The sequence below is a fragment of the Helicobacter sp. MIT 03-1614 genome, assembly GCF_000762925.2.
Taxonomy (GTDB): domain Bacteria; phylum Campylobacterota; class Campylobacteria; order Campylobacterales; family Helicobacteraceae; genus Helicobacter_C; species Helicobacter_C hepaticus.
Map to the genome: position 1 here is coordinate 1 of NZ_JRMS02000001.1, position 57,671 is coordinate 57,671.

At 36.3% G+C, this 57,671-nt stretch carries 62 protein-coding genes, 1 tRNA gene and 1 pseudogene (1 of these 64 running past the window's edge); 19 read left to right on the forward strand and 45 right to left on the reverse strand.

Annotation, left to right across the window (positions count from 1 at the left end; genetic code table 11):
- Positions 1–132: 132 nt before the first annotated feature.
- The 15 genes and pseudogenes from LS66_RS00005 to LS66_RS00075 form a co-directional block, all read right to left on the reverse strand.
- The gene (locus LS66_RS00005) at positions 133–864 is read right to left on the reverse strand and encodes a hypothetical protein (protein WP_034367034.1); all 732 of its coding nucleotides are present in this window, start codon (positions 862–864) and stop codon (positions 133–135) included.
- Positions 861–2,102, reverse strand: a complete 1,242-nt coding sequence (gene coaBC / locus LS66_RS00010; protein WP_034367031.1) for a bifunctional phosphopantothenoylcysteine decarboxylase/phosphopantothenate--cysteine ligase CoaBC — start codon at positions 2,100–2,102, stop codon at positions 861–863. The genes LS66_RS00005 and coaBC overlap by 4 nt, the downstream gene beginning before the upstream one ends.
- 86 nt (positions 2,103–2,188) lie before the next feature.
- A complete protein-coding gene (locus tag LS66_RS00015; protein ID WP_034367028.1) occupies positions 2,189–2,683 on the reverse strand; it encodes a ferritin in 495 nt (164 codons plus the stop codon).
- Between the two features lie 73 nt (positions 2,684–2,756).
- Positions 2,757–3,746: a UDP-N-acetylglucosamine 4,6-dehydratase (inverting) gene (gene pseB / locus LS66_RS00020; RefSeq protein WP_034367041.1), complete on the reverse strand. Its 990-nt coding sequence runs from the start codon at positions 3,744–3,746 to the stop codon at positions 2,757–2,759.
- A gap of 23 nt (positions 3,747–3,769) precedes the next feature.
- On the reverse strand, positions 3,770–5,557 hold the full coding sequence (mrdA, locus tag LS66_RS00025) for a penicillin-binding protein 2 (protein ID WP_011116172.1): 1,788 nt from the start codon (positions 5,555–5,557) through the stop codon (positions 3,770–3,772).
- Positions 5,554–6,006, reverse strand: a complete 453-nt coding sequence (locus tag LS66_RS00030) for a hypothetical protein (protein WP_011116171.1) — start codon at positions 6,004–6,006, stop codon at positions 5,554–5,556. The genes mrdA and LS66_RS00030 overlap by 4 nt, the downstream gene beginning before the upstream one ends.
- Positions 5,970–6,440 (reverse strand): N-acetyltransferase, encoded by a 471-nt coding sequence (locus tag LS66_RS00035; protein WP_011116170.1) that lies wholly within the window; start codon positions 6,438–6,440, stop codon positions 5,970–5,972. Before LS66_RS00035 ends, LS66_RS00030 begins: the two co-directional genes overlap by 37 nt.
- On the reverse strand, positions 6,430–7,098 hold the full coding sequence (gene yihA, locus LS66_RS00040; protein WP_034367024.1) for a ribosome biogenesis GTP-binding protein YihA/YsxC: 669 nt from the start codon (positions 7,096–7,098) through the stop codon (positions 6,430–6,432). Before yihA ends, LS66_RS00035 begins: the two co-directional genes overlap by 11 nt.
- Positions 7,099–7,143: 45 nt before the next feature.
- Entirely contained in the window at positions 7,144–7,614 is a 471-nt protein-coding gene (lptA, locus tag LS66_RS00045) for a lipopolysaccharide transport periplasmic protein LptA (protein ID WP_034367021.1), read from the reverse strand.
- Positions 7,614–8,147 (reverse strand): hypothetical protein, encoded by a 534-nt coding sequence (locus LS66_RS00050; protein WP_034367018.1) that lies wholly within the window; start codon positions 8,145–8,147, stop codon positions 7,614–7,616. Before LS66_RS00050 ends, lptA begins: the two co-directional genes overlap by 1 nt.
- Complete coding sequence (locus tag LS66_RS00055; protein WP_011116166.1) at positions 8,128–8,622, reverse strand: HAD family hydrolase; 495 nt, start codon at positions 8,620–8,622, stop codon at positions 8,128–8,130. The genes LS66_RS00050 and LS66_RS00055 overlap by 20 nt, the downstream gene beginning before the upstream one ends.
- The gene (gene hisB / locus LS66_RS00060; RefSeq protein WP_011116165.1) at positions 8,619–9,230 is read right to left on the reverse strand and encodes an imidazoleglycerol-phosphate dehydratase HisB; all 612 of its coding nucleotides are present in this window, start codon (positions 9,228–9,230) and stop codon (positions 8,619–8,621) included. Before hisB ends, LS66_RS00055 begins: the two co-directional genes overlap by 4 nt.
- 25 nt (positions 9,231–9,255) lie before the next feature.
- A pseudogene (locus LS66_RS00065) lies at positions 9,256–9,972 on the reverse strand (septal ring lytic transglycosylase RlpA family protein); the annotation flags it as partial.
- Positions 9,973–10,166: 194 nt separating this feature from the next.
- The gene (locus LS66_RS00070) at positions 10,167–11,291 is read right to left on the reverse strand and encodes a lytic transglycosylase domain-containing protein (protein WP_034367015.1); all 1,125 of its coding nucleotides are present in this window, start codon (positions 11,289–11,291) and stop codon (positions 10,167–10,169) included.
- 20 nt (positions 11,292–11,311) lie between these two features.
- Positions 11,312–12,088 (reverse strand): TatD family hydrolase, encoded by a 777-nt coding sequence (locus tag LS66_RS00075; RefSeq protein WP_034367037.1) that lies wholly within the window; start codon positions 12,086–12,088, stop codon positions 11,312–11,314.
- Positions 12,089–12,198: 110 nt separating this feature from the next.
- Between LS66_RS00075 and ribE the strand changes: the two genes are divergently transcribed.
- Genes ribE through LS66_RS00090 form a run of 3 tightly spaced genes read left to right on the forward strand, consistent with a single transcriptional unit; the run spans position 12,199 to position 14,296 of the window.
- Positions 12,199–12,837 carry a riboflavin synthase gene (ribE, locus tag LS66_RS00080; RefSeq protein ID WP_034367012.1) on the forward strand — a complete coding sequence of 213 codons (639 nt, stop codon included), beginning with the start codon at positions 12,199–12,201 and terminating at the stop codon, positions 12,835–12,837.
- Between the two features lie 8 nt (positions 12,838–12,845).
- Positions 12,846–13,124 (forward strand): EscU/YscU/HrcU family type III secretion system export apparatus switch protein, encoded by a 279-nt coding sequence (locus LS66_RS00085; protein ID WP_011116160.1) that lies wholly within the window; start codon positions 12,846–12,848, stop codon positions 13,122–13,124.
- Entirely contained in the window at positions 13,121–14,296 is a 1,176-nt protein-coding gene (locus LS66_RS00090; RefSeq protein ID WP_034367008.1) for an ABC transporter permease, read from the forward strand. Before LS66_RS00085 ends, LS66_RS00090 begins: the two co-directional genes overlap by 4 nt.
- Positions 14,297–14,580: 284 nt before the next feature.
- On the opposite strand, the gene LS66_RS00095 is transcribed toward LS66_RS00090, so the two are convergent.
- Positions 14,581–14,886: a hypothetical protein gene (locus tag LS66_RS00095; RefSeq protein WP_011116158.1), complete on the reverse strand. Its 306-nt coding sequence runs from the start codon at positions 14,884–14,886 to the stop codon at positions 14,581–14,583.
- Positions 14,887–15,012: 126 nt separating this feature from the next.
- On the reverse strand, positions 15,013–17,751 hold the full coding sequence (polA, locus tag LS66_RS00100) for a DNA polymerase I (RefSeq protein ID WP_034367005.1): 2,739 nt from the start codon (positions 17,749–17,751) through the stop codon (positions 15,013–15,015).
- Positions 17,752–17,944: 193 nt separating this feature from the next.
- Between polA and LS66_RS00105 the strand changes: the two genes are divergently transcribed.
- The gene (locus tag LS66_RS00105; RefSeq protein WP_034367002.1) at positions 17,945–18,652 is read left to right on the forward strand and encodes a triose-phosphate isomerase; all 708 of its coding nucleotides are present in this window, start codon (positions 17,945–17,947) and stop codon (positions 18,650–18,652) included.
- Positions 18,653–18,662: 10 nt separating this feature from the next.
- On the opposite strand, the gene LS66_RS00110 is transcribed toward LS66_RS00105, so the two are convergent.
- Positions 18,663–19,049, reverse strand: coding sequence for a hypothetical protein (locus tag LS66_RS00110; protein WP_011116154.1), 387 nt, complete (start codon positions 19,047–19,049; stop codon positions 18,663–18,665).
- Positions 19,050–19,181: 132 nt separating this feature from the next.
- Between LS66_RS00110 and fabI the strand changes: the two genes are divergently transcribed.
- Positions 19,182–20,012 (forward strand): enoyl-ACP reductase FabI, encoded by an 831-nt coding sequence (fabI, locus tag LS66_RS00115; RefSeq protein ID WP_034366999.1) that lies wholly within the window; start codon positions 19,182–19,184, stop codon positions 20,010–20,012.
- Here fabI and LS66_RS00120 read toward each other — a convergent pair.
- Entirely contained in the window at positions 20,009–20,599 is a 591-nt protein-coding gene (locus tag LS66_RS00120; protein WP_034366996.1) for an outer membrane beta-barrel protein, read from the reverse strand. The two genes, fabI and LS66_RS00120, sit on opposite strands and share 4 nt — an antisense overlap.
- Before the next feature lie 425 nt (positions 20,600–21,024).
- On the opposite strand from LS66_RS00120, the gene rimO reads away from it, so the two are divergent.
- The 7 genes from rimO (at position 21,025) to LS66_RS00155 (ending at position 29,691) form a co-directional block, all read left to right on the forward strand.
- The gene (gene rimO / locus LS66_RS00125; protein WP_034366993.1) at positions 21,025–22,371 is read left to right on the forward strand and encodes a 30S ribosomal protein S12 methylthiotransferase RimO; all 1,347 of its coding nucleotides are present in this window, start codon (positions 21,025–21,027) and stop codon (positions 22,369–22,371) included.
- A 93-nt stretch (positions 22,372–22,464) separates the two neighbouring features.
- Positions 22,465–24,471, forward strand: coding sequence for a methyl-accepting chemotaxis protein (locus tag LS66_RS00130; RefSeq protein ID WP_011116150.1), 2,007 nt, complete (start codon positions 22,465–22,467; stop codon positions 24,469–24,471).
- 192 nt (positions 24,472–24,663) lie between these two features.
- Complete coding sequence (pta, locus tag LS66_RS00135) at positions 24,664–25,659, forward strand: phosphate acetyltransferase (RefSeq protein ID WP_034364985.1); 996 nt, start codon at positions 24,664–24,666, stop codon at positions 25,657–25,659.
- Positions 25,660–25,678: 19 nt separating this feature from the next.
- On the forward strand, positions 25,679–26,884 hold the full coding sequence (locus LS66_RS00140; protein ID WP_034364988.1) for an acetate/propionate family kinase: 1,206 nt from the start codon (positions 25,679–25,681) through the stop codon (positions 26,882–26,884).
- 9 nt (positions 26,885–26,893) lie between these two features.
- Positions 26,894–27,442, forward strand: a complete 549-nt coding sequence (locus LS66_RS00145; protein ID WP_034364989.1) for an isochorismatase family protein — start codon at positions 26,894–26,896, stop codon at positions 27,440–27,442.
- A 123-nt stretch (positions 27,443–27,565) separates the two neighbouring features.
- Positions 27,566–28,474: a J domain-containing protein gene (locus LS66_RS00150; RefSeq protein WP_011116146.1), complete on the forward strand. Its 909-nt coding sequence runs from the start codon at positions 27,566–27,568 to the stop codon at positions 28,472–28,474.
- 20 nt (positions 28,475–28,494) lie between these two features.
- Positions 28,495–29,691 carry a hypothetical protein gene (locus tag LS66_RS00155; RefSeq protein WP_034364992.1) on the forward strand — a complete coding sequence of 399 codons (1,197 nt, stop codon included), beginning with the start codon at positions 28,495–28,497 and terminating at the stop codon, positions 29,689–29,691.
- A gap of 74 nt (positions 29,692–29,765) precedes the next feature.
- On the opposite strand, the gene LS66_RS00160 is transcribed toward LS66_RS00155, so the two are convergent.
- From LS66_RS00160 to yedE, 4 genes are all read right to left on the reverse strand, one after another.
- Positions 29,766–30,389: an outer membrane beta-barrel protein gene (locus LS66_RS00160; protein WP_034364995.1), complete on the reverse strand. Its 624-nt coding sequence runs from the start codon at positions 30,387–30,389 to the stop codon at positions 29,766–29,768.
- Positions 30,390–30,715: 326 nt separating this feature from the next.
- Entirely contained in the window at positions 30,716–32,743 is a 2,028-nt protein-coding gene (locus tag LS66_RS00165) for a BspA family leucine-rich repeat surface protein (RefSeq protein WP_034364999.1), read from the reverse strand.
- A 244-nt stretch (positions 32,744–32,987) separates the two neighbouring features.
- Complete coding sequence (yedF, locus tag LS66_RS00170; protein WP_011116139.1) at positions 32,988–33,227, reverse strand: sulfurtransferase-like selenium metabolism protein YedF; 240 nt, start codon at positions 33,225–33,227, stop codon at positions 32,988–32,990.
- Between the two features lie 11 nt (positions 33,228–33,238).
- Positions 33,239–34,465, reverse strand: coding sequence for a selenium metabolism membrane protein YedE/FdhT (gene yedE, locus LS66_RS00175; protein WP_034365002.1), 1,227 nt, complete (start codon positions 34,463–34,465; stop codon positions 33,239–33,241).
- A gap of 239 nt (positions 34,466–34,704) precedes the next feature.
- Between yedE and LS66_RS00180 the strand changes: the two genes are divergently transcribed.
- From LS66_RS00180 to LS66_RS00195, 4 genes are read left to right on the forward strand one after another with little or no spacing between them, the layout of a single operon-like run.
- Complete coding sequence (locus LS66_RS00180; protein ID WP_011116137.1) at positions 34,705–35,313, forward strand: hypothetical protein; 609 nt, start codon at positions 34,705–34,707, stop codon at positions 35,311–35,313.
- An 8-nt stretch (positions 35,314–35,321) separates the two neighbouring features.
- Complete coding sequence (locus tag LS66_RS00185; protein ID WP_034365005.1) at positions 35,322–36,227, forward strand: NAD(+)/NADH kinase; 906 nt, start codon at positions 35,322–35,324, stop codon at positions 36,225–36,227.
- 14 nt (positions 36,228–36,241) lie between these two features.
- Positions 36,242–37,783, forward strand: coding sequence for an AAA family ATPase (locus LS66_RS00190; RefSeq protein WP_034365008.1), 1,542 nt, complete (start codon positions 36,242–36,244; stop codon positions 37,781–37,783).
- Between the two features lie 22 nt (positions 37,784–37,805).
- Complete coding sequence (locus LS66_RS00195) at positions 37,806–39,173, forward strand: NFACT family protein (RefSeq protein ID WP_034365012.1); 1,368 nt, start codon at positions 37,806–37,808, stop codon at positions 39,171–39,173.
- Between the two features lie 82 nt (positions 39,174–39,255).
- On the opposite strand, the gene LS66_RS00200 is transcribed toward LS66_RS00195, so the two are convergent.
- The 8 genes from LS66_RS00200 to LS66_RS00235 form a co-directional block, all read right to left on the reverse strand.
- Complete coding sequence (locus LS66_RS00200) at positions 39,256–39,468, reverse strand: hypothetical protein (protein ID WP_034365015.1); 213 nt, start codon at positions 39,466–39,468, stop codon at positions 39,256–39,258.
- Between the two features lie 13 nt (positions 39,469–39,481).
- Positions 39,482–40,063 (reverse strand): hypothetical protein, encoded by a 582-nt coding sequence (locus tag LS66_RS00205; protein WP_236096948.1) that lies wholly within the window; start codon positions 40,061–40,063, stop codon positions 39,482–39,484.
- A gap of 202 nt (positions 40,064–40,265) precedes the next feature.
- Positions 40,266–40,487 (reverse strand): YdcH family protein, encoded by a 222-nt coding sequence (locus LS66_RS00210; protein WP_011116132.1) that lies wholly within the window; start codon positions 40,485–40,487, stop codon positions 40,266–40,268.
- Between the two features lie 115 nt (positions 40,488–40,602).
- Entirely contained in the window at positions 40,603–41,817 is a 1,215-nt protein-coding gene (gene argJ / locus LS66_RS00215; protein WP_034365019.1) for a bifunctional glutamate N-acetyltransferase/amino-acid acetyltransferase ArgJ, read from the reverse strand.
- Entirely contained in the window at positions 41,810–42,937 is a 1,128-nt protein-coding gene (locus LS66_RS00220; RefSeq protein WP_011116130.1) for a TrkA family potassium uptake protein, read from the reverse strand. Before LS66_RS00220 ends, argJ begins: the two co-directional genes overlap by 8 nt.
- Positions 42,938–42,954: 17 nt before the next feature.
- Entirely contained in the window at positions 42,955–43,143 is a 189-nt protein-coding gene (gene rpmB, locus LS66_RS00225; RefSeq protein WP_011116129.1) for a 50S ribosomal protein L28, read from the reverse strand.
- A 69-nt stretch (positions 43,144–43,212) separates the two neighbouring features.
- Positions 43,213–44,187 carry an HlyD family secretion protein gene (locus tag LS66_RS00230; RefSeq protein WP_011116128.1) on the reverse strand — a complete coding sequence of 325 codons (975 nt, stop codon included), beginning with the start codon at positions 44,185–44,187 and terminating at the stop codon, positions 43,213–43,215.
- 21 nt (positions 44,188–44,208) lie between these two features.
- Positions 44,209–45,564: a TolC family protein gene (locus LS66_RS00235; protein WP_011116127.1), complete on the reverse strand. Its 1,356-nt coding sequence runs from the start codon at positions 45,562–45,564 to the stop codon at positions 44,209–44,211.
- Between the two features lie 70 nt (positions 45,565–45,634).
- Here LS66_RS00235 and LS66_RS00240 point away from each other — a divergent pair, with 70 nt between their 5' ends.
- On the forward strand, positions 45,635–46,486 hold the full coding sequence (locus LS66_RS00240) for a TIGR02757 family protein (RefSeq protein WP_201273629.1): 852 nt from the start codon (positions 45,635–45,637) through the stop codon (positions 46,484–46,486).
- Here the strand turns inward: LS66_RS00240 and LS66_RS00245 are convergent.
- Genes LS66_RS00245 through fabD form a run of 5 tightly spaced genes read right to left on the reverse strand, consistent with a single transcriptional unit; the run spans position 46,475 to position 49,545 of the window.
- The gene (locus tag LS66_RS00245) at positions 46,475–46,900 is read right to left on the reverse strand and encodes a hypothetical protein (protein ID WP_034365030.1); all 426 of its coding nucleotides are present in this window, start codon (positions 46,898–46,900) and stop codon (positions 46,475–46,477) included. The two genes, LS66_RS00240 and LS66_RS00245, sit on opposite strands and share 12 nt — an antisense overlap.
- Complete coding sequence (locus LS66_RS00250; RefSeq protein ID WP_052057261.1) at positions 46,887–47,357, reverse strand: prepilin-type N-terminal cleavage/methylation domain-containing protein; 471 nt, start codon at positions 47,355–47,357, stop codon at positions 46,887–46,889. The genes LS66_RS00245 and LS66_RS00250 overlap by 14 nt, the downstream gene beginning before the upstream one ends.
- 9 nt (positions 47,358–47,366) lie before the next feature.
- On the reverse strand, positions 47,367–47,885 hold the full coding sequence (locus LS66_RS00255; protein ID WP_011116124.1) for a histidine phosphatase family protein: 519 nt from the start codon (positions 47,883–47,885) through the stop codon (positions 47,367–47,369).
- Positions 47,886–47,896: 11 nt separating this feature from the next.
- Positions 47,897–48,595: a 5'-methylthioadenosine/adenosylhomocysteine nucleosidase gene (locus LS66_RS00260; protein WP_034365032.1), complete on the reverse strand. Its 699-nt coding sequence runs from the start codon at positions 48,593–48,595 to the stop codon at positions 47,897–47,899.
- Positions 48,596–48,609: 14 nt separating this feature from the next.
- Positions 48,610–49,545 carry an ACP S-malonyltransferase gene (gene fabD / locus LS66_RS00265; protein ID WP_034365035.1) on the reverse strand — a complete coding sequence of 312 codons (936 nt, stop codon included), beginning with the start codon at positions 49,543–49,545 and terminating at the stop codon, positions 48,610–48,612.
- 164 nt (positions 49,546–49,709) lie between these two features.
- Here fabD and LS66_RS00270 point away from each other — a divergent pair.
- Positions 49,710–49,800, forward strand: a tRNA-Ser gene (locus LS66_RS00270).
- 14 nt (positions 49,801–49,814) lie between these two features.
- Here the strand turns inward: LS66_RS00270 and LS66_RS00275 are convergent.
- The 8 genes from LS66_RS00275 to LS66_RS00310 all read right to left on the reverse strand — a co-directional run bounded on the left by LS66_RS00275 (position 49,815) and on the right by LS66_RS00310 (position 55,690).
- Positions 49,815–50,183, reverse strand: coding sequence for a hypothetical protein (locus LS66_RS00275; protein ID WP_011116120.1), 369 nt, complete (start codon positions 50,181–50,183; stop codon positions 49,815–49,817).
- Positions 50,184–51,137, reverse strand: a complete 954-nt coding sequence (gene rsmH, locus LS66_RS00280; RefSeq protein WP_034365039.1) for a 16S rRNA (cytosine(1402)-N(4))-methyltransferase RsmH — start codon at positions 51,135–51,137, stop codon at positions 50,184–50,186. It abuts the gene before it with no gap.
- A 9-nt stretch (positions 51,138–51,146) separates the two neighbouring features.
- Positions 51,147–51,728 (reverse strand): hypothetical protein, encoded by a 582-nt coding sequence (locus tag LS66_RS00285; RefSeq protein WP_011116118.1) that lies wholly within the window; start codon positions 51,726–51,728, stop codon positions 51,147–51,149.
- The gene (locus LS66_RS00290) at positions 51,721–52,269 is read right to left on the reverse strand and encodes a hypothetical protein (RefSeq protein WP_011116117.1); all 549 of its coding nucleotides are present in this window, start codon (positions 52,267–52,269) and stop codon (positions 51,721–51,723) included. Before LS66_RS00290 ends, LS66_RS00285 begins: the two co-directional genes overlap by 8 nt.
- A gap of 3 nt (positions 52,270–52,272) precedes the next feature.
- Complete coding sequence (locus tag LS66_RS00295; RefSeq protein ID WP_226989479.1) at positions 52,273–53,307, reverse strand: hypothetical protein; 1,035 nt, start codon at positions 53,305–53,307, stop codon at positions 52,273–52,275.
- Positions 53,308–53,375: 68 nt separating this feature from the next.
- Positions 53,376–54,020: a lysophospholipid acyltransferase family protein gene (locus LS66_RS00300; RefSeq protein WP_011116115.1), complete on the reverse strand. Its 645-nt coding sequence runs from the start codon at positions 54,018–54,020 to the stop codon at positions 53,376–53,378.
- Positions 54,014–55,402 carry a tRNA (N6-isopentenyl adenosine(37)-C2)-methylthiotransferase MiaB gene (gene miaB, locus LS66_RS00305; protein WP_034365046.1) on the reverse strand — a complete coding sequence of 463 codons (1,389 nt, stop codon included), beginning with the start codon at positions 55,400–55,402 and terminating at the stop codon, positions 54,014–54,016. The genes LS66_RS00300 and miaB overlap by 7 nt, the downstream gene beginning before the upstream one ends.
- 27 nt (positions 55,403–55,429) lie before the next feature.
- A complete protein-coding gene (locus LS66_RS00310) occupies positions 55,430–55,690 on the reverse strand; it encodes an HP0268 family nuclease (protein WP_011116113.1) in 261 nt (86 codons plus the stop codon).
- Between the two features lie 175 nt (positions 55,691–55,865).
- Between LS66_RS00310 and nusA the strand changes: the two genes are divergently transcribed.
- Complete coding sequence (nusA, locus tag LS66_RS00315; protein ID WP_034365048.1) at positions 55,866–56,993, forward strand: transcription termination factor NusA; 1,128 nt, start codon at positions 55,866–55,868, stop codon at positions 56,991–56,993.
- Here the strand turns inward: nusA and LS66_RS00320 are convergent.
- Positions 56,990–57,671, reverse strand: the 3' portion of a protein-coding gene (locus LS66_RS00320) for an ankyrin repeat domain-containing protein (RefSeq protein ID WP_052057265.1). Its footprint extends 722 nt past the window's final position; only the last 682 of its 1,404 coding nucleotides appear in the window; the start codon falls outside the window, past its right edge; the stop codon is at positions 56,990–56,992. The two genes, nusA and LS66_RS00320, sit on opposite strands and share 4 nt — an antisense overlap.

The window sequence follows — 57,671 nt, forward strand, 5'->3', positions numbered from 1 at the left end:
AGAGAATGTTGAGATTGCTAATTCTAGTGCAGAGATTAGTGAGAGAGTAGATAAAGTAGCTAAAGATATATTAGATGATGTGAATAAGAAGAGGTTTTAGAGTTTTTTACAGGGTTTTATAAAAGAATATATTTAGCCACGCACATCAAGGAGAGATTCTTTGAATTCATATAAAGCTGAGAGATTGGTGTCTATAGAGATTTTGCTTACCTTAAATCCTTTGAGTATATTTAGATTGTTTTCCAGCACCACTTTTGTCGTTTCATAGAGCACTTTTATATCTAAAGTATTCCCACTCTTATATATCCCAATATCTCCTGAAATAATCCCTAAAAGTGGCATTATTGCGCTAAAACGCACTTTATTTGAAGCATATTTTTTTATTTGCAATATCTCATCTTTTTCTCCAATGACAAGGCTTAAAACCCCGCTCTTTAGCCCAAGTAATATATTGCTTAAAAACAAAAATTCCTCTTTGCTACTTGCTTGAGTAAGCTTATGGGCAATAAATTCTTTAAAGCCCTCAAAAATATCACTTTGCTCCCCTAAAGTTTGTAAGTCTTGAAGGGTCAATTTCAATGGTGCATTTTGAAAAAAATCCAAAATTTTAGGCTGGAGAATAAGATTATGTAATGTAATATGTCCGAGGGAACTTCTCCCCATTTCTCCCCAATATCGCTCCCCTACGATAAGTGCTTTATGGCTTTTTGTTTGCATCTGCTGTGCGCCAATTTGCAGAAGATACATATCGCCCTTTAGCTTTTGGATAACGCGTATTAATATGGGAAGTGAAGCATTATAAGTTGCTGGTGTTTGTTGGCTATTTTTTAACAAATGCGAAAGCTTTTGAAGCTTTTGTATCATTCATCACCTTTAAGAGATTGTAGTTGTGAAAATGCACTAGCAATACCAAAAGCAACTTCAAGCTTTGAACCACTTACCTCTTGTATGTCCTTATGTGTAATTATTTTGATTCTATTTGTTTCTCCACCAAAAGGGTTTTGAGAACCCACAACATTAAGGCACACCATTTCACACTCTTTTGCCTTTAGCATATTTTGAGCATAATATAAGGCATTTACATCATCAATTTCAGCCTTAAAGCCTACTTTATAGGCTTTTTGCGATGAAATAGATGACAAAATATCATTCGTTTTGGAACACAAAAGAGAGAGACTCTCTCCAATTTGCTCTTTTTTAAGTTTGCCACTTTGAGGTTTTGGCGCATAATCTGCAAGAGCTGCTGCCATAAAAATAATAGGTTTAGATTCTATAGAATCTAAACTATTAAACGTTTTATGAATTGCCTTCTCAAATGTTACCACACTCTCCACACTCACACATTTTATGTCCAAGGGCAACACAAGTGGGAATGAGCTTGAGATAAAAGTTACCTCCGCGCCAAGCATATATAGAGCTAAAGCAAGATAACTTGCCTGTTTGCCACTGCTTCGATTAGAAATATAGCGCACCTCATCTATGCTTTCTTTTGAACCACCACCACTGACAATAACACGTTGCTTGCTCCAAAATGTATCCCTCAAAATCTCTCTGCCAAGCCTATAAATAATCTCTTCTACCTGAGCAAGAGCCCCTTCTCCCTCATCTCCACACACAAGGATACTTGAACGTGGAGCAATGATTTCATAGCCCATATCTGCAAGCATAGAAAGATTATGCTTGGTTTGAGAAGCATTAAGCATAGCTGTATTCATTGCAGGAGCTACAAGTTTAGGAGCACGGGTAGCTAAAAGCGTAGAGAGCAAAACATTATCGGCAATGCCACAAGCAATTTTTGCGATAGTATTTGCTGTTGCTGGAGCAACAAGCACAATATCTGCCCATTTTGCGTAAAAAATATGATTTGGGCTTACTTCTTGTAAAGTTGTATGCCAAGATTGATTATCATCGTGCAAAACAATATTATGGCTCATAGCCTCAAAACTTAGTGGAGCAATAAATGCGCGAGATTCCCTACTCATAACAACTCTTACATCTGCACCATATTTTGTCAGCTGTGAGATACAATCAAGCATTTTATAAACGGCAATAGAGCCGCTCACAAGAATAAGAATTTTTTTATTAGCAAATATGTGATGCATATGCTCTCCTTGAGCTTTTTATTGCTTGGTTTTCACGCAAAAGCTAGATTCTTTAAGAATCTAACATAAGGGAGCTTATTTTGAGGTTATTTTGAAGCAAGTTCTTTAATAAATCTATCTGCAAGATAAGGACCATCACCATTTGAGCCAATAAGCTTAATCTTATCTACGATACCGCGAAAAAGCGCTTCTTCTTCGTGCTGCTCACTCACATACCATTGTAAAAAATTAAATGTCGGATAATCTTTGCTTTGAAGTGTAAAATCTACAAGTTCATTAATAGATTGAGTAATTTTTTGCTCGTGGGCATAAGTTTTTTCAAATACATCAAGCAAACTACCAAAATGAGATTCAGGAGCTGCCACTTGTGCAATATTTACTTTAGAATCTGTTTCATTGAGGTAAGTAATCAAACGTTTTGCGTGTCCGCTTTCTTCATCGGCGTGCTGAAATAAAAATAACCCCGCGCCATCAAAGCTATTTTCATAACACCAAGAACTCATACTCAAGTAAAGATTTGCCGCATACATTTCTTTTGCAATTTGTTCATTGAGCATTTTTACAATACTATCTAAAATCATTTTGTATCCTTTAATGAGAATTTAAAAACATTGCATTGTAAAATGTATTTTCTAACAACTTGCTTAAATTTTATCATTTTTGGATAATTTTGAGAATTTCATTCTGTGTCAGCCACCACGAATTAGTTTCACTGCTATATTCAAATCCTGATTGCACAGGAACTCCTTTTTCTCCCTTACGCGTTTTATAATAATCAATAGGTGTTTGAAAATTAATAGTAGGCATAAGAATAAAAAATTGTTCAAATTCCGCACATAAATGAGAATCATCGCGTGGCACCATTACTTCGTGGAGCTTTTCGCCCGGACGTATGCCGATAATTTTATGTGGCAAATGTGGTGCAAGCGCACTTGCTAGCTGTGTAATTTTCACACTTGGAATCTTTGGTATAAATATCTCGCCTCCGTGCATACGCTCTAAATTCTCAAGCACAAACTTTACGCCAGATTCTAAAGTGATAAAAAACCTACTCATACGCTCATCAGTAATAGGCAGTTCATTTGCACCTTCTTCAATAAGTTTTTTAAAAAATGGGATAACCGAACCACGCGAACCTACAACATTCCCATAACGCACCACACTAAATTTAGAATCTTTATTGCCTTTAATATTATTTGCAGCAATAAAAAGTTTATCTGAACATAACTTTGTCGCCCCATAGAGATTGATAGGATTTGCAGCCTTATCTGTGCTAAGGGCGATAATATGCCCAACATTATTGCTTAAACACGCACTAATAACATTACTCGCACCATCAATATTTGTTTTTATACATTCCATAGGATTGTATTCAGCAATAGGCACGTGTTTAAGTGCAGCCGCGTGAATACAGATATCCACGCCATCTAGTGCGCTCTCTAGCCGATTTTTATCTCTGACATCACCAATGAAATAACGCATTCGTTTGTCATTAAAAACCTGCGCCATTTCATATTGCTTTAGTTCATCACGACTATAAACAATAATTTTTTTTGGATTATGATATTTTAATATATATTCAACAAATTTTTTACCAAAACTTCCTGTGCCACCTGTAATCAAAATACTCTTAGAATCAATCAAATGCCCCATAAGCCCTCCTTGAATTATTTAATATAGCCTAGTTCTTTAAGCTTGTTTGCAATTTTTACAAGCACAGGTCCTCCGCTTCCTCCGCTTCCTCCGTGTTCAATGAGAATTGTAACTGCATATTGAGGATTCTCATAGGGTAAAAATGCAGTAATCCAAGCGTGAGAACGATGAAAATATTCCATATCTGCCTCCCTAGTTCGTCTTTGTATATCTTGAGGAATACCCACTACTTGTGCTGTCCCTGTTTTACACGCAAGACTTACTCTTGTGCCTTGCGTGCGATAATATGCTGTCCCACCCGGCACAGAGCATACTTGATACATACCTTTACGCAAAACATCAAGTTTAGATTTTTGAAAATCGCTTAGGATATCTTTAGCCTCAAATTCTGCACTCTCTTCATTAAATTCTTTTGCAAAATGTGGTGTTACTAATTTACCTGATGCAATAAGCGCCGTATAACGAGCGATTTGCATAGGTGTAGAGAGAAAATACCCTTGCCCAATAGAAGTTGTAATCGTGTCCCCCTTATACCATTGCTCACCATAACGTTGCAATTTCCATTCAGGCGTAGGAAGTATGCCACTTACTTCATTGGGAATATCAACGCCTGTAAGCTCACCTATGCCCATTTGTCGCAATACACTTGCCATATTATCAATCCCTGCACGTTGAGAAAGCAAATAAAAATACACATCTACAGATTCTCTAATTGCTTTGATTGCATCAGCACTCCCGTGTCCTGATGCTTTCCAATCGCGAAACTTTCGCCCACCAAATTCTATAAAAGGCGGTGTTTGAATCAAAGTGCTTTCATTGATTCCTGCATATTGTAAAAATGCCAAAACCATACCCATTTTAATAACAGATCCGGGTGGATAGCGCCCATACACAAGCTTATTGATAAGTGGCTTATGAACATTTTCAATAAGTCCCTCCCAATTTTTATAGCTAATGCCATCAACAAACCAATTAATATTATATTCAGGATAGCTCCCTGCTGCAAGTATTTCACCATTATGCACATTCATCACAATTACAGCTCCAGAGCGTTCTGTAAATTCTGAATCAATACTTTCTTGGAGCTTTAAATCAAGCGATAAATATAAATCATTGCGTTTAAGCACACTATCTTCTTTTAAAAGCTTGATTTCTTTGTGAAGAGAGTTAATATGAGATTTTCTATATCCTGCCTCGCCTTGTAAATACGAATTATAAAATTTCTCAATGCCTTCTTTGCCAATAACCTTGCTGTATTGAGAAAGAGGATTATTTTGTATATCTTTATCATTTGCCTTTGATACATAGCCTATAACGTGTGAGGCTGCACTTTCATTTGGATATAGACGCTTACTATTGGGTGCAATAACAACATAAGAAGATCGTTTAAGATAGGCATAAATACTCAACATTTGGGCATAAGGAACAAAATTTACAATTTCTATAGGCAAGTGGTTATAGGCGTGATTATTTTTTTTATAGAGATTGAAAAGTTCCTCTTTATCAAGTGAGGGCAAAAATGAAATGATTCGTTCAATTTCAGATTCGACAATACGACTATTACGTATTTTGGGTATAAGTGAGATAGAAAACCCTATCTCATTAATTGCCAAAGGTTCGGTATTTCTATCAAAAATTAACCCACGCATTGGCACAAGCACTTCAGTTTTTGTGATATTTTTCTCAGCAAATTTTTCATAATACTCGTGATTAATAACATTCACCACAAAAAGACGTATTACAATAATAAACCACACTACGATAAAAAAGAAAATAAGCAACCAATAACGCAAATTAATCATAGGAATATCACTACAAGAATTTCAATAGCAATATAATAGAGCACAATCCATATACTTGGAGTGATAGTGCTTCCCATAAAAGCATCAAATAAAGATAGCACAATATAAAAGCTTACATAGGCTAAAGCAATATAAACAACCCTCGCTGTGCGAAGTGTGCTTAATACAATCTGAATACGTGAGACAACGAACAAAGAAAGGAACAAAAATAATCCCAACACTATACCCAAAGGTAAATTATTCTCTGCTTCTATAAAAGCTATGCCACAAAGCACAGCTAAGAATCCATAAAAATTATCCTCTTTATCAAAATGCAAAAACAAAATAAAGTATATGCCGATAAATGGCGGTAGCCATATCCACATACTTGCTATACTCTCATAAATATAAAGACCTATAAATAAAATAAAAACTACGAGAGTTTGTTTATGAGTGCTATTTCGTCGCATATTGGAAAATGTTTGCATTTAATACAATCCGCCCATATTTTGTGATTTGGTAAAAACGATTTCTCTATTATAGCAAAACCTAACCTTTGGAACAAATTTGCTTTATAAGTAAGTGTTAAAACTTCCTTTACACCAAGCTTCTTCCCCTCCTGCAATGCCGTTTGTATAAGCTTGCTTCCTAAACCCAACCCTCTAAATTTTTCTTTAACAACCAAAGAACGCACCTCAGCTAAATCTTTAGAATACACATACAAAGCGCAAAATCCTGCAATTTCTCCACTTTTGCTCTCACGAGCAAGCTGATAAGAACGGATAGCATTTGCCATCTCATCTTCGCTTCGCTCTAAAATCACGCCATTTTTAACTTCCACACTTACAATCTCTCGCATTTGAGGAATATCTGCGAGAGTGGGTTTAATAATTTCAAATTCCATTTTCTAATCCTAAAGTATATTTAACAATCTCCTCGCGCAAATGCGTTAAAGACACCATTTTACGATGATTTTTACTTATCGCGCTAAAAAGTAAGCTTTGTGTGTGTGTATCATCTGTATCTGCACCTTGCACTTTATTCTCTTGTATATACACTCTCTTATACAAAGCATTAAGTGCAGACTGATTAAGCTTATCGGCTTTAGTGTAGATTCTTAAAATACATTGGTCGCCTCTACATATTTGTTCCAACATTGTAGCTACAGATGTATCAATAGCTAGATCTGTATGTCGTGCATCAACAAGATGCAAAAAAAGCTTGATAGATTGACGCATAAACAAAAAATTAAGTAGATGCCTTTCCCATTCTTTTTTGATAGTTTTACTTACTTTTGCATAGCCAAAACCGGGCAAATCAATGAAAGTAAGTGGCAACCTTTGATTATGCCATACCCACACAGATGCAAAAAAATTAATAAGTTGTGTTTTACCCGGCGTAGAAGAGCTTTTTGCAAGAGGTTTGTTTAAGAGCGTATTAATAAGTGTGCTTTTGCCCACATTGCTTCGTCCTAAAAACACTATCTCCGAAGCATTTGGTGGTGGAGCATTATCTAAATGGCTTGCACTGCTCATAAAGCGGGATTCTATAACCTGAACCATATTTGCCTCATTGCTCTTTTCTTAAAGATATACATTTGATTTATGTTATTTCTCATTTTTCTTATCTTCCATAATAAAAGTCATCATTCCGGGTTTTTGGCTTGAACCCTTAACAAAAGCCTCCTGAGATTGTGGATTAAAAACAATCATATTACCCCTAATAATATTTTTTTTTCCAATCTCCTCAAGCACAGCACTATCTATAAGCTGATATTCATCTTTAATCACATTATAGATTGCTTTCTTTGCTTTTCCTCTCATTTCTTTATTAGGCATCTTAGCATAGAATCTTACATTGCCTGTCGCTGTATATTTTTGTGGTTTGTTTTTTTTGTTTGTCTCAATTACAACCTTATCTGCCCATAATTTATCCTCACCTTTGACAACTAACACTTCACCACTCAATTCTGTTAGCCCATTTTTTAAATCACTCTGAAACACCTTTGCACTTACTTCAAGTGTATCTGCTGCATTCATACACATACATACGCATACGCATTTCACAATCCAGCGCATTATCTTTCTCCCATAGCAATATCTGCCTTGATAGAATCTGCTCTCAAATCCCCTTTAAACATATTGTAATAAATATTTTTCCCTGTTGCTCGGGTCGTGTGGTTTTCTAAGACAAAATCTCCTTTGCCCTTAAAAATACGTTTGTGATAATCATATACACCCCATTTGCTCCAAAAGCTCAAACCATCTACGCGCAAATAATCTGCACCTTGAGAAAAAGTATAAAGATTATCTTTACTCAATACAAAAGGGGCATACATATATTCATTAAGTTTATTATTTATTTGATTGACAAAAATATCATAAATTTCCTCGTGGTCTTCAAAACGTAGTGCTTTTCTCCCTTGCGAAATTGCTTGCGTATATTGCGCATTTAAAAGATAAAGCGTAAAATCTGATATTTCAATGTTTGGCACTTCTTTACCTATATTCGCATAAAGTTCATTATTGGAAGTAAAAAATACAATGCTGCTCAAACTAAAACCAAGTAACGCAATAAAAAAAGCATAGATTCTATAAGAAATATTTTTCAAGCTTTTTATCTCCATTAAGTTTTAAAACATCTTCTATCATTTCACGCACTGCACCATTACCGCCAGAGTGTTTAAGAATCTTATACGCATATTTTTTGAGTGCTTTTGCGCCATTTTTTGGCATATACGCCTTTGCACAAATTTTAAACATACTCAAATCATTTAAATCATCACCAATACAAGCCACTTCAGACATATCCATTTTAAGTTGCGATACAAGATCTTGTAATACCTTACCTTTATGCTCACACGCCATAAAAATATGCTCTATGCCTAGCTCTTTTGCACGCTTGCGCACTATATCAGATTCTCTACCTGTGATAATAGCACTTGCGCGGCGCATTTGACGATTCCATACACTAATCGCTAAACCATCACGCGTGCTAAAACTTTTTATTTCTTCTCCCGATTGCGAATAATACACTTTACCATCGCTTAATGTCCCATCAACATCAAAGACTAAAAGTTTTATCATAATACACCTTTTGTTGATGGAGTGAGGATTCTTGGATTTAATGTGAGTGCGCGGCGCAAAGATACACCAAAAGCTTTAAACATCGCTTCAATAATATGATGAAGATTTTTGCCTCGTTTAAGGACAATATGCGCACTCAAATGAGCATTAAAACAAAGTGCGCGGAAAAACTCCTCAACCAATTCTACATCAAGTTCGCCTACTCTACCCTTGAATGGCAGTTTATAGGCATTTGTTTCAAAGACAAGAAAGGCACGATTGCTCACATCAATATCACACTCCACACACGCTTCATCCATTACTATACTTGCATTGCCAAATCGTTCAATACCTGCTGCAGGGTAAATGCCTTGAGCTAATCCTTGCCCTAATACAATCCCACAATCTTCTACGCTATGATGCCCATCAATAAATGTATCACCTTTACACGCAAGCTCCAAATCTATAAGGGAGTGTTTGGTAAGCGATTGCAACATATGGTCAAAAAAGCCTATTCCACTTTGAATCTGTGCGTTACCATTGCCATAAACAAGAAGTTTCAAGCTAATGTCTGTTTCTTTTGTTGTGCGCGAAATCTCTATAACATTTTTTGCCATTCTCTCCTGCATACCTCACTCCTTTAGTTTTTCTTTTTTAGTCACGGATAAAAAATCCTCCTTGAATCTGCGTATTCTTTTTTAAGAAATCACGCGCTTCTTGTTCACTTTGGAATCCTCGCAAAAATACACGATAAATAGGCGCACCATTAAGTTCAAATTCTTTTATCACACTCTGATATGGAGGCATATGCGAATATCGTTCTTGAGTGATTTGTGCGCCTTCATATCGCCTAAACGCTCCCACTTGAATAGCGAAATCTCCACCATTTACTGATTTTGGAGTGTTAGCGACTTTAAACTCATTGCTTAAAATATCTTCGCTCTCCACATTCTGCACTTTAGCATCCTTATTGATAACACCACCAAATCCAATTACTTCTAGTCGCACTTTTGCTGTGCCAACTTTTACCATATCAATATCGTGTGCAGCGGCACTGCTTAAATCAATAATGCGCCCTTCCACAAATGGACCTCTATCATTAATTCGCACAATAGTGCTTTTACCATTTTCAACGTTAAGCACTTTTACAACTGTATTCATCGGAAAAGTCTTATGTGCAGCAGTATGGGCATACATATTATAAGTCTCACCATTAGATGTCTTTTTAGAATGAAAATCTGGACCATACCAGCTTGCATATCCATCAAACTTATCTCCAAGGCTCACTTTTTCAGGATAGTACCATTTCCCTGCAACTTGATAAGGGCGCATAGTAGCCTCTTGTATAGCAGGTGATTCTCGCATAGAGTTTCCACCAATATTAGGTGTAATACCTTGATTAAAAGCATCTAAATCATTAAAGCTTTCATTAAAACCCTTTGCTTTTACCCCGTTCTCATTCCATTGTGTATCTTTTCCTAAACAACCCCAAAACAGCCCACACAACACACTTAAACTTATAGCAATTTGTATTTTTTTTAGACCTTTCATTCTATTCCTTTACTCTACCTATTATCAGCAATCGTCGTAGATTTGCCTTTGAGCACAGGAATTATGAGCTTTTGATTAATTGCGATATGTGAACCTTTGATATTATTTGCCGCTTGTAGTTCATTGAGCGAAATTTTATAATTCCGTGCAATAGAACCTAGATTCTCGCCCTTTTGCACAATATGGGTTATAAATGAAGCTTGAGGATAGCTTTTTTCATTAAAATATCTCTTAAAAGTGCGCAGCTTATCATAAGGAATATAGACATTATAGCGCTTATTACCCTGTGGAAGCAAAGAGCGCGTAAAATGACGATTATACTTTTGTAATTCACCTAATGGAATCCTCGCACTTTTTGCAATCGCACTTAATGATGTTCCACCCCTAATGCTCACACTTGTAATACTATCTGTTGCCCCACGATTAAGTAAATAATCAGCATTTTGCGCTTTAAGAAAATCTACATCATTAAAAAGCAAACTCATAGCCAAAATTGTGCGAATATAATTGCGTGTTTCAGCCGGAATATATTGAGCCTCATCATCAAGCAGCGTTTCAATGCGCTTATCGCCTCCTGCCTCTTCAATGCCTCGCTTTAAGCGTCCAAGCCCACAATTATATGCCATTGCTGCCAAATACCATTCACCTGTGGCATCATAAAGATATTTAAGATACTTTATTGCTGCCTCTGTGCTTTTAATCGGATCTCTACGCTCATCAATATATGAATTAATTTCTAAGCCTAAACTTTTACCCGTTGCTGGCATAATCTGCCAAATACCTATGGCTTTTTTAGAGCTTTTTGCACTCGGGGCAAATTCGGATTCTGCCATAGCAAGAAATAAAAACTCTTGAGGAATCTGCTCTCGCGCCATCATATTTTTTAATGTAGGGATAAATTCATAACTATGCTCAAAACGTTGCACAAAATACTTCCATTTCTCTTGTATTTTCTGTGCTCTTGCATCATCTGCGATAGTCGCAATAAAAGCTGTATGTACCCCGAATGAATTAAGCACATTATTTGCACTTCTATTATGTGTCATTGTATAAAAACCATTTTCATCGCTCAATGACACATTTACTACACAAAATAAAGCAAAAATTATCAAACATATATGACACTTTGCATTTTTCATTGGCATTCCTTCCTCTTTCTTTATTGAATCTCTTTAAAAAGCGTAATAGCGTTGTGTGTGCTTATATCTATCACTTCCTCTTCACTCATACCAAGCACTTGAGCAATTTGACGCATAATCAATGGAATATAATGCGGCTCATTGCGCGTCCCCCTATATGGGTGAGGCGTAAGATAAGGTGCATCAGTTTCAAGCACAATGCGTTCCTTTGGTATAAGCGGAAGCACTTCAATAAGTCGCCGAGCATTTTTAAAGGTGCAAACTCCACCGATTCCATAATAAAATCGCTCACTTAGTTTAAGCAAGATTCTATCTGCATTATAGCAATGCAACACTCCGCGCGCTTGAGGATAAGCCTGTAAAATCTCAAAGCTATCTGCGCTTGCTTCTCTAATATGCACAATAAGCGGCTTTTGTAAATTTAAAGCAAGTTCAATTTGTGCGATAAAGCATTGCTTTTGTTGTTGCTTTATTGTCTCTTTTTCATTTTCATTTTGTGATATTTCAGACAAACGATAATAATCTAACCCGCACTCTCCAATAGCAATACACTTTTCATCTTTTGCATACTCTTCAAGCACCTTTATATCAAAATCAACAATCTCATTAGGATGCACTCCTGCAGCAAAATATACATTAGGATAAGTATGAGCGATATTTTGTGCAAGGGGTAATGTGCGTATATCTGCACCTGGAATAATGATTTTAGCGACATTTTGCTCATACGCACGCGCAATTACTTGCTCTAAATCATTCTCAAAACTTTGAGAATCCAAATGACAATGTGTATCTACCATATATCTAAAATTTGCACTCATACGCCCAAAAATCCTTAAAATTATACTAATTGTGCTAGAATAAAGCCAAGATTCTAACATAATTATCTTTAACAAACTAAGGAATTTTAATGTTTAGTGGATTAGTTCGTCAAATCGCCCAAGTAAAGAGTTTCACAAATAATACTCTTGAAATTATCACACCTTATAAGGCACAACTTGGGGATTCTATTGCTATTAATGGCGCGTGTTTAACAGCTATGAAGCTTTTTGAAAATGGCATAGCAATGGAGTTAAGCCAACACACACAACAAAGTATAGCGCTTGAAAACTATACACAAGGTGCATTTGTGCATTTAGAGCCGGCTTTACAAGTGGGTGATAGATTCGATGGGCACATTGTGCAAGGGCATATTGATGCGATAGGGCGCATCAGCCATATTGAGCACCACGCAGATTCAAGCGATTTTTGGATACAATCTTCCCCGCAGATTCTATCTCTGATTATCCCTAAAGGCTCGGTATGCGTAGAAGGCATAAGCCTCACAGCAATAGAGTGTAATGATAAAGCCTTTAAACTCACACTTATCCCTCATACATTGCAAAATACGCTTTTTGGGAAATTTAAAGTAGGCAGAAGGCTTAATATTGAAACAGATATTATCACGCGCAGCGTAGTAAGCACACTTAAATCTATTTTTGGCACTACACATAACTTCAACAAACCTCTTTCTTGGCGTGATATTGATACACTCTCACTCGGGTATTAAGGTAAAAAATGAAAGATAAGAAAGCTGTTGCACTTGCTTATAACGCACAAAATGACAGCGCCCCTCGTGTCGTAGCAAAAGGCAAAAATGAACTTGCTCTCAAAATCATCGCCAAAGCACAAGAATTTGATGTGCCACTTTTTAGTAATCCGCTACTTGTGGATTCTCTTTTGGAAATCCCTCTTGATTCTCATATTCCACCGGAGATGTATAATGCTGTGGTGGAAGTTTTTGTATGGCTTTTAAAATGTGAAAAAGCTGCTCAATTAAGCAAGGACATTGAGTGAAATATAAAAAAGCCTACTTAACACATCTTATCCATTTTTTCAGACGCGAATTTAATGGCTTCGTGCAGGATAGATTCTCACTTTTTCTTTGCACACTCGCTCCTTTGCTTCTTGGGCTTTTTGTATGGGGAGTGTTTTCTCAAAGCTTTGTGCGAGGCGCACCTATTGGCATTGTGGATTTAGACAAAAGCCCTTTAAGCCAAGAACTTGCGCGCAACCTTGATGCAATTCCAGCCGTGAGTGTTACTAAAGCTTATGCAAGTCTCACAGAAGCAAAGTCAGATATAAGTAATGTTAGAATCTACGCAGTAGTCGTATTTCCTAAAGGACTTCAAACTCACACAAAAAAGGGAGTGCTTACCCAAATTCCTATTTATTACAACGCACAGCTTGTGCTTGTGGCAAAATCTATTGAAGGTGCGTTTAAGCAACTCATTCTCACAAGCAATGTCAAAGCAAAACTTGGCAAAAATCTTATTCAAACACAAAATATTGATGCTGCATTAGCGAAAAGCTCACCTATTTTAATGCAAATCACCCCACTTTATAATATCAATAATAGCTATGCACAATTCCTACTCACAGGAATTTTACCTTGCTCGTGGATTATGCTTATTATTATTTGTGTGATTAATTCTTTAGCACGCGATGAAAGTGATGTGGGCTTTGTCAAAGGGAAAACAAGTCAAATGCCCGATGGAATCAGCGCATATGTCTATATTCTCACGAAGGTTTTTGCCTATGCGGGGATTTTTTCATTATGGTGGGTAGTGATGATGATATTTTTTCATTCTCTTGGCTTTGAATGTCGCGGGAGTTATATCACACTTTATCTTGGGGCATTGCTTACTTTTTTTGCCTATGCGGGGGTGGGGGTATTTGTCTATGCACTTTTTAAAGATCATACGCGTGCTTTAGCTGTGGCTGCGATTTATTGCGCTCCAAGCTTTGCTTTTGCTGGACTTACCTTTCCTGTAAATTCTATGGGGAGTTTTGCGACATTTTGGCACACAATATTGCCTATTAGCCATTATTTGAAGCTCTATGTGCAAGTAGCAAACTATGATGTTGGATTTTTTACCGCTTTTAAAACAATGGGCGAAATCCTGCCTTTTATACTCTTTTTAATCTTTGGGATTTTGATTTATCGCAAAAGAGAGCATTTGGAATAAGCCCAAGTGTGTATTTATCCAAAAATCACGCGGATTCTATATTTATTTATTATTTGGTATTTCTTTTACTTCCTTAAAGTAATCTATATCCTGTAAAGCCTGAAGCAATACAAAGTAACAACCCAAATAATACACCTAACCATTACTAATACTAAAAAATTATTTTGATATTAGGATATTATTTTTGTAAAGTGCGGTATTCAATATTCAAAAACGATGGGGTAATGCTGCTCCAGAGGAGATTTTAGCATTTTAACCTTGAACATTGTTACAAAATAGCCAAATCACTTAATGTCAATGTCAGAGAGTTCTTTTAATCGTGCGAGTCTCTCTTTTTCTTTTTCATCGCACACTTGCAGTGTATTTAAATCACAAAAGCTCAAAAACATCTGCAAACATACAGATTGTCCATTTGCAAAATATGCTCTTGGCTTGAGATAAGCAAGTTTATTGCCCAATCTATCCCGAGAAATTTGAATAGCCCTAAAAACAACTTCTTGTCTTTTGTCGTGTTTGAGCTTTACTTCATATAATTCATTACAAAGAAAAGATGTTCCTAAACATTCTATCTTTTTATCTATATGAGCCATTTATGCCTCCCGCTCCAAGCAAATAACTCTTTGCCCCCATATATTCGCGTATGATATTCCATACTTCTTTATAGAATCCTTAAGGGTAAGGATTTGCTTCACTCAAAGTGTGTAATTTTAGAGAATCTACTTAAGCTCTGCCCAATTTTTGCCTATGGAGATACCGCATTTAAGCGGCACTTCAAGCTCATAGATATGATTCATAATCTGCGCTGCCTCTTGTGCATAAATATGTGCTTTTTCTTGTGGGGCTTCAAAAATAAGCTCATCGTGCACTTGCAAAAGCATTTTAAAATCACTATGTCCATATCGCTTGTGAATCTCACACATTGAGAGCTTAATCAAATCTGCCGCACTCCCTTGAAAAATAGAATTTATCCCCTCACGTAAAAAGTTTGCTTTCATAAAATCCGTAGCATTTTTAAAGTCAAAATATCGCCGATGCCCAAGCAATGTCTGCGAATATCCATTTTCAAGCAAAAACTCCTTTTGAGCATTTAAAAAATTCTTTATAGTAGGGAAAAGCGCAAAATAACTCTCTATATAGTTTTTTGCTTCTTTAAGTGAGATTTGCAATGTTTGAGCAAGCTTTTTACTCCCCATACCATAGATAAGCCCAAAATTAATAGATTTAGCAATGGCACGTTTTTGCGCGGCTAACTCTACCCCAAAAAGTCGTGCAGCAGTCTCAAAATGAATGTCTTTATCTTGTTTAAAAGATTCTATAAGTGAAGAATCTTTGCAAAAATGTGCCAAAAGTCGCAATTCAATTTGCGAATAATCAATACTAATAAGGCTATGTCCTTCTTTACTGATAAAGGCTTGACGAATTTTTCGCCCCTCCTCTCGCCGCACAGGGATATTTTGGAGATTTGGAGATTTGGAGCTCAATCGCCCTGTGGCAGTGCCACTTTGGAGAAATGATGTATAGATTCTATGTTTATCATTTGCGCTACCAAAACGAAGTAATGGCTCAATATAAGTGCTTTTAAGTTTATTTACTTCACGATAGTCAAGAATAAGCGCAATTACAGGGTGGGCATCAATAATTGCAAGAAGTGTGCGCTCATCGGTGCTTAATCCACCTTTAACACTGCGTCCTGCCTTCAATCCAAGACGATTAAAAAGTATGTGTGCAAGCTGTTGAGGAGAGTTGAGATTAAAAGTCTCTCCACAGAGTTCAAAAATCTGTGCACTCAGTTGCGAAATATGCTCGCTCGCTTTTTCTTTGAGAGATTCCAAAAGTGGAATATCTACTTTAATCCCCTCACATTCCATTGCGAGAAGCACTTTAATAAAAGGATATTCAAGCTTATTTGCAAGTTCAAGTATGCTACTCCATTCACGCTTATAAAATACTTCTTCTAACCTATGATACAGCCTAAAGGTTGCAATGGCATCTTCTGCTGCATATTGTGTAGCTGCAGCAATATTTACTTGTGAGAAATTTTCATCTTTTGCCACCACAGAATCAAAACTAATCATTGTATGATTAAACCATTTAAGCATTTGCTTATCAAGCCCTATAGGTGCAATACTATCATAAAGCCACCCTAAAATCATACTATCATAAATTTCCCCTGTGTGCTCTAACTCTAAAGTGTGAAAAATAAGACTCAAATCAAATTTAAGATTATGTCCAATAAGTGGATATGTAAAAATACGCTTTAAAGCTATTTTTGCTTGAGTATGTGTAAGCTGACACCCTACACCCAAATAATGATGCCCTACTGGCACATAATAAGCATTCTCTCCATCAAAACAAAATGAGAATCCAACTAAATTTGCTTCTTGCACATTTAAACTATCGCTTTCGCAGTCAAACCCTATCTTCGCACCACTAGGGATAGAATCAAGCACAGCTTCTAAAGCCGTAAAATTATCAAGTAAATGCGCCTTAAAGCTAAAACTTTGCGCAGATGAAGAAGATTCTATCACATCGGGCATATCATTGAGCGAACCTATACCTTTTTGCGCACTTCTTTTTTGCGCGTATCGTTCGTGTGGAGATTGCACTTTGGAAATAATATTTTTCAAATCATATTTTTTAAGCTCATCTAAAATTTTAAGCATAGGATTGCTCTCTGGCATCAAACACTTACTCAAATCAATATTTTCAAGTAAATCATCATAAAGTGTTACAAGCTTTTTGCTTAAAAAGGCATTGTTCTTTCCTTCACGTAAAAGATGAGCAATACGCGGTGTAACTACCTCTTCTAGCTCACTTTCACGCTCATACAGAGATTCAATACTGCCAAAGTGCGTAATGAGTTTTTGAGCACTTTTTGCTCCTATGCCTTTAATACCTACAATATTATCGCTCGTATCCCCAACAAGACTTTGATAATCTATAAAGTTTTTAGGATTTACACCATATTTGTGTAAGCACTCAGCCTCTCGTATATCCCTTTTTCCAATAGGATCATAAATATAAGTATTCTCATCAATAAGCTGGTAAAGATCTTTATCGTGGCTAATAATACGCACAACAATATTTTGTGCATTAGCAACTTTATTAATTGAGGCAATCACATCATCAGCCTCATAGCCCTCAATGCTAATGTTCAAAAAGCCCATTTTTTCAATCCATTCAATCGCAATAGGAAGCTGCATTAGTAGTTCTTGTGGTGGAGGTTGACGATTGCGCTTATAAGCATCATAAATTTGCCTTCTTTTATTCTCGCCTCCACCCTCAAGTGCAAATGCTAAATAAGTGCAAGAGGGGTCTTTATAAAGGGATTGTAATAAATTACAAAATCCTACAAGTAGTCCTGTGGGGAATCCTTCCTTATTTTTTAATGGTGGCAGGGCGTAAAAACTCCGAAAAAAAAACCCAAAAGTATCAATAACGCTCAAAGTATTCATCTAAACTCACTTTGCTAGAGAGGTAAAATGCGAAATCATAACTGAAAAATATTGTATTTGCAAATATCATAAAACCATTTAAGATTCTATAAGTTTAAAAATCAATCTTTACATCAATAATTGACAAATTGAAACCTTTAAAACTTTAAGATACAATTTTGTCTTTATACTTTTTAATTAAAGAGAGGATATTATGACTATCATTGCTGGTAATTTCAAGGCAAATCTCACACGCATTCAAGTTGCTACCTTTGCAAAAGAGCTAGATTCTATACTCACAGATATGCAAACATCATCTCATCTTCAAGTAGATATTTTTCCTTCTCATACGGCATTACTTACGAATAATTTTAAGCATTTTCATATCGGCGCACAAAATGCGTATTTTGCACAAAATGGGGGATTCACGGGCGAGATTGGACTAAGCCAACTCCAAGAATTTAATATTAATCGCCTTATTATTGGGCATAGCGAACGTAGGACACTTTTTGGTGAAAATCAAGATTTTATTAATAAAAAATTTAGATTCTATGCAGAAGCAGGATTTGAAATATATTACTGCATTGGTGAGCCCTTGAGTGTGCGACAAAAGGGTAAAAATGCGCTCAAAGACTTTCTAGGCACACAATTAAATGGTATTGACATCACTTATCCTAAGCTTATTATTGCATATGAACCTATTTGGGCTATTGGCACAGGTGAAAGTGCGACTTTGGAACAAATAGAATCTACTCACTCAATGCTTGCTACATTTACAAGTGCCCCGCTACTTTATGGAGGCAGTGTGAATCCCACAAATGCAAGAGAGATTCTTTGCACTCCTTACGTAAATGGTGTGCTTGTAGGCTCTGCAAGCCTCAATATACAAAGCTTTACGGATATTATTCGTGCTAGTAAATAGCACAAAACCTTTACTTAATCTTACCGATCGCTTTTGCCACACCAATAGCAGCGCTACAAGTTTTAATTGCAGCCTTAGATTCACTGCTTGTAATACTTATTTTCTTTAAGGCAGACTCTGAAGCATCTTTAGTCTCTAGCCTTTCTTTAGCACTACCACCCAAAAAAAGTTTTTCATTTTGTGTAAGTTGCTTAGTAAGTGCTGCTGCTACGCATTCATTAAGCTTTTGAGCATCTACTTCATTAACCACCTTGCCATAAGTCTCTTTGAACACAACTTCATTTTTTTCTGCGATATTTCGCTCAACATTTTTCTCTAGCTCTAGCTGTGGTGTAGGCGAATTTGAGAAACACCCTACAAACAAAAATGTAAAAGCAACCAAACCTAACTTTTTCATAAGATTCCTCCTAAAAAATTTTAAAGATATTTTATTCCTTCAAAAATTACAAAAAAATAAAATCAAATATATTTTAGTCTATACATAACCAAGCTAGTGTATAATAGTGCATAAATTATTTAAGGAGTAAGTATGTCTGGAATCTTAGCAGGGAAAAAGGGGCTTATTGTAGGTGTGGCAAATAATCGCTCAATTGCTTATGGTATCGCTAAAGCGTGTAAAGCACAAGGGGCAGATTTGGCTTTTACATTTTTAAATGAAGCTTTAGAAAAACGAGTGCGCCCTATTGCAGAGGAACTAGGCAGTGAAAAATATGTATATGAACTTGATGTAAGTAAGGAAGAACACTTTAGCGCACTTGCAGATGCACTTAAAAAAGATTTTGGCACATTTGATTTTATCGTGCATTCTGTAGCTTTTGCTCCTAAAGACGCATTAGAAGGAGATTTTGTCCAAACAAGCAAACAAGCCTTTAATACCGCTATGGAAATCTCTGTATATTCACTTATTGAGCTTTCTCGTGCAATGTTGCCTCTTCTCAATAAAGATGCGGCGATTCTTACTCTTACTTATCTTGGAAGCGTGAAATATGTAACAAACTATAATGTTATGGGTGTAGCAAAGGCTGCCTTAGAATCTTCTGTGCGCTATCTCGCTTATGACTTAGGAAAACAAGGCATTCGTGTCAATGCTATCTCTGCAGGTCCAATTAAAACTTTGGCAGCAAGTGGGATAAGTGATTTTAATATTATGCTCAAATGGAATGAAGCAAATGCGCCTTTGCGTGAAAATGTGAGTATTGAACAAGTAGGAAATGCTGCAATGTATTTGCTAAGCCCTCTTGCAAGTGGTGTTACAGGAGAGGTGCATTATGTAGATGCAGGATATAATATTATGGGTATGTGCGCCACCGAGCAAGTCGATGGCAAAATCACACCTCGTTGGGATATTTTGCGCTCTTAAAAAGCAATCATAATATTCGCGAGGTAGTCAATACGCATAGGCAGAGATTCATTATTATTAGCTCCTAGTTCCTTAAACTTATCGCTTAAAGGAAAGCTACCTCGTCCCATTACCTCAAGGCTGACAAAATCGCTTAGCACAAAACCTAGTCCTAGATTCACATTCACGCCAAATCCTTTTGTGCTCTCATCATTGAGCTTAAGTTGTGCATAATGCACACCCGGTCCGCCAAATGTATAAAATCGTGGAGTGAATCTATACCCTTCTTCCCAAGTGATACCATAGCTCCGATATGTTGGCTTTGAATCGCTTTTTAAGAGGTTTGAATGCGTAATTTCAGCAAGGATACGCGTAAAAAGCTTTTGGCTTGTATTTATTTGTAAGCCCACCGCACCGCGTCCGCTTAAACCACCCTTTTCATTATATAAAGTTTCACCCATATTACTCCATTTGACATTTGTATCAGCATTTTTAAACCAAGTGGTTTGAGAACCTATACTTCCACCTGCTATAAAGCGATACTGCTCATCTGCTCCAAAAGCACATAATGCAAAAATAAGCGAAATAAAAGCAAGAATTTTTTTCATTCTCTCTCCTTTTTAAGATTATAAGCTCATCAGTTTAGCAAACCACAGCTTAATATAAAAATCGCACTTTTTTATAAAAATCTTAGTGTAAGTGAAGACCAATCGAATAGCCACCATAACATATTTTCCTCCTTTTTATATGAGAATATATAATCACAGGGCAGATTTCTGCCCCTGCACCCTCAAATTAAAGTTGAGTGCCAAGAATGATTCCAGCAATAAACGCCCACATAATCCACCTCCTTTATAAAACTATCTCAAATCACAATCTTATGATTTGATACAAAGCATTATATATAAATAAAATAATAATTGTTATTATTTTATAATTTAATTTTTTGAAGAATGTAATTTCGTAACACAATCATTTTTAAGTCAAATTTACTTACAATGTGTCTTTTATTTTTATAAAGGATTCACAAACAATGCGTTTTAAAGCACAACAGAGCCTCCACCTCATCTCGCTTGGCTGCACAAAGAATCTTGTAGATTCTGAAGTAATGCTTGGACGATTACAATCTTATGCCCTCACACAAGAGCTTGAGAGTGCTGATGTGATTATCATTAATACTTGCGGGTTTATAGAATCTGCTAAGCAAGAGAGCATTCAAACAATCTTTCACGCTTCAAGCAGTCGCAAAAAGGGTGCATTGCTTGTAGTAAGTGGCTGCCTCGCAGAGCGTTATACCAAAGAGCTTAAAGAAGAAATACCAGAGATTGATATTATCACAGGCGTGAGTGATTATGACAAAATCGATAGTATGATAGCCCAAAGACGCGCTATAACATCTAATAAAGTCTTTTTGGCTGATGAAAACGATAAGCGCGTGATTGTCGGCTCATCTTTTCACGCTTATATTAAACTTAGCGAAGGTTGCAATCAACAATGTAGCTTTTGTGCGATTCCGTCATTTAAAGGCAAACTCCATTCACGCACATTGCAATCCACACTCAAAGAATTGACAAATCTCTATAATCAAGGATTTAGAGATTTTAGTTTTATCGCTCAAGATTCTAGTTCATATATGCGTGATTTAGGGCAAAAAGATGGGCTTATACAGCTTATCCGTGCAGTTGATAATCTTAATCTTCCTATAAGTGCGAGAATCCTTTATCTTTACCCCTCTAGCACATCACTTCAACTCATAGAAAGTATAGCACAATCAAAAAGCTTTCTCCCCTACTTTGATATGCCTATCCAACATATTGCAGATGCTATGCTTAAAACTATGAGGCGCGGTGCGGATAAAGCTACTCATTTAGAACTCCTTAATGCGATGCGAGCAGTGCCTCATAACTTTGTGCGCACAAGCTTTGTGATAGGACACCCAAATGAAGATGAAAAAGCTTTTTTGGAATTGCACGAGTTTATAGAATCTTTTGCTTTTGATAGGATTAATCTTTTTGCTTACTCGCCACAAGAAGGCACTGCTGCGGATTCTATGCCCAATCGTCCTAACACAAAAATAACAAATCAACGTATCAATACACTTAATAAAATTATCCAATCTCAATACAAAGCTCATAATCTCGCGCTTGTAGGACAAGAAGTAGATGCCATACTTGAGGGTAAAAGCGAAGTAAGTGAATATTTTTATAAAGCGCGATTAAAACTTTGGGGCAAAGATATTGATGGGGAGATTCTGATAAATGATAGTGAAATTGTAGATAGTAATAATCAAATGCTCACCCTTAAAGAAGGATACTATCGTGTGCAAATTACTCAATGCAAAGATAATTTTCTTTTTGGCAAAGCCCTCTCCCACCTTTAGCAAATCTATCAGTAAAAAACATAAAAAATGTAATAACAATTTAAGGCACAATACATTAGACTTTGCACTCTGATTTTTGCCTTAAGGAATAATATGACTTCTGCACTTCGCCATTTAAGCATCAAGATTCAAATTCTTGCACTTGTAGCAATTCCCATTATTGCACTTATATATTTTCTCTTTATTCAGTTTTCTTATACGCTTGATTCTATCTCCCAAGCACAAAACCTACAAAAACAAATTCACATCTCCGAACAGCTCTCAAGACTCGTGCACGAAATGCAAAAAGAACGAGGTATGAGTGCTGGATTTCTCGCAAGTAGTGGCACAAAATTTGCGAATGAGCTTAAAGGGCAGAGACTACTCACAGATAAAGAACATAAAGCTCTAAGCGACATGCTCTCTCAAAGCAGCAATTTACCCCAAAGCTACCTTACACAACTTCATCAAGGTTTAGAATCTGTGGCAAAAATACAGCAGATTCGCAATGATGCAGATAAATCTATTGAAGATAAAATCAATATAGCACCACAAGTTATTGGCTATTATACTTCTACGATAGCTTTTTTACTTGATAGTGTTTTAGAATCTACAAAAATCATTTATGACGCACAACTTGCTAAATCTATGGTGGCTTATACAAGCTTTTTATATGCAAAAGAACGTGCAGGACTAGAACGCGCTACTATTAATGGTATCTTTACCCACAATGGTGTGCCAAATGATAATAATTATAATAAAGTTGTCTCTTTGATTGCCGAACAAGATGCGTATATAAAATTCTTTCTCTCAATTGCCTCACAAGAGAGCATTGATTTTTACAAAAATGCAATTAAAAATCCAAGCTTTGAACAAGTCCAACAAATGCGTGAGATTCTGCATTCTAAACGTCATAGTGGAAATTTTGGGATTGAACCAAAAGTATGGTTTGATACCATTACAACAAAAATTAATGTGCTTAAAGAAGTGGAAGATTTTATCGCCCATCGGCTTGATAGCTTTATCACTCAACATATTCAAACATTACAAAACGAGTTTATTAAATGGCTTATACTTGAGGGTGTTATTATGATATTTACACTCTTTTTATGCTTTATTGTGGTAAAAAACATTCTCACACGACTTAACAATGTCAATACCAAACTTGCTTATATTACACAAAATAAAGATTTAAGAGAGCAAATTAAAGTATTAGCCAATGATGAAATTTCTGCTATGGCACATTCTGTAAATGCTTTTATCCGCTATATTCACAATGTATTTTTAGAAGTAATTAAACAAACAAAAAATAATCTCTCTATTACACAAATACTTATAGATGTTTCCCACAAACTTGATAGCAACACCAAAGACATTGCTAAGATTTCTGAAAATAACACAGGACTTGGAGAAAAAAGCTACTCTATCATAGAGCAAAATATTACACTCTCTCAAGCAACAAAGGAAACATTAGAATCTGTGCTTTTAGATGTTAATCAAACAAAACATATCATAGAATCTATTAATGAGGAGATTGGGCAATTTACAATAAAAGAAAATCAAAATGTAGAAAAAATACTCTCCCTTGCTAATGAAGCAAAAAATATTCAAAGTGTGCTTATAGCAATTACCGATATAGCAGATCAAACAAACTTACTTGCTCTTAATGCAGCAATAGAAGCTGCACGTGCAGGAGAACACGGAAGAGGATTTGCTGTTGTTGCAGATGAAGTAAGAAAATTAGCTGAGAGAACTCAAAAATCCATTACAGAAACAAGTAGCATTATTCAATCCATATTGCAATCTATCAATGAGATTTCCTCTGATATGGAGCAAAGCTCTCAATCTATGAATCATCTCACACAACAATCCGAAATAATGCATAACAATATAGAATCCCTCTCAAATATCGTGCAAGAAGCAATGGAAAAATCACTTCTTAACTTAGAGGGTGCGCAAAAAGTCAATGCTAATACATCAGAAATTTTAGATAATGGCATTAAGATTGCCTCTTGTGTAGCACAAATTGTAGAGATTAATGAAAAAATGCAAAAAAGTTCAGGCACACTTGGCACACAAACAAAAACACTTAATGAGATGATTGATACTTTTAAAATATAAATTCTCAATTATTTTTCATTCAAAAAAAGCATTAAGGTTAAATAAAGAAAAATAAAAAAGATAAAAAAATCTTGTCTAAAATGTATCAAAAATACACATTGAGTAGTAAGCTACTTTTTAATATGTATAAATTAAACACACTTAGTTTATGATTGAATCTTAATAACTTTTTTTTATTTTGGAGGAGTAGCTATGAGTTTTATTGATACAATTAAAACACAGGCAAGGAAGAATAAAAAAACGATTGTTCTTCCTGAAACATCAGATTCTAGGACAATAGAGGCAGCGGTAAAAATTCTAAATGAAGACTTTGCAGAGCTTATTTTAATTGGAGAACAAGAACAAATCCTCTCCACATACCAAGATAATGCTCAAGTGCTTAAAAAAGCGACTTTTCTCCATTCTTCAGATACCGCATTGCTTGATGAATTGATTGAATTACTTGTCAAATTGCGCGCTCACAAGGGTATGGATAAATCTAAGGCGAGTGAAATCCTCGTAAATGATAATCTCTATTTTGGTGCAGCACTTGTGAAAGCAGGTAGGGCTGATGGTATGGTAGCAGGAGCAATTCACGCAACCTCTGATGTATTGCGCGCAGCACTACAAATTGTCGGCACTGCTCCAGATTCTAAACTTGTATCAAGTTTCTTTGTAATGGTAGTGCCCCAATGTGATTATGGATTAAATGGCACATTTGTATTCTCTGATTGCGGACTTTGTCAAAATCCAAGTGCTGAAGAGCTTGCACATATTGCTCTCTCAAGTGCAAAAAGCTTCGCGTCCATTATGCACGAAGAACCTATGGTAGCTATGCTTAGTCATTCAACTTATGGCAGTGCAAAACACCCAGATGTTGATAAAGTCGTTGAAGCAACAAAAATTGCTAAGAGTTTAGATAAGAATCTTAAAGTTGATGGGGAACTTCAACTAGACGCAGCAATAGTGCCAAGTGTAGGTGCTTCTAAAGCAAAAGGTTCAAATGTAGCAGGAAAAGCAAATGTGCTTGTATTCCCTGATTTAGATGCAGGAAATATTGGATACAAACTCGTGCAAAGATTCGCAAAAGCGGAAGCCTATGGACCTATCACGCAAGGTATGGGTGCGCCTATCAACGACCTTTCACGTGGTTGTAGCGCTGATGATATAGTGGGTGTAGTAGCTCTTACTGCACTTCAAGCCAAATAAATTCATACAAGGAGAAGAAATGAATATTTTAGTCATTAATTGTGGGAGTTCATCTTTAAAATTTCAGCTTATAGACACTGACACAGAAAAAGTCTTAGCAAATGGTATATGCGATAGAATCGGTATTGAGGGTTCAGTCTTACAATATAAAAATAAAGAGGGCAAAAAAAGTGAGAAAAAAGAAGCTATGCCAAATCACACTAAAGCCATTGAAATGGTGCTAGAAGCTCTTACAAATAAGCAAAATGGAGCAATTAGCTCGCTTGATGATATTCGTGCCATTGGACATCGTGTCGTTCACGGAGGAGAATTTTTTAAAGAATCTGTGCTCATTAATGACACGGTTATTGCACATATCAAAGAATGTTCAGATTTAGCACCACTACATAATCCAGCAAACCTTATGGGCATTGATGTTTGTAAGCAAAAAATGCCAAATACTCCTATGGTGGCAGTTTTTGATACAGCATTTCATCAAAGTATGCCACCGCAAGCCTACACTTATGGTGTGCCTTATGAATGGTATGAAAAACACAAAGTGCGAAGATATGGATTCCACGGGACAAGCCATAAATATGTCTCTCAACGCACAACAGAATTTTTGGGGCTTGATTATTATAATTCTAAAATCATCGTATGTCATTTGGGCAATGGTTCATCTATCTCGGCGATTAAAAATGGTAAATGTGTAGATACAAGTATGGGGCTAACGCCATTAGAGGGCTTGATTATGGGAACTCGCTGTGGAGATTTAGACCCTGCAATTTTAGAATACATCTCAAAACGTGAAGATTTGGATATTCAAAGCATTTTAAATGTTTTAAATAAAAAATCCGGTGTGTTAGGTATTTCTGGCGTATCAAGTGATTTTAGAGATTTGCTTGATGCAGATTTAGGCGGAAATGAACGCGCCAAACTTGCCCGACTTGCTTTTGCTTATCGTGTAATGAAATATGTAGGCGCATATTGTGCAGCAATGAATGGAGTAGATGCTGTGAGTTTCTGTGCAGGAGTGGGTGAAAATGCAAAATTTATACGCGGTATGATTGTAAAACATTTAGAATTCTTGGGTGTAGAGCTTGATGAGGAGGCAAATAATATCTGTGGGCAAGAGGCAATCATCTCTACTGCAAACTCTAAAGTGAAAGTGTGTGTGATTCCTACAAATGAAGAGCTTGTCATCGCACGAGATACAAGAGCTATCGTTTCACAGCTTAAAGACTAGGCACACAAAATGCAACCCTTTATCAAAGCAAAGAAAACTTTATTTATTTGCATTGATGTGCAGGAGCGGCTTTTAGGGCTTATGGCTCATAAAGATGAGGTAATAAAAAATACTAATATTCTTTTAGAATCTGCGCAGATTCTAAAAGCGCCTTTGCTTATCACAGAGCAATATCCCAAAGGACTAGGCAAAACGGATAATGCAATTAAATTGCCACCAAATGCAAAAGTATTAGAAAAAACAAGTTTTGGTATCTTTGGTGATAAAAAAATCAAAGATTATATCGCCAAAAGTAAGTGCAAGAGTCTTGTATTTTTTGGGATAGAAAGTCATATTTGCGTCCTGCAAAGTGTTATTGCTGCGCAGGATTTGGGCTATGAGTGTATACTTGCCGCAGATGCGCTGAGTTCGCGCAATGAGATTAATCATAATCTCGCGCTTGATTTTTTCCGCACGCAACAAGGGGTAAATGTGCTTCCTACAGAATCTATTCTTTTTGCAATTTTAGGAGATTCTATGCACGCCTCTTTTAAGGCAATCAGTGCGTTAGTAAAATAATTTAAATAAGTCTTCTTTAATCCGATTTTGTATATAAAGGTTTCTAAAAGAGGGCATTTAAGGAATTTTCTTTGCTTTATTTGCTCAACAAATGAAAGATTATTCAAAGGATAGACACAGGCAATGAATGTAACACTCTTGCAAAAATATATTCAAATCACTGTTGAGGAAGAGAGTGATTTTCTTCACAAAGCCCTTGCCTATGCAGAAAAATATTTCTCTAAAAGTTATCGCCTCTCAAGCACGATTCTTATCCTTGATGATGGCGAGAGATTCAAAAAAGATTATCTTGTGAATTGGGCATATCACGCTTTTGGGCAAGATGAAAAACATCAAAAATTGCATCATTTTCTAGATTCTTTGCAAAGTGATTTGCCTTATTTAGGAGAGAAGGCTCAAAAACCAGCTTTAGACGCGATAGATTCTATGCAGAAGCCTATTGAAGAGCCATTGCAAGATTTAAAATATTTGCTTGATTTTACTTATCTACCTATTCGCATTAAAATTGTGAAAAAAAATTCGCTTATCCAACGCGTGAAAATTGCTTTACGACTCTTAAATACGCGCCGCGTAATGCTAAAAATGGACCAAGCTAATAGTGTAGCTCGGCGATATATTGCAAATATTTTTGAGGATTATTATGTGGGGTGTGATAGAGATGAGATTTATCTAGATAGCACAAAGCCTTACTTTTGGGAAAGTATCATTAATCTCATTAGCTTTAAAGTTATTCACAATATCATTTTAGACTTTGATTATGATAGCTTTAAAAATCGGGGTGGTTTGGGTAAATTTGAAAATTCGTTTCTTACCGAAGAAGAACGCATATTGCGAAACTGCTATATGACATTAGAATGCCATTATCAAGATGATTTTGAATTTGTGAAAAAAAACTACCTTAAACTTGCTAAAGAATATCACCCCGATAATGTATTTGGGCAAGATGAACAAATTGTTGAAAGCTATAATGACAGATTTAGGAAGATTCAAGAAGCGTATGAGAGGATTAAAAGCTACACAAAAGCTTCTTAGCAAATACAAATGGAGGGGGGATGCGTTTTGTTTTACTACTTTTATTCTTAATTTTTCATTTTATACATCTTAATGCAGAACAATACAAGGCTACAAGACACTTTCCAGAGCTAAAGCAAAAAGGGGAAGTTACTCACTCCTCACTTGATATTGCAAAAATATGGGGTTATTGGGCGATTTATAATGGCGAGATAGAGCTAAGCGGCGTTTTAGAATTAGCCGACTATGGCGGTATGAATATGCACAAACTTTATGGTCATATTGGTGTATTAAGTGTATTGAACTTTTACCCTGATACTGCCACTTTAAAGCAAATACCTTTTGTTTTTCCCTATACCAATTTTGGTTCTCTTTCGTATATGTCTTATAATGCAGACGCATTCAAATTGTTTGGCATACATTTAAGAAATTTGCAGTGGTGGAAAGAGCATTTTGATGATGACCCCCGCATTATCATTGAAATTATAAGGCGCAATGAGCATTCAAGCAATAATACTCTACCTCCATCTCTCACAAAGCCAATTTATGGCGCAAGTGCAGTAAGGGCAAAAGTGCGACTAAAAAATTATAGAACAAGCAGTAGTGATTATACAGAATCTATCAAAAATGCCAAACAAGAAAAAATCAAAACAAACCCACATTTTAATTACTCTGCTCATTATTTTATAGATGCTAAACTCATCTCCATTGAACTTTTGGGCGATGTGGTAGTGAAGTATTTTCCTCGCCCAAAGGCAGAGGATTATGGCTTTATTCTTAAATATAATTCAAAAGATGAATATATCAATCTCCGCCAAAGCCCAAATGGCAAGATTCTCACTCGTATTTATAAAAAAGATATGCCCTCAAATCAAGCACAAGCCTTAAATCTTGAAAAAGGACTTATTATATATGATGAATATAAAGATTCCTATCGCATAGATTGCACTTTACAAAAGGATTGTGTCGCAAATCCACCGCTTACCTTTAAAGATGCTTATCAAGCACATATATACGGAGAGAGTAACATATTACTAGCAACCTATAACAACAATATAGACGACTATTGCGGGCAACTTTGTGGAGGCATAAAACGTTTGCAGTGGATAAATGCTATACTTGATAGAGAGAAACCAATATGGCTGCCTATCGTGTATTTTCCACCTAATGTAACTGATGGCAGTGGAGCTATATATGGCTATATCCACAACTCGCAGTTAAGTAGATTCTATCATTAAGTATAGAATCTACTCCGCCCTTTGGCACTCTTTAGGCAGAGTGTGTGAGGACATTAATTTTTGGAGGAGTTATCCTAGAAACTAAAGACATATCTCGCACCGACATTATAAGTATGCGAGGCTGTTACTTTTGGAGTACCTGCTGCCGCATCTGCTTTTTCCAATGTCGTAGCAATAAAAGGCACGCGAGCAGCGATTTCTATACTATGATGTTTGCCAAATTGACTCCTTAAACCAGCATTAAGCGCAACATTTAGCCCTGTCTTACTATTAAAATGTTCAATATCTCTGCCGCCCCAAGTATTAGCACCAGCTCCTACACCCACAAATACACCAAAATTCGCATTTGCACTTGCAACCAAATTATAAAGTGCATCAACATTTACGCCATAATCCATTACATTGCCTATAAGTTCCGGGTCTCCGTCTTTTGCTTTTTTACTTGCATCTGCATAAGCGAAGTTTATGTAATAACGCAATCCAAAACTAGGAGTAAAGAATTGCTTATAACCAGCAATCACTTCATAGCTTATGCCATTCAAATCCGTCTTTTCGCTCCCAAATTTAACTTGAGAGGCACCATAGCCTACACCAACACCTACAAATGCACCACTCTCCTCAGCTACAAGTGCAGAACTAGCCAAAGCAAGGGCAAGAGTAGAACTTATTATATATTTATATTTTTTGATTGTTTTCATTAGAAACCACCTTAATATTAATAAATTTGCGTTAAACGCTATTTAAAGTCTACAGCCCTTTCTTTACCAATTTTGCTTTTAAGTAAAATTTTGGGGTGTAAAAAATATATTTATGTAGAAAAATGTAGCAATATGGAGAGAATCTTAAGGCTGTGTTTGTTGAGTGCGTAGTCATATTCACTCGTAGGTTTGCCTTGCTTTGTGAGTGCATTGCGTGGCGTGCATTTGCTAGTGGGAAAAATTTGAAGTGTGTGCGTATCAAATGCTACGCGACATAAAATTCTTGTGTGAAATGATATTTTTGATACGCCTTTTTGAGGGTAGATTTACTTTTTTCTATACCATTGTGGTAGATTAGATTCTAAAGGTGTATTTTTAAACATCGCCTCTTGTTTTACATTGCTCTTTAGCTGCTCTCCCCATTGTTCAAGCGAAAAAGACATTGAAGTGTTTTCAAACATCTCACTCATATCCTCTACATTAGAAATATCCCACCCACTCAAATCGCAATTCAATGATTTTACATCTTTAAACATAGCCCTCATTGTTTTAACATTACTCACATTCCACTTTTGTATTTGGCAACCAGAATGACGATAATAGACATATTCAGAAAATAATCCTGCCATATCTGTAATAGCACTCGTATCAATATGATCAAGAGCTATTCGTATGGGTTGTCTCAACAATAAAATAAGCTCCTCTTTATCTTGTGGGTAATATATAATTCCTTTCTTGGGTATGCTTTCAAGCTTTGCTTGTTCTTTCTCTGTCAGCTTGTAAACCCAATTTGGCAAATGAGATTCTAAAGGTGTGCCCTTAAAAGTTTCTTCCGCAAGACAATCACAATTATATTCCATTTCAAGCATACGCGAGACTTTCCACATATTTAAGTCTTGATTAAAGGTAGAGGCATTTTTAAATATGTATGTCATATTTACAACATTTTCCACATTCCATTGGTTAAGAGGTTGATTAAAACTCTCTGCATTCCAAAACATTTCGCTCATATTTTTTACATTGCTGACATTCCACGCATTTAATGGTTGATTAAAACTTATTGCTCCTGTAAACATAAATTGCATATTTTTAACATTACTTACATTCCATTTATCCAAAGGTGCATTGAATGCGCTCGCATTCGCAAACATACCCTCCATACTTTCTACCTTAGAGGTATCCCATTCATTAAGTCCATCAAACTCCCAAGTTACTCCTGCAAACATATATGACATATTGGTAACATTGCTGACATCAAAATGTGAAAAATCACTAGGCTGGAAACTTGGTGCATTTTTATCTCGCATACACCCCCAAAAGGAGAAGAAATCATCATAATCAAGCTCGCATTCTAAGGCATACAAAAAGCTCATATCTGTAATGTTGCTTGTGTCAATATTTTTAAAATCAATATTTTCAGAGGTGAGAAGGTAATAGAGCTCATATTTATCCTTTGGGTGAAAGATACCCTTGTTGTCAATAGCTATATACATTACTTCGGATTCTTCAGATTCTGCGGATTTATTTTGTCCTCCATAAATACCATCATAATATACAGACTTAAAAATATCATCTGACAACAAAAGACCATTTATTTCAAAATCTTCAGTAACTTCAATATAGCCGTGATTATAAAGCCACCAATGAGCTAGTTTCTTTTCACCATCATAAAGTATTCTTGCTATGGCTGTGCGTTTGCTTTGTGAATCATAAAAAATAAAATAATCCCCTACAACTTTTGCAAAATCAACGCTGAACTCTAGCCCATTGGGTATAGAATAAAATTGGCAACAAGTTTCTTCTGGGTCTATCTCCCCAAACATTAAAATAGCTTTTTCATTCTTTCCTATGAGTGTTACACCAAAAGATTTATCTAAAGTATTTTCTTTTAGGATAAAATAGGGTGTAGCATATATGATTTCATTATCTTTTTGATTGACGGGTATCATCATCTCAGTGGGTTTATCAGGAAGTTCAAATAATGAATGTCCTTGAGAATCTTTTAACTCTAATAGTGGAAAGTCATAAGTGTAATTATCGGGGTCGTATGGGTGCTTGAAATGAGGTTTATCTTGTTGGTTAAACTTAAAATCTTTGGCTTCCAAGCCTTCAGGAAGTGGCACTTCTGGGATTATAGGAGGTAATATATAAGTCTCATTTGGATTTTGAGATACATCAGTAGAAGTAGAATCGGCATTATTGAGTGTGGCAATATTGTTTTGAGTATCTTGGAGCAATACACTTTCTACATTTTCAGAAACAAGAGATTTAGAATCTCTTAATGCCTTTATTCCAAATGCAACTGCCCCCACACAAGCTAAAAACACAAATCCAAAGATAATTTGTTTTTTCATTTTCTCTCCTTGATTATTTTCTTAAATTTACTTTATAACTTAACGAAAATATTAAGAGGAATTAGGCTTTAATACATAAGCAATAAAAGTAGGGGGGGGGGATTAGTAGATTCACTCTGTGAAATCTTATGTGTGTAAGAATCTTTAATTATATTACAAGCCTTTCTTGCCATTGCTACTCCCCCGAAGTTTTAAAATGTCGCATTATAAAATAATTTTGCTTAAACATCTTAATCTGCATATTTTAAGGCTTCTTGATAAGATACCTTATCGTGGCTCCTAGCTGCTCTACTCCTAACACTTCATAGCCGTGATTTTTCGCATCAATGGGGATATTATTAATGCTTTGTGGGCAATCACTTAGCACTTCCAAAATCTCGCCACTTTTAAGCTCGGGCAAAACCTCCAGAGTTCTTACCGCAGGATAAGGGCAAGGCTCACCTTGCAAGTCTAATCTAAAATTTGGGATAATTTCTTGTTGCATATTCTCCTCCTTTATGCGCGTTCAAATCGTTTATTTTTGGCAAAATATTGCCGCTCAAGAAACAGCACAAAGGCAAGGAATGCAAAAAGCAGCACATAGCTTACCACCAAGCCACCATAATTACCAAAGGATTCTAAAAGATTAATTTTAGGGAAGCTTGTCGCAAGCGGCACAGAATAATAATCCCAAGTCGCTGCCAAAAGCGTAGAGCCAATGACATTACCAACACCTACAATCCAATAATGCACCTGCCCCTCAACTGCGCGATACATCCAGCCACATTCACACCCTCCTGCAATCACAATACCAAAGCCAAAGAGCAATCCGCCAATCACTGCATTTGGCGCAGCCCACATAATTTTAGGCGGAAGTCCAAGCATAATGTAACTAAAAACGCCAATAGTTGAAACCATCATTCCCACAATCACCGCTCTTGCCATATATCCACGCCCTGTGATAAATAAATCCCTAAAGGCAGAAGTAAAGCAAATCTGCGCACGTGAGATGATAAAGCCAAATCCCACACCAAATACAACTGCAAGCGCTAAAATCGGAATCTTTTTACCCTCTGGAATATTGCCATACGCCATTAGATACGCTACCCAAACGCCAATTCCAACTAATACCAAAACACCAAGTGCAAAAAGGAGTTTTGCCCTACTCTGATTTTCTTTGCTATTTCCAATGTCTTTTTGTGAGCTGACTTTCTCTAGCTTTGTATGAGAGCGAAAAAGTGGGAGTAAAACAACCTTTGTGCCTAGCCACACACCAACAAGCGTCATAATCGTAAAAAACCACGCGTGCAGGCTAAATTGTGGAATCCCCGTAAAGAAACTCGCCAAATTACAACCCATACCAATCCTCGCACCAAATCCTGCGATAATCCCACCGATAAGGGCTTGAGCGATTCTAATATTGCTTTGAGGCAAACGAAACTTGACATTATTTGCCATTGCCGCAGCGGCAAACGCCCCTGCAAACATTCCAATAATCATCACGCCATCTACCCTATCTAGCGGAGTTCCTTGCAAACCTAGAATCTTAAAATAACCCCAAGTGCTTGTATCCACACCCAAAAGATTCATAATATGTCCGCCCCAACGCGTAAATTCACCTGTAACAGCCCAATAAGTCCCAGTCAAACCAAAATAATAAGCAGCCATTACGCCAAGTGCGATAATAGCAGGCATAGGCGACCAAAATTTGACTAGGAATCTTTGCTTGAAATCCTCAAACATAACATTCCCCAAAATAACAAAATAAAATTAGAGTGCGTAAGAAAAAGAAGTATGATGCGTCTCTAATGTAATGCTTTACACGAAAGCCTTTCTAAGATAAATTTAAGATTGTATATTACAGCGACTTAATAGAATCTTAACCTTATGGTGGAATATTTTTTGCTTGTATTCCTTAAAAATAAGGAGCACCAAAGGCGTTATAACCTCTAGCTTTTGACATATACAAGGAGTGTATAGCTATGGAAAGGAATTCATCAAAAATAAAAATTTTTTTAATATTTGTCCTGCTACTTTTAGTGGCTCTTGGTGGTGTATATTATTATATAGCAGCAGATTCTGATATTTCGCTTGAGGATATTAGTGAAAAAATAGAATCTAATCTTTTACAGCAAGAAAAAATAGAAAAATCTGAACTTGATTCTAAAGACACGCAAATTCAACGTTTAAAAGCCCAAACCAAAGCATTAAAAAAAGAGCAAGAGAGCACTCCTGTGAAACTCCGCTATTCTATCAAACCAAAAGATAAAATCGTGGCACGTTGTGTCAATATGAAAATAGGACGTTGGGGTATGCCAAAAAACTGCACTGAAGAGCTTACAAGTGGTATTGTAGCAATGGCAAGGGCAGATAATAAAATTGTGGCTTTTGAGATTTCAGGCGTGGTAGATAATCTCCCTTATGCAGGGCTAAGCCCAGAGCTTAAACAAGAAGGATTAGCGAGTTTTCGCGCAAGAGAGGCTATTTATATAGTGAGCAAAAGAATGCCAAATGTCGCAGCATTTGAGGGCTTAAGTCAGCAAAAGGCAAATCAAAGGGGATTTGTTGTCCGCGCATACTATGTGGAATAGACTCTAAAATGAAATCTCATAATGCCCCTATTACAAAAGTTGGTGTTATCTTGCGCCCTTCAAGCCCGGAGCTAAAAACGACTTTTTTGCAAATAAAAGAAGAGCTTAATAATGCTGGCATTGAAGTGATATTAGAAAGCATTAGTGGGGGTATGATTGAACTCTTAGGAAGAGATTTTCATCAGCTTGCTACACAATGTGATGCACTTTTTAGCCTTGGTGGCGATGGGACACTTATTTCTATGCTTCGCCGCGCATTTGAATATGAACTACCTTGTATGGGGATTAATACAGGACGATTAGGCTTTCTTACGGCACTTATGCCTCAAAATCTACATACCTTTACTTCTCATCTTAAAAGTGGGGATTACACTCTGCAAAAACATCTCGTGCTTCAAGCGCGTATATATTCCACCTTAAATACCGCATACGAAGACAATTTAGACAATAAAAACCAATCTCCTGCTCAAACGCTTATTGCCATCAATGAATTTCTTATCTCCAAACACGAATTAAGCGGTATGGTGCATATTGATGCAAGTATTGATAGAAAATATTTTAATACTTATAGATGTGATGGGCTTATCATCGGCACGCCTGCTGGCTCTACCGCATATAATATTAGTGCAGGTGGTTCAGTTATTTATCCTTATTGTCGCAACATTTTGCTTACCCCCATTGCACCACATTCGCTCACGCAGCGCCCATTAGTCTTAAGTGATGAATTTATGCTAGAATTTTATGCCAAAGAAAGAGCAAAACTTATCATTGATGGGCAAGAAATGATTGATATTATGCCCTCTGATAGAGTGCAAATTCAAGCTCTGCCCCAAAGTGCTATGCTGATGTATCCCCCTACACGAGATTATTTCAGCGTTTTAAAAGAAAAATTTAAATGGGGTGAGGAGCATTAAAACAAGGAGTAAAAATGGTTAAGAGAATCTTAATCCATAATTCCCCCGCTTTTAGTGATTTAGAGCTATATGTGCAAAAAGGCTTTAATGTTTTTAGTGGTGCGAGTGGCAGTGGTAAGTCAGTATTTATGGAATCTCTGCTTGCAATTTTTGGGATTAAAGAAAGCAATGCCGACCTCATTGAAGCAAACATTGAGATTGATTTGCCCACATTTGATTGGCTAGAATATGGCATTCCAAATGATAATGAAAATGAAATCGTTCTTAGCATTCTCAAAAAAGATAAAACACGTTATTTCATCAACCACGCATCAAGTTCCAAAAAAAAACTCTATGAAATAGTATCAGGCTTTGCAAAGCATATCAGCACAAAAGGTGCAGATGAACTCAAACCTGCAAATATTCTTAAGATTCTTGATTTATTTATCACGCGTGAAAATCCTACACACAAGGAGATTCTCAATCAGTTTCAAACAGATTATCAAGCATTATGCCAAGCCCACAAAAAATTAAGTGATATACAAGCTCAAGAGGCAAATATTGCTAATTTAAAAGAGTTTGCAGCATTTGAAATTGCCAAAATAGAATCTATAAATCCAAAAGAGGGCGAATACGAAGAGCTTATTACCCTTAAAAAAATGCTCTCCAAGCAAGAAAAAATCAAAGAGCAAATATATAAGGTGCGTCAAGCACTTGAACTCTCACGCGGTTTTGAAGAATTTTTGGGGCTTGTGGATAAAAGCTGCCCCAATCTTATTGAAGGCTTAAATGAATTTGAAGCGATTGTCCAAGCCCAAGAAGAGCGTTTGGAGGACTTAGCAGAGATTAATCCTGAAGAAATATTAGATAAAATTGCCGCACTCTCCGAGCTTAACCGCCGATTTGGTGGCATTAAAGAAGCACTAGCATACCTTGAAGAACAAAAGCAAAAACTCCAAGAATATGAAAATCTCAGCTTTGATAAACAGCATTTGCAAAAGCGTGTAGATGAACTTTCCCTAGAATGCAAAAAAAATGCCCAACTGCTTCATACAAACCGCGAACGCTTTGCGCCGCAATTTAATGCTTTGCTTCAAGAATTATGCGCAGAGCTTAGGTTAAACCAAAGCAACATAAAAATAGAAAATGTGAAAATGAATGAAAGTGGGGAAAGCTTATGCGAAATAAAACTTGGCAATAGTAGTGTAGATGTGCTCTCCTCTGGGGAATATAATCGCTTACGACTTGCGATAATGTGCATTGATACGCAACTTGAACCACGCAGTGGGATTTTAGTGCTTGATGAAATTGATGCGAATCTAAGCGGAGAGGAAAGTGAGGGTGTAGCGAAGATTCTTAAAACGCTTTCCCAAAGCTATCAAATCTTTGCTATTTCTCATCAAACGCATATGCCCTCTTTGGCAGATAATCATTATCTTGTGCAAAAACAAGGAGAAAAAAGCATAGTTACAAAGCTTGATGAAGAGGGCAGAGTGCAAGAAATTGCGCGCATTATTAGTGGAGCAAAAATTACTGCACAAGCACTTGAGTTTGCAAGAGCACATTTAAAAACTTAGCTATTCCATTAAAGGCAGGGCATTGAATCTCGCATTATTAAAGGGTATAAGCACATATCTGCAAAATATGGAAAACATCTTATGTTTTAAACGCAAAGAAATAAACCTCTTTATGCTCCTCTGCCAAGATAAACAAGGCAATAAACATAGAATCTATTTTGATATGACGCGCTCTCAAAGTGGTGCATTTATAAATGAGCAAGAAATACTCAATACGCAAGAGTTTAAAGCCCCATTTGATAATAAACTTGCTCGTTGTGCTACTTATGCGAAAATAGAACAAGTGCGCGTAGATGGAGAAAATAGAATCTTACAGATTCTCATAAGCCAAAAGGGGCACTACAAACTCCAATATTTTTGGCTCATATGTGAATTTACAGGAAAGCATACAAATGTCATAATATGTGATGAAAGCTTTGTAGTTCTTGAAGCATTGCGACACATTCCACTTAGTAAATCGTGGCGTGAAGTGCGTGTAGGCAAAGTGCTTCAACCTCTACCTCAACCCTCCAAAAAGCCATTTCCACAGGAAATCCCCTCACTTAGTCAAACGCTCGACTTGCTTCATCGTGCATATGTGGAGAGATATTGCCAATCTCACAATACCAAAAAACAAGCTTTGCTTAAATCCCTGCACACAAAAAAAGAGAATCTCCTGCAGATGCTTCATACTCTGCCAAAATATGATGAGCTTTTAGCATCTGCAAAGCAATACGCACACTATGGTGAAGTGCTTTTTGGCTCATTGCATCTTTTGCCAACGCATAAAATCACCTCATCGCATTTATCCTTGCAAGATTTTGATGGCGGAGTGCTAGAGATTGAACTTCCTGCTTTTGCTAGAGATTTACAAGAAGCTGGAAATTGGTATTTCACTCAAAGCAAAAAATACCATAAAAAAGCTCAACATCTCCATAAACAAATAGAGAATCTCCAAGATAAGATTGATTTTCTCTCTGATAAAATTGCACTTATAGAGCAATGCGATGAGTTAAGTAATATATTTGCCACTCAAGATAAAAAGCCCAAAACCAAAGATAAATCTACGCAAACAAAGGATATAGAGAGTTTTTTTATTGAGGGATTCAAAATTAGTGTAGGACGCAATGCAAAGGAAAATCAACGACTTTTAGAATCTGCAAAGGCTGATGATTTGTGGTTTCATATTAAAGATGTGCCAAGTGCACATTTAATCATACATTGTGGGAAAACAATGCCCACAAATGCCGTGATTGAAAAAAGTGTGGAGATTCTTGTAGGGCTATATGCAGTGCGTAAAGGTGGTGGTGATTTTGTAGTGGATTATACCAAGCGGCGATTTGTCAAACCCGCGCAGAATGCACAAGTAACTTATGCCAAGCATAAAAGTATAAAATATAAATATCCATAGGGATTGTTTTTATAGATGAAATAGACCACTACAACCCAACTTATGCCATATGCTAGAGAATATTAACACTCTTTGAGATTCTTCATCTTGTGCTTGTAATTCTATATTGAGTGTCTTTTTGAAATGGTTTGATTGTTGGATTATCTCTCTTAGATTCTAATACATCTGTGTAGAGATAGCCATTCCCTAATACTTTACCTTGCGAATCTTTTGGTATTGGTATTTCTTGATTCTTATTTTTATTACCAAATAACATCATCGTAATAACATTTCTAAAATTATCTGCTAGGAGCATTGTATTCCTTATGCTACGGCATATCAGGCAATTCTTGTTCTATGTTATCAAGAGCAGTTTGTGTGATTTGCTCAAAAGTTCTTTGGTAGTCTTGAATTGCCTTTTGTGGTAGATTCTGTTCTTGTGTTACATATCGTGCTAAATCATCAAAAATCTGCATATACAAATTACAACTTGCCTCAAACTCCAAACCATCAAGACGATTGCATACGTTGATAACATCTTGTAAATGATAGGTTACTTCAAAGCCTAGTGTATCACGCAAGGTTTGTAAATTTGTGGTGCTTAAAAAAGCAATGATTTTGTAATGCAGAATAGAATTTAGCGAATTCATATCAGTGGCTATGTGTTTTTTAGCTATAAGTTCCGCAGTAGTGGCTTTAAGATTCCATATTGCAACATAGTAGCAACTTTGCTCTTCACTATAAGTCTTATCATTATTCTGCGAATCTTGCAAGTTCGCATTATAAGTATATTGCAGCTTTTCGCATTCCTCTTGTGTTAAATTGTTTAGGGAATCCAGTGTAGCTTTATTAATAAGATTTTCCAATACAGAATCTAGTAATACAATATTTGCATTCTCTTTTATTGGCATACTCAAAGCATAACACCCAATAAAGCTATATAGTAACAATATTATTATTCTTTCTTTTTCTTTACTCCTCATTCCGCCTTTACCTCCAATTCCTCGATTATACAAGTTTATTTATAGCCTTTGTTGGGATAACAATAATTCTCTTTAAATCTCATTATCATATAGAGTATTTCAAGCAAAGAGAGCAACAAAGATAATAAAACTAATGGGATTTGCGATATTCTAAAATCATTGCATAGGCTTCATCTTTGAGGCGAAGCTTTTGTTTTTTGAGCACCTCAAGCTCCATATCACTCATAAGTTCCTCGCCATCTTCAATCTTTTTAATTCTATCATCAAGCTCATTATGCTCATCAAAAATCTTTGCAAAATGCGCATCACTTGTTTTGAGCGCAGTAACCTCATCTCTATATTCGTGAAACATCTTCTACTCCTTTGGGGCAAATTCAATACTTTATTATAGAATATTTTCAATAATAGCGCATTTTTTTACTCTAAAATCATACTACTTTTTAAAATCTCCAACAATACAACAGAATCTAGCTTCTATAATCAGCATTAATATCTATATAGCGATAGCCCAAATCACAACCATAAGCGACAAAATGTCCCTCACCTATGCCCAAATCACAAGTGATTCTAAAACTTTCTTGTTTCATTACAGCCGCTGCCCTTGCTTCATTCTCTTTATCAAAACATATCTGCCCCTTATCAAATACTACCACAGAATCAAAGGCGATTCTCAAACTTTCCTCATTGCATTCTACACCACTTGCACCGATTGTTGAGGCAATTCTCCCCCAATTTGGATCTTCCCCATAAATAGCAGTTTTTACCAAAAGTGAATTTGTAAGGGCTTTTGCAGCACATATAGCTTGTGATTCATCTCTTGCGCCACACACTTCAAAGGCTACAAGCTTAGTAGAACCTTCGCCATCTCTTACCATATCAGTAGCAAGTTTGTGCATAATCATTTTCAATGCTTCTTTGAAAGCCGCTTCATTATATACCCCACTGCGTCCATTGGCAAACAAAAATACGGAATCATTCGTGCTCATATCGCCATCTACACTAATAGCATTAAAGCTTGTCTTGGCGCATTCACGCAAGATTCTATCACCTTCATTTTGAGGCACAAGTGCATCAGTTGTGATAAAACAAAGCATAGTTGCAAGAGCAGGTTGTATCATACCTGCTCCCTTTGCCATAGCCCCAATACAAAAGCTCTCACCATTATCAAGTCGAACCCTTAATGCGATTTCTTTACTAAAAGCATCTGTCGTGCGTATTGCATCGGCAGCACGAGTGTGAGCATTTTCACACTTAGCATTAAAATCAAAGGAGGCAAAAGAAGCAATTATTTTCTCTTTAGGGAGATACTGCCCGATAACGCCTGTGCTTGACATTATAGGGTTTTGTATAAAGGGAAATTTTTGCGTAAGTGATGATAAAATATCGCACACATCTTGCACCCCTCTCTCTCCTGTCATCGCATTTGCATTTTTGGTATTAATAAGCACGAAATTACTCTCTTTGCCTTTTATAAAGTGTTTAAAATGCGTTATGGGAGCTGCTTGAAAACGATTACTCGTAAAAAGTGTAAAGGGCTTGAGCACATCTTCACTATATAAAAATGCTACATCAAGTGCGGGAGCACCATTAGGAAGTGGAGGCTTTAATCCCGCACTTACACCATCTGCGTAGAATCCTTGTGGCGCATTGACACCACCTTTAATAGGAATAATCTCAAACATAATCAACCTCTCTTGGTTTTTGCTTTTTCATAATCAAACGTTTGGTAGCACGAATATTTTCACTTGTGCCAATCACAAGGAGTTTGCATTCGCTTGAAACAATTGTATTACCATTTGGCATAGTGATATAAACGCCATCTTTTTGCGTTAGTCCCACCACAGATACATTTGTAACATCGCGGAAATGTGCTTCTTTAAGCTTTCTTAGCACAAGCCACGAATAACGTGGCACGATAATTTCTTCCAAATCAAGCGGCGTATCACGTTGATATAAAAACCGCTCAAGGAGATTCTCCATATCAGGACGCACTGCCATTGCAGAGATTCTCTGTGCCATAAGCTTAGAGGCAGAAATTACGGCATCACAGCCTATTTTTTTAAGCTTTTTGCTCTCTTCTTGAGAATTAGCGTTAGCGATAATATAATAAGGCTTTCTTCTTAGCTCTTCTTCAAAGATACGTGCACTCACCACCATAGTAATATTATCCGCAGGATTCTTAGAAAAGCTTATGATACCTTTTGCACTTGAGAGGTGAGATTTGAGCATAGCTATATGCGTATGTGGGTCATCAATAATGTAATAAGGATACTTATGCTTTTGGGCTTGGACTTCAAAATCAGGAGAATTATCCACCACGACAAAGGGAATATGAGCTTCTAAAAACTGCTGGGCAAGTTCAGTAGTAAATTCATTGTGATAGCAAATCACATAATGATTTTGCAAACGCGCAATTTTATATACCATTTTTTGCTCCTTAATTAATCTAATAAGAGTGCCATTATTCACCACACTCATAATAAATGCCACGCTAAAAGTTACAACTCCCGCTCCACACACCATTAAAATGACGGTGAAAAAAATAGTGATTGTGCTAAATTCATTTTCTTTTAATGAGCCAAATCCTGTATTTGTAAAAGTATAAGAAGTTTGAAAAAATGCCTGCATTAAATCATAATCTTCTAATGCTAAATACCCTAATGTGCCAAAAAGAAGAAAAAATTGAACAAGAATAAGCGGAAGTCTAAAGGGTTTGAGCTGCTCGTAGAGCTCACCAGCTAAAGAAATGTCTGGTTTCGGGGTATTGCCCCAGTGAAGAAATTTCTTAAATCTTGCAAACAAGATAGATAAAGCTCAGTTTAAGAATATTTTTTTATCGTTCGCAATGTGGAAGCAGCAACTTTTACTCTTACACTTGTTCCATCTTCAAGTTTAAGTCGAATACTGCGAAGATTAGGCAAAGAACGCTTTTTTGTTTTGTTATTTGCGTGACTTACATTGTTTCCAACCATAGGACCCTTACCTGTGAAAAAACATTTTCTTGCCATAACAGACCTTTTTTATAAAATTAAATAAGCTATGCATTTTAGTAAAAATTACCCCAAAACTACCTTAAACTAATCAATAAGCACGCTCATACCTACGCGTAAGCCCTCAATAGGAGTGGTAGGATATGCTTCAACTTCAAATGTTTTCACATCATAACCTTTAGACGCACTTGTGGCTCTCCAAGTAGCAAAATCTCCCATAACAGAGACAAATTCTACTCTAAATTCTGCTCTTTTATCCAAAGCGGGGATAAATGCTTCAAAAGTCGCACCTTTAGTAAAATCTTTTAAACGATATTCGGGAAGATGAAAGACAATCCACGCATCATTCATATCAATCATCAATGCCACAGGGAATCCACTAGGTGCAAGCTCACCTTCGTGCAGTAAAACATTGCTTACCTCTCCATTTGTTGGTGCAATAGCTTGAGTATCTTTAGCATAGCTTTCAACTTCATTTACTTGTCCGGCTGCCGCATCCTCTTTGGCTTGTGCAGCTATTTTTGTCTCGGCACTTGCGCCATCAAGAGCAATTTTGTATTGTTGATAGGTTACATTTTCATTATGCTTGGCAGTAGTGTAGTTTGCATATGCTTCATCACGCCTTTGTTGGCTCACTACACCATCTTTATAAAGGGATTCTATGCGTTCATAAGTGCTTTTAGCAAGGTTCGCCATTGTTTTAGCACCTTGCCAAACATCTTTTGCTGATTGGATAGTCTCCACTCTTGCGCCTTGCTTCGTCTCTGTGCTTAGAGCTTTTGCTGCTTGATACCCAGCTTTTGCTTGTTCAAGCTTAGCTTGCAACTCTGGAGAATCAATACTATATACCAAATCACCCTTTTTAAGCATATCTCCTTTTTTAACAAAGATATTTTCCACTCGTCCTGCAACCTTAGAGCTAATAGCGTATTCACGTGCTTGCACTTGGGCGTAGATTCTATTTTCCTTTGGCTCATAAGCACGACTAAAGCTTACCACGAGCCACAATAAAAATGCCAAAGCTATAACGACTAATGCTACAAGCTTGATATTTATTTTCATATCTTCTCTCCCATTTTTTGCTTAATTAAAAAATCCATAGAATCTTTCCACCTCTCCGCTTAAAGCAAGAAGTCGCGCAAGTGAAATTGCATAGCTATATGCTACACTCTGGCGCTCAATAAGAACAAGTGAGAGAGCATTTTGCGCATCACTTACTTCTGTGCTTGTGCTCATACCTTGCAAAAATGCCTTCTGACGCAATTTTAGATTCTCTTTGGCAAGCTCAACCGAAGAATCAAGACTAAAATATTGTGATTTATATGAAAGGACTTCATTATAAGTTTTTTCACAGAGCGTTTTTAAATCTTTTCTAGCTTGTGAAGTAGCGAACTCCGCTTGAATAGAAGCTATTTTGCTTGCTTGATATTTCTGGATTCTCCCATTAGGCGAAAGAAGAGACCACCTTGCACCTATACCCACATACCAATTTGGCATAGCTTTATCAAGCAAGGAGCTATTATCATTGAGCATATAACTTCCAAAAGCTCCTATTTCTGGTAAAAATGAAGAAAATTCAATATGCGAAAGTTCGTGCGTAGATTTAACTTGATTATCCATTATATGCAAGGCTGGATAGACTTCAAGTGTTTTATTTACAAAATAATCCACATTTTGTAATATCGCATCTTGTTTAATATCAATGTTTGGTGTTAATTCGAAAGGTGCATTATATTCTCTATTCAACATTGCATTAAATGCCATAACGGCAATATTGAGATTATCGCTTGCTTTTTGCACTTCAATCGTTGATTTATCATAATTTACTTGGGCTTGGAGTGTTTCTAAACGTGCAATTTGCCCTTTTTCTTGCAGTTTTTGTGCATTTTTATAATGCGTGAGATGTCCCTCATTTGCATCTTGGAGTGTATCAAGAATCTGATGGGCTAATACCACACCATAATAAAGTTTTGCACAATCTTCAAAAAGGCTTAACTCTTTGAGTTTAAGGGTAAGAAGTGCATCATCAAAGGCAATGTCAGAAAGTTTATTAGCAAAATGCCGCTTACCACCTGTAAAAAGCGGATACATAATATTAAGTGCACCAAAGATAATATTTTGATCTTGTAGAGTGATAGGTCGTGCGAGCAAGGGGGCAATACCGCCAATGCCACCAAGATTCCCAAGTTCAGAAGCATTAAAAAGATGTGTATTCATCGGTGATTGCAAATGTATATAAAATGCATCAAGTGAGACTTGAGGGAGGTAAAGCATTTTGGTTGCATTCTTGAGCTTTTCTTGTTTATCAACTGCACTCTGCGTAGATTTTAATCCATCATTATTTTGTAAAACTTGCTTATAGGCACTCTCTAATTCCAAATACTCTGCTTGTAGAGTATTCAAAGCTACCCCCACAAACAAGAATATCCATTTTTTCATTATTTGCCTCTTTATCGAAATTGCGTTAGAATCTATATTAGCGCAAAAATACCAACGATAAAGGAATATCGTGAAAAAGCTTAAGGCAATGCTTGATGCTCACTATATGCTTAAAAATACTTCTCAAGAGATAAATGCGCAAAATCCAGACCCTTTACTTGTGGCAAAAAAATACCAACACACGCCTTATTTTGCAGAAATTGCTCTTATATGTGCACTTCTCTCTTATGGAAATGCAAAAGCAATCGTGCAGATGCTCCAAAAACTTGACTTCTCACTTTTGCACTCTCGCACAAAAATACGCAATGCGACATTTCCTTATTATAGATTTCAAACAAGTGCAGATATTCAAAATATATTTGAATCTGTGGCTTGTATGCTTGAAAATGGTGGTTTGCTCACATATTTTCTTAAAGCTTATAAAAATCCTCCTGCACATTTTGCACTTTGGCATCAAAGTGCAAATAAAAACCACGCACACATTCTTTATAGTATTTATCATTGTATTGATGCTCTTTATTCTTTTTTATGTAAAGATGCTAAAAGTAAAGGGTTGCATTTTGCATTTGGCACATCTTATAGCGTCCATATAAATACTTATGGCGCATTTCCCACTGGTGCTTGTGCATTAAAACGTTGGAATATGCTCCTACGATGGCTTGTGCGCAAAGATGAGATTGATATTGGTTGTTGGCAAGAGCATATACCAACTTCACACTTAATATTGCCTCTTGATACTCATACTTTTAAACTTTGCCTTAAGCTTAAGATTCTAAAACGCAAAAGTTATGATTTACAAAGCGCACTGCAAGCCACTGATACTCTTGCAACTTATTGTGAAAATGACCCTGTGCGCTATGATTTTGCCCTCTATCGCATAGGACAAAGCAAACAAGATATATGTGAGGATTTATTTATCTAATATCCTATCACTAAAATCTTTGCAAAGAGCCGAGGAAAGTTTGCAAGAAATTTTAGGATTTTTTTCAAGGGTAGGCGGCTCAAGTGTAAAAGTAAGATATTCTATACCAATATGGGCAATAATCTTGCTTCCTTGCACACTAAAAGCACACTTTGAAGTATTGCTTTTCTCCAAATGCTTTAAAATACTTTGTGCTTGAGTATAATCTATCACATCTGCACGAATAAAAGCATCTGCATAATACATACTCAAAGCATTTTGCGTATGGGCAAGTTGAGATTTAAGGCGAGAGATACATTGTTTATGTGCAATATGCCCCATATATCGCACCCCTACACTCATAATAATGGCGATGATAATAATGACACATAATATTTCAAATGAGCTAAATGCTCCTCTGTTAGAAAATTGCATTTGAGGTGCTAAGCGGCACTTCTCGCCTCATCTTATGTCGCTCAAGTAATTTGGTGCATAAAGTAGAATCTGCTTTGGGTTGAATAAAAAAGATAATTTTACCATTTTCTTGCATAAGCGTTATGCAATCATTTTGTGTATCAAGCACACCATTTTTGGCAAGTCGCACACCATTATTTTGTGCTATCCAGCGCGAATGACTAAGGCCAGCAAGTTCAAGCATTTTTACTCCATCAAGAGTAGAGGGTTCAATATTTTGACTAAAAACTTCGCGCTGAATTGCATTAAGCGCTCCAATAATATCATTTTCCACTGCAATAAGTTGAGCATCAGAACGTGTGAGTGAAAGTCGTGGCAACGCAATGGCGGCAAGAATCCCAAGTATAATGATAACAAATACAAGCTCCATCATACTAAATGCTCCACACTTTGTGCGTATATAGTGAGCATATCTCATACTTATTCCTTATTTTTTAAAATCTTCAAGCATAAAGGGTGGCAAAATAAAATCAATTACACCTTGTCCTTCAAGTCCATTGCTGCCAGAATGAAGTATAAACCTCATCAATACGCCCTTAGGGACAAGTGCACGAAATGAAGGACAAAGATAAGTTGCAAAACTCTTTAAATCAGGTTGATGTCCTACAATAAGCGCATTTTGTGCTTTTTGAAATGATTTTTTTTCTATAAGCTTCATATATCCCTCAAGTCCGCAATCAGGAAGAATCTCATCACACAGAATTATAGAATCCGAACGCACATATTTGCTTAAGGGTTTAAGCGTTTGCTGTGTGCGTTTAGCAGGTGAGCAAAAAATGACATCAAAGTGCAAATGTTGTGCAGCTAAATGTGCTATATGCTTACTTTGAGTTTTACCAAGCTTACTTAATGGACGAAAAATATCACTTTTATCTTTTTTATTGTTGAGTCGGTATTCTTCCCTACTTATTGTATCGGCGTGGCGCAAAAGAGTAATTGTTTTCATAAAATGCTCCTTTATTTGTGGGCTAAAATCATTTCACACATCATCATTACAAAATCAGCACTGCGTTTTGCCGAGCTTACCAAAAATTCATCAAAGCTTACATCGGCGTTTCCATCAGCACTATCACTAATGGAGCGTAAAATACAAAATGGCACAGCAAGCAAATCGCATACTACAGCTACAGATGCTCCTTCCATTTCTACTGCATCAGCTCCAAAATGCTGGATAATCCACTGCTTTTTTTGAGAATCAGCTATAAAAGCATCACCTGATGCAATAGTGCCTTCTTTAAGTTTAATGCCTTGATTCTTTGCAATCTCACGTGCAATGCTATTGAGTGTAGCATCAGATTCTATAAAAATTTTGCTCTCAGGAATAAAACCCAATGGGTGTCCAAATGCACTAATATCTACATCATATTGACAAAGTTTTTGCCCCAATATTAAATCACCCACTTTCAAATCTGCACTCAAACCGCCTGCTACACCACTAAAAATAATTTTCTCGCAACCAAAATGTAAAATCATTGTGCTTGATGTCAAAGCGGAATGAACTTTGCCAATTTTGCTATAAGCAACAAAAATTTTGTGTTCACCTCTTTGAATTTCATAATAAGTATTACCGCCCACTTGTCTGCCCTTATAATCACCAAAGAGCTCAAGCAAAGGTGTAATCTCTTCAATCATTGCCCCAATAATACCAAGCGTCATAGATACTCCTTTATTTAAACTCCACCCTTAATGCTATCAATACATTCCTTCAAGCTTGCAAGATTCTCAATATTCCAAGTAGGTAGAGTGCTTAAGCGCTTATTTAATCCCCGCAATACACTGCCATTACCAAATTCAATAAAAGCATCAACCTCATCATTAAGCTTAAGAATAGATTGCTTATAAAGCACAGGGTGTGTAAGCTGTTTGCTTAGTAATGATTTTGCTTGTGCCTTTATATTATAAGTTTCAAGTGTAGCATTTGAAAGAATAGGTGTGCTTAGATGCTCATTCAAGCTTTCATCTAAAAGCTGTGTGAAAGCTGGTAGAGCTGATTCTAGCATAGGACAATGGCTAGCAACCGACATAGGAAGCAAAAGTACCCGCTTTGCACCAAGTGCTTTAAGGGTAGATTCTGCTTCACTTAAGTCTTTTTTACACCCTGCAAGTACAACTTGTCCATTGCCATTATAGTTTGCACACCAAATGCTTTTACCATTTTTTTGTGCTTCTTGCGAAAAATCCTCAAGTTTTTTATCCTCCACGCCTACAATAACCATCATTCCTGCATCTTTGCCTTCACACGCCTGTGTCATAAGCTCTCCACGCTTATGTGTAAGTTTTATCCCTTGTGAAAAACTCATACCTTCAGATAATACTACTGCACTTACTTCACCAAGAGAGTGCCCCATAGCCACTTTTGGCATTAATGGACATTCGCTTTGAAAAACACTATGAGCAATAGCACTGACAAGAAAAATTGCTGGCTGAGTATATAATGTAAGGTTAAGTTTATCATTTTCTTCAAAAAGAAGATGTTTCATATCTAAACCCAAACTATCAGATGCTTCCTCAAAAAGCTCTTTTGCCACAGCAAAGTTATCATAAAATTCCTTGCCCATACCTATTTTTTGGGAGCCTTGTCCGGGAAAAATAAATGCGTATTTCATCATAATCCTTTAAGCCTAAAATGAAAAGAGAGGATTCTAACATTACTTTGCTTTATTTGTCTTTTGGTATCTATGAAAATTTTATTTTCACTTTGCCTATCCTTTAAGTGGCGTTAAGTGTAGTTTTATCATTTTTCCCCTACAATAGCGTTCTTTTTTTATATGGACAGGTGGGTGAGTTGGCTGAAACCACATCCCTGCTAAGGATGCATAGCCGCAAGGTTATCGAGGGTTCGAATCCCTCCCTGTCCGCCACCTCTTTACAGAATCTAAAATTCATTAAGAATCAAAAATTTATAACGCAAACTCTCTACATCGTGTTTTAATCGCCTATTTTCATCAATAAGCATAGCATACTGGGTTTGAAGATTTGCAATCTCTTTGCTTAAATAATAAATATTGCTAGAGAGGTAGATTTTTGGCACGCTTATTATCAGCACAAAAAGCATAATATAACCAGCAACTTTAAGTTCATACCAACCCAAGCCTTGTGTATTTTTCTTTGAAAAACTATTTTCTTTTTTACCATCTTCGCTTTGAATGGCATTTGCAATCTCTTCTTTTTCCCATTCGCTCACACGCGATTTAGGAAGAATAATATCATCAAGACGCATAGTTTTATAATTTTCACTATTCATTTATACTCCTTTATCTTTAGAACTCTTTAATTCAAAAATTCTTAATTTTGCGCTACGAGAACGCTTATTTTGCGCTATCTCTTGTGGGGTTGGGATAATTGGCTTCTTAGTAAGAATCTGCCCTTTAGCGTGATTATTGCCACACTCGCACCTTAAACTTTCTTCTGCGCAAATGCACGATTTGCTCCATTGTTTAAAACATTGCTTAATGATTCTATCTTCTAGAGAATGAAAAGAGATGATTCCTACCCTACAAGATGCAATTTTGCCCTCATCAAAAGCAAGTTCTATGTTATGGAGCAATCGCTTAAGCTCGCCTAGTTCATCATTAACCTCAATGCGTAGTGCCTGAAAAGCTAGTGTCGCTGGATGTATACCTCCAACACGAGGAAAATGTTGCTCAATAAGTGTACTTAATTCTAAGCAAGAGCTAAAAGGCTTTTTCTTGCGTTCGTATGCAATAATCTCTGCGAGTTTTTTACTCTGGCGCACTTCTCCATAGATTCTGAAAATCTCTTCTAAACGAATAGGCGAATAAGTATTAATCACTTTTGTAGCATTCAAGTCTGCTCGTGTATCCATACGCATATCAAGCGTGGAAGAGACAAAGCTAAAGCCACGTTGCGTTTCATCAAGCTGCATAGAGCTTACACCAATATCAGCAATAATGCCCCTTACACGAGGCAATACCACATTTGGCACAATGTCTAAAAATTGAGAAAAAGCATTATGACAAAAATGAATGTTTTGCAAATAAGGTTTTAATCGCTCTTTGGCAAGATTAAGTGCATATATATCTTTATCAAAAGCATAAACTTCAATATTTGGATAAGCCTGCAATGCCCCAAGAGTATGCCCTCCAAAGCCCAAAGTGCAATCAATCAAGATAGAATCTTCTCTCAAACAATCCAAAGCCTGTATCATTTCATTTTTTAAAACTGAATAATGTTTCATTATACTCTATTAAGGCTTGAAATAATCAAATCGCAAATGGTTCTCAAGAATAATTTGATGTTCTTTATAATCTGAATTTTTTAAACTTATCACTATCACAAAATAAATTTGTTTGCTTTTCTCATCAAGTTCCATTTTAAGCGGCAACTCTACACGCGCAAAATAAGGCATTGTATTTGCCCATAAAATAAAATCTTCAATACTCTGTGTAGTAGGTGCATAACCGATAACTTGGTATCTTGTATCAAGAATATCTTGTTCGCGCGTGGTATTGAGCTTTTTTACTTCTACTTCTGTGAAATAATCTTGCAATAAAGCTTGTAGTTTTGCTTCATCGCCTTGATTATGAAGGCTTAAGAGCATCTTATAATGTTGGATAGAGAGTGTTTTAAGTTGTGCTTCTATAGCTTGATAATCTTTATTGATTTGGTTAAAAGCAATTTTTGATTTTTTACTCTCAAGAGCTTGTTTTTTATATTCATTAATTTGAGGCAAAAGAATCTTGCTCACACAAAAAACACAAATGGCTGCAAATACCAAAAACCACACAAAGTTTTTAAGCGCAAATTCTAAACGAAAATCGCTATTCATCACTTTGCTCCTTTTTGTCATTTTTAAGAGGTTTAAGTGTAGGATTCGCCTTGCTCACAGCAACAAAATTAAACCACCCGCTTACAAGAGGATAAAATTCTACTCTTACCTGCGTAAAAATTGCACGCAAAGGAGCTTCCAAAAGAAATTTATAGACTTCCTTTGAAGGTGTTAAACCTTTCATTATAAGAGAATTATAATTTAACTCTATACTTTTAGCTGTGATTTGGTCTGGAATGAGTTTAAGAAGATTTGATAACCCATCTTTAAGCATTTTATTTTGTGTTTGTATATTCTCGCCCATTGTTATTTCATAATCTAGTCGCTCTATATAGTCCTTAATTACAATAGTTTTAAGCTTGATGTTTTGAATATTTTCCTCAATATGAGTTTGTTCATTGATTTTAGCAATAATTTGCTTTTCCAATACCTTTGCAAAACCACAAATACATACCACAGCCAATATACTATATACAAACCAAATTTTTGTATAACGTTTAAAAATACTCTTAGGTTTAGGGCGTATGAAACTATAAGCCATATTTTAACCCCTATTATCTTTAAGCTCGGCTTTAGCAAGATCAATAAGAGCATCGGGAATATGAATTGAGCGCACTTCCACTTCAATCATAAGCGTATTACGGATATGGGCAACTGCTTGTTCTGTCATACCATAAGTATCCAAAAGCACGATAGTTTCTATAAATTGTGTGCTATTATAGATAGGATTGCTATAAAACTCATTAATAGAATTTTTGAGAATCTCTGTTGCATTTGAAGCTCGCGCTAAATCCCTTAATCCTTCCAAACGAGACATTTCAGCCTCTTGTTGTTTTTGAGAATCTATCTCTTGGGGCGTAAATTCCTTGCGAATAAGCTCTTCATCTAAATCTTCTAGTTCACCTATTTCTTTTAGCTCATCAATAGAACCAAGTATAGAATCCAAATCACTCATTTCTTTCGCTGAATGTATCTCAAGCATAGAAGCACCTTTATCTTCATTGTTCTCCAACTCACCACCAACCATAAAAAACCCGCCAAAATACACACCTTTTTTATCTGCTACAAAAAGCGTAATGCTTGCTCGCTCTTGTAATACATACAAGCGCACTTTTTCAGTAAGTCGCCCCTTAATACTCTCATATACAAGCACAAATGGAGAAAAAAGATAATCCAATCCCAAAGCACGAATAAACTTTACGCGATTTTCATCAACAGCCAGCTGTTGGATATAAAAAAGCCAATGATTAGGCATTTCAATAATATGTGAAGTCTTAGCATTAACGCCAAATTTAATCAACTCACCCTTTTTAGAACAATTTGCCAAACCCTGATTATAAGTCTTACTCATTGCGCTCAAATAGGTAAAAGGATATTTTCGTTTATAATCAGCAATCAACTTTGCTGCCTCCATAGGCAATTCTTTATTTACAATTTTAAATTCCTTGCTTACACTGCTTTTAACGTGTCCATTCTTAAGCACAACAATTTTGAGCGAACAAACTTTGGCGTCGAGATTCACGCCGATTAAAACCGTAGAAAAAAAAGGACGAAGCAAAAACTTTAACAACTTACACACCCTCACATATTTACAATTTTTATCAATTTTAGCAAAACTTTGGTGAAGTTTGAATCAATTATAAGCATTTAGAGTTCCTTTTCTAAATGTAAGCGCACTAAATTTTTTGCATCTTGTAAATTCATATTTTTATCAATGACAAAACCATCAAGCATATGATAATCAACCCGCGAAAATGGTTTAGGAATACGAAATTTATCCCAAGTTTTTAACTCCCAATAACGACTATACACTACGCGTATAGGGACAATATACCGCTCAGTTTTTTGACTCATCACCACTATGCCATCAGATATGGAATGATAAGGTCCTTTTGGTCCATCAGGAGACATTCCTATATCGCACCCTCCTTTAAGCAGCTTCAAGGCTTCCATTAATACACGCAAACCACCTTTTGAAGACGAACCGCGTAAAGTTTTTAAACCAAAAAGTGCAATAACACGCACCATAAGTTCAGCATCAAAATGATGAGATTGCACGATATAAAAACCCTTATCACGCTCCTTACTTACAACCTTTTGGAATCTCTTATATAAAAAAGGCAACATAAGAAGTTCTCCGTGCCAAAATGCACCAATAAAATTGTGCTCTTTTGCGTGCTCATTGATATGAAATCTATGTCGTGTAAGAGCATATAAAATACGCAATGCAGCATACATAATGGGTGGAGCGATTTTAATAAGTATCTGACGTTTTCTCTCACGACTTAGCATAAGGCACCTTCTTGAATGTATATAGGATTTTGAAAATATTCCTTAGAAGCAAGTGCTTCGCTAAGACTTAGTTCATTTATAAATCTCCCCATAAGCCCACCACCTTCATTGTGTGTTATCTCTACTTTTACGATAGAACCAATCTCACATTTTTTATCTAAAATTTTAATCAGCTTATTGCTACTGCTACGCCCCTCACTCCAACACTGCCCCTCACCATTGTAGTGATTTTCAATAAGCACATTATGAATGCGTCCAATTTCAAGTTGTGCTTTTTTGCTAAGAATCTCTTTATGAAGATTTTGCAATCGTGCTAAACGCTCTTTTGCCACTTCAGGAGACACAAGCATACTTTTGTCATATTCAAACGCACTTGTATGCGGACGAGGCGAATATACAAAACTATAAAGCGTATCAAACTCTACAAGAGAAAGTACTTCCATCGTGTCTTCAAAGTCTTGCTCGGATTCGGTAGGAAATCCCACAATAATATCTGTGCCAATGCCAACATTAGGGACAAGGGACTTAAGTTTAGCAATTCTGTTAAGATACCATTGCTTATCATAACCTCTTCTCATCATTTTGAGAATCTGGCTTGAACCACTTTGTAATGGAATATGTATGCCTTTGGCAATTACAGGATTACTTGCAAATTCCTCTAAAAATTCATCGTCCATATGCAATGGGTGTGGAGAAGTAAAACGGATTCTGTATAAACCATCAATCTCGCTCAAAGCGCGTAAAAGCTGCGTAAAATTTGTTTTTGGGTGAGAGTGTGAAAATCTCACGCCATAATTATTGACATTTTGCCCTAATAAAAGTAATTCTTTCACACCACTTGCCACACATTTTTTTGCTTCAGATATAAGCAAATCTGTAGGAACTGAAATCTCTTTACCACGCGTAAAGGGCACAATACAATAACTACATTTTTTATCACAACCTATGGAGATGTTAAGATGCGCTTTAATACCCATACCTTGTGAAGAGGCAAACACATAAGTGCTATCATCATAATCAATATCTACCTCAACGGCTTTGGGACGCTCAAGCACTTGCGTTATTTTTGATACATTTCTTGCACCTAATACAAAATCTACACTTGGAGCTTTTTTGATAATTTCCTCACCCAAATGACTGGCTGTGCAACCACAAACACCGATTTTTGCCCCTGCTTTTTTTTCTTTGGCAAATGCTCCAATTTCAGAAAAAAGCTTTTTTTCTGGTTTTTCGCGCACAGAGCAAGTATTAATAAGAATCAAATCTGCTTGTTTAATATCATTTGTAAGAGTATAATGTTTTTTATCGCGTAATTCGGCAATCATATGCGCAGAATCGCGCTCATTCATTGCACAACCCAATGTTTGTATAAAAAGTTTCATTGTCTCAAGTGTATAGATTCTATGATTTTAGATAATATGAAGTTCATAGATATAACTTGCTTCATCAAGACCATAGCGCACTTCATTGAGATATGTATTATAGCCTGCTTTTTGGAAAGAAGCACATACTTTTTGCATTTCCTTATGCGAATTTTCTTTATCAAAATAGAAAATATGTTCTCCTTGTGCGCATTTTTTGAGCATATCTTCATAACTTATTTTTGCTACATTGACTTTATTTTTAGCATTCGCTTGAGAGAGCGTGCTTTTAGCAAGTTTAAGTTCCATAATCTCTCCTTAATTTAAAGTATAGAATCTCGCATTATAGCCAAAAAAGGCATATTTGTGAAACTTTAAGCAAAATTTTATTATAATCTATAATTCTTCATTAAGCCATATAGCCTACAAATCCGCAAGCTATGAAGGCATAGTCCCACAATATAGACCTAAGGAGATGGATTTTATGGAAAAGATTTTAGATATTATTGATTTAATTGCTTATGATAAAGGCTTAGAATCGCAAGCTGTGTTAGAAATTGTCAAAGAAGGCTTAATTAAAATTGCTCAAGAAGAGATTAATCCACATTATGATTATTTTGTTGAGCAAGATGCTAAAGAGCGCACACTCAAGCTTTTTTATCGTATGAAAGTATGTGCAGATGAGCAAGATTTAAGCGAGGAGAATCTAGGGACATTCCTCCCTCTTTCTCAAGCCAAAGAACTTGGTGATGTAAGCATAGGCGATGAAGTAGATTGCGAATTGCAATTAGATGCTATGAGTAGAGGGGCTATTAATAAGCTTTTTTTAAATCTTGAATACAATTTGCAACGTTCCATTGAAAATCAAATCTTGCAAAACTTCCGCGCAATGGTGGGTAAAATCGTTAATGGGCAAGTTGTGGGCATAGATGATAGCGGCAATACCTTTATAGAAATTGAAAGTATCCGCGCAATATTGCCACAAAAAAATCGCATTAAAGGCGAAAATTTCAAAGTTGGTGATTGTGTGCGAGCAATTTTAAAATTTGTAGGCATTAATCGTAATGGATTGCAAGTGGAACTTTCCCGCACAACGCCGAAATTTTTAGAAGAACTCCTCGCAATGGAAGTGCCAGAGATAAAAGATAATGAAGTGATTATCCACAAAAGTGCGAGAATACCCGGTGATAGGGCAAAAGTTGCTGTATATTCAAATAGTGCGCGTATTGACCCCATTGGGTGCTGCGTAGGTGTTAAAGGTGTAAGAATCAATGCTGTAAGCAAAGAATTAGCAAATGAAAATATTGACTGCGTGGAGTATCATAGCACACTTGAAATTTTTGTCGCTAAGGCTTTGACCCCCGCACAAGTAGTCAGTGTTAAGATTGAAGAGGCACAAGAGGGAGAGCGAAAAAAAGCAATCGTGCAAATAAAAAGTGAGCAAAAAAGTAAAGCTATTGGTAAAAATGGTGTAAATATACGTCTTGCAAGTATGTTATGTGAATGCGATATTGAACTCCAAGAAATTACAGAATCTAAGCCACTTGAAAATGAAAATACCCCAGCTGAAAAAACAGGTATAGACGCGCTTAGCTCCCTCTTTAAGTCTTAATTTAGATGTTGCGCGATACACTCTTGTATTTTTGTCTCCTCTTTTGCCTGTTGCTCACATAAAAGCTTAAGCACTTCACGATAATAATTTCCAGCAAATATTTCTACCTGCAATGGTATTAATCCTTCATTATTGCGCACTGAAGAATCCCCTCCGAGTGCCAAAAGTTGAGCGATGAGATAAGGGTTGCCTTTTTGTGTCAATATATGCAAGGGCGTATCACCATTTTTATTTTTCGCATTCACATCTGCACCAAAATCTTTAAGAATATGAAATACACTTATATTGCTTCCGTAGGTTGCTTTATATGCAATATGGTGCATTAGCGTATTACCATTTTCATCTTTAGCATTTAAATCAATATCTTCCCCCTTATCCTTTAAGATGAGAGGCAATAATTCATAGGATACTCTTGCAAATCCTTTATGAGCAGTATTATCTAGTGCAATTTTTCGCACAAGTGTATAAAACTGCTCTGAAGTAATATCCTCTCGGATTGGTTTGTATAAACGCATAAAGATTCTTTGATTTTGTGCCTTATTTGGAAAAGTCTTTAAAAAGTAACTCAAAAATTCTTGCACATCTTCAAATGCTACCTTTGCCCCTTTATCAAGGAGATATTGCAAACTCAATTCATTAGAAAATGTCATTCTTAAAGAACTTTGCTCTTGGGGAACA

What these genes read in the sequence shown, in the direction of transcription:
- hisB (WP_011116165.1), bottom strand. Translation starts at nt 9,230, where the DNA reads ATGCAGGAGAGAATGGCAAAAAATGTTATAGAGATTTCGCGCACAACA.
- LS66_RS00055 (WP_011116166.1), bottom strand. Translation starts at nt 8,622, where the DNA reads ATGATAAAACTTTTAGTCTTTGATGTTGATGGGACATTAAGCGATGGT.
- LS66_RS00030 (WP_011116171.1), bottom strand. Translation starts at nt 6,006, where the DNA reads ATGCGACGAAATAGCACTCATAAACAAACTCTCGTAGTTTTTATTTTA.
- LS66_RS00245 (WP_034365030.1), bottom strand. Translation starts at nt 46,900, where the DNA reads ATGCAATTTTCTAACAGAGGAGCATTTAGCTCATTTGAAATATTATGT.
- LS66_RS00200 (WP_034365015.1), bottom strand. Translation starts at nt 39,468, where the DNA reads ATGCTCCTAGCAGATAATTTTAGAAATGTTATTACGATGATGTTATTT.
- LS66_RS00230 (WP_011116128.1), bottom strand. Translation starts at nt 44,187, where the DNA reads ATGAAAATAAATATCAAGCTTGTAGCATTAGTCGTTATAGCTTTGGCA.
- LS66_RS00300 (WP_011116115.1), bottom strand. Translation starts at nt 54,020, where the DNA reads ATGCTAAGTCGTGAGAGAAAACGTCAGATACTTATTAAAATCGCTCCA.
- LS66_RS00260 (WP_034365032.1), bottom strand. Translation starts at nt 48,595, where the DNA reads ATGACGCTTGGTATTATTGGGGCAATGATTGAAGAGATTACACCTTTG.
- LS66_RS00275 (WP_011116120.1), bottom strand. Translation starts at nt 50,183, where the DNA reads ATGAATAGTGAAAATTATAAAACTATGCGTCTTGATGATATTATTCTT.
- yedF (WP_011116139.1), bottom strand. Translation starts at nt 33,227, where the DNA reads ATGCAACAAGAAATTATCCCAAATTTTAGATTAGACTTGCAAGGTGAG.
- coaBC (WP_034367031.1), bottom strand. Translation starts at nt 2,102, where the DNA reads ATGCATCACATATTTGCTAATAAAAAAATTCTTATTCTTGTGAGCGGC.
- LS66_RS00075 (WP_034367037.1), bottom strand. Translation starts at nt 12,088, where the DNA reads ATGGTAGATACACATTGTCATTTGGATTCTCAAAGTTTTGAGAATGAT.
- LS66_RS00235 (WP_011116127.1), bottom strand. Translation starts at nt 45,564, where the DNA reads ATGAAAAAATGGATATTCTTGTTTGTGGGGGTAGCTTTGAATACTCTA.
- LS66_RS00130 (WP_011116150.1), top strand. Translation starts at nt 22,465, where the DNA reads ATGACTTCTGCACTTCGCCATTTAAGCATCAAGATTCAAATTCTTGCA.
- LS66_RS00005 (WP_034367034.1), bottom strand. Translation starts at nt 864, where the DNA reads ATGATACAAAAGCTTCAAAAGCTTTCGCATTTGTTAAAAAATAGCCAA.
- LS66_RS00140 (WP_034364988.1), top strand. Translation starts at nt 25,679, where the DNA reads ATGAATATTTTAGTCATTAATTGTGGGAGTTCATCTTTAAAATTTCAG.
- LS66_RS00185 (WP_034365005.1), top strand. Translation starts at nt 35,322, where the DNA reads ATGAAATCTCATAATGCCCCTATTACAAAAGTTGGTGTTATCTTGCGC.
- rimO (WP_034366993.1), top strand. Translation starts at nt 21,025, where the DNA reads ATGCGTTTTAAAGCACAACAGAGCCTCCACCTCATCTCGCTTGGCTGC.
- nusA (WP_034365048.1), top strand. Translation starts at nt 55,866, where the DNA reads ATGGAAAAGATTTTAGATATTATTGATTTAATTGCTTATGATAAAGGC.
- fabI (WP_034366999.1), top strand. Translation starts at nt 19,182, where the DNA reads ATGTCTGGAATCTTAGCAGGGAAAAAGGGGCTTATTGTAGGTGTGGCA.
- LS66_RS00095 (WP_011116158.1), bottom strand. Translation starts at nt 14,886, where the DNA reads ATGGCTCATATAGATAAAAAGATAGAATGTTTAGGAACATCTTTTCTT.
- LS66_RS00145 (WP_034364989.1), top strand. Translation starts at nt 26,894, where the DNA reads ATGCAACCCTTTATCAAAGCAAAGAAAACTTTATTTATTTGCATTGAT.
- LS66_RS00285 (WP_011116118.1), bottom strand. Translation starts at nt 51,728, where the DNA reads ATGAATAGCGATTTTCGTTTAGAATTTGCGCTTAAAAACTTTGTGTGG.
- LS66_RS00180 (WP_011116137.1), top strand. Translation starts at nt 34,705, where the DNA reads ATGGAAAGGAATTCATCAAAAATAAAAATTTTTTTAATATTTGTCCTG.
- LS66_RS00085 (WP_011116160.1), top strand. Translation starts at nt 12,846, where the DNA reads ATGAAAGATAAGAAAGCTGTTGCACTTGCTTATAACGCACAAAATGAC.
- LS66_RS00070 (WP_034367015.1), bottom strand. Translation starts at nt 11,291, where the DNA reads ATGAAAAATGCAAAGTGTCATATATGTTTGATAATTTTTGCTTTATTT.
- LS66_RS00290 (WP_011116117.1), bottom strand. Translation starts at nt 52,269, where the DNA reads ATGGCTTATAGTTTCATACGCCCTAAACCTAAGAGTATTTTTAAACGT.
- LS66_RS00150 (WP_011116146.1), top strand. Translation starts at nt 27,566, where the DNA reads ATGAATGTAACACTCTTGCAAAAATATATTCAAATCACTGTTGAGGAA.
- miaB (WP_034365046.1), bottom strand. Translation starts at nt 55,402, where the DNA reads ATGAAACTTTTTATACAAACATTGGGTTGTGCAATGAATGAGCGCGAT.
- LS66_RS00205 (WP_236096948.1), bottom strand. Translation starts at nt 40,063, where the DNA reads ATGCCAATAAAAGAGAATGCAAATATTGTATTACTAGATTCTGTATTG.
- LS66_RS00255 (WP_011116124.1), bottom strand. Translation starts at nt 47,885, where the DNA reads ATGAAAACAATTACTCTTTTGCGCCACGCCGATACAATAAGTAGGGAA.
- LS66_RS00210 (WP_011116132.1), bottom strand. Translation starts at nt 40,487, where the DNA reads ATGTTTCACGAATATAGAGATGAGGTTACTGCGCTCAAAACAAGTGAT.
- LS66_RS00190 (WP_034365008.1), top strand. Translation starts at nt 36,242, where the DNA reads ATGGTTAAGAGAATCTTAATCCATAATTCCCCCGCTTTTAGTGATTTA.
- ribE (WP_034367012.1), top strand. Translation starts at nt 12,199, where the DNA reads ATGTTTAGTGGATTAGTTCGTCAAATCGCCCAAGTAAAGAGTTTCACA.
- mrdA (WP_011116172.1), bottom strand. Translation starts at nt 5,557, where the DNA reads ATGATTAATTTGCGTTATTGGTTGCTTATTTTCTTTTTTATCGTAGTG.
- LS66_RS00155 (WP_034364992.1), top strand. Translation starts at nt 28,495, where the DNA reads ATGCGTTTTGTTTTACTACTTTTATTCTTAATTTTTCATTTTATACAT.
- LS66_RS00250 (WP_052057261.1), bottom strand. Translation starts at nt 47,357, where the DNA reads ATGAGATATGCTCACTATATACGCACAAAGTGTGGAGCATTTAGTATG.
- LS66_RS00120 (WP_034366996.1), bottom strand. Translation starts at nt 20,599, where the DNA reads ATGAAAAAAATTCTTGCTTTTATTTCGCTTATTTTTGCATTATGTGCT.
- fabD (WP_034365035.1), bottom strand. Translation starts at nt 49,545, where the DNA reads ATGAAATACGCATTTATTTTTCCCGGACAAGGCTCCCAAAAAATAGGT.
- LS66_RS00160 (WP_034364995.1), bottom strand. Translation starts at nt 30,389, where the DNA reads ATGAAAACAATCAAAAAATATAAATATATAATAAGTTCTACTCTTGCC.
- yedE (WP_034365002.1), bottom strand. Translation starts at nt 34,465, where the DNA reads ATGTTTGAGGATTTCAAGCAAAGATTCCTAGTCAAATTTTGGTCGCCT.
- LS66_RS00035 (WP_011116170.1), bottom strand. Translation starts at nt 6,440, where the DNA reads ATGGAATTTGAAATTATTAAACCCACTCTCGCAGATATTCCTCAAATG.
- polA (WP_034367005.1), bottom strand. Translation starts at nt 17,751, where the DNA reads ATGAATACTTTGAGCGTTATTGATACTTTTGGGTTTTTTTTTCGGAGT.
- rsmH (WP_034365039.1), bottom strand. Translation starts at nt 51,137, where the DNA reads ATGAAACATTATTCAGTTTTAAAAAATGAAATGATACAGGCTTTGGAT.
- LS66_RS00105 (WP_034367002.1), top strand. Translation starts at nt 17,945, where the DNA reads ATGACTATCATTGCTGGTAATTTCAAGGCAAATCTCACACGCATTCAA.
- LS66_RS00015 (WP_034367028.1), bottom strand. Translation starts at nt 2,683, where the DNA reads ATGATTTTAGATAGTATTGTAAAAATGCTCAATGAACAAATTGCAAAA.
- LS66_RS00310 (WP_011116113.1), bottom strand. Translation starts at nt 55,690, where the DNA reads ATGGAACTTAAACTTGCTAAAAGCACGCTCTCTCAAGCGAATGCTAAA.
- LS66_RS00165 (WP_034364999.1), bottom strand. Translation starts at nt 32,743, where the DNA reads ATGAAAAAACAAATTATCTTTGGATTTGTGTTTTTAGCTTGTGTGGGG.
- rpmB (WP_011116129.1), bottom strand. Translation starts at nt 43,143, where the DNA reads ATGGCAAGAAAATGTTTTTTCACAGGTAAGGGTCCTATGGTTGGAAAC.
- yihA (WP_034367024.1), bottom strand. Translation starts at nt 7,098, where the DNA reads ATGGTTCAGGTTATAGAATCCCGCTTTATGAGCAGTGCAAGCCATTTA.
- lptA (WP_034367021.1), bottom strand. Translation starts at nt 7,614, where the DNA reads ATGCGCTGGATTGTGAAATGCGTATGCGTATGTATGTGTATGAATGCA.
- argJ (WP_034365019.1), bottom strand. Translation starts at nt 41,817, where the DNA reads ATGTTTGAGATTATTCCTATTAAAGGTGGTGTCAATGCGCCACAAGGA.
- LS66_RS00110 (WP_011116154.1), bottom strand. Translation starts at nt 19,049, where the DNA reads ATGAAAAAGTTAGGTTTGGTTGCTTTTACATTTTTGTTTGTAGGGTGT.
- pta (WP_034364985.1), top strand. Translation starts at nt 24,664, where the DNA reads ATGAGTTTTATTGATACAATTAAAACACAGGCAAGGAAGAATAAAAAA.